This window comes from Cupriavidus sp. GW821-FHT07C08 (assembly GCF_059419025.1).
The window spans coordinates 1-55,560 of sequence record NZ_JBWKQZ010000028.1; the positions used below are offsets into that span (position 1 = coordinate 1).

Consider the following 55,560-nt stretch of genomic DNA (forward strand, 5'->3'; position numbering starts at 1 on the left):
AACAGGTCCGTGAAACAGCTCCGCGCCGATGATAGTGCGGATACCCGTGTGAAAGTAGGTCATCGCCAGGCTCTTATTCCGCAGAACCCCCAGCCCAAAAGGCTGGGGGTTTTTGCTTTGGCGCGGCGAAAATGCAATGGCTCGCCGCCGCCGCTCCGGCGTAATACCATTACCGCTGAATCCCCCATTACCCATCCATGTCGGCTGACAGCGCCTGGTATCTCTATCTGCTCGAATGCACCGGTGATTCCATCTACACCGGAATCACGACCGATGTTGCCCGCCGCTTCGCCGAGCATCTGTCCGGAAAAGGCGCCAAATACACGCGATCGCGCAAGCCCATACGCGTCCTGGGCCAATTGCGCTTCGAGACGAAATCCGAAGCGTTGAAGGCGGAAATCGAGATCAAGCGCTTGAGTTCGACGCAGAAGCGCGCATTTTGCGCACAACTGCCAGCAGCCGAGCCGGATCAGTAGCCGGCAGGGCGACCAAACAAAAGGCCGGTATCGCCTTCGCGATACCGGCCTTTTCCATGCCTGCAGAATCAGACCACAGTCAGCGTCACGTCGATATTGCCGCGCGTTGCGTTCGAGTACGGGCACACCTGATGCGCCTGTTCGACCAGCTTTTCGGCAGCCTCGCGCTCGAAGCCCGGCAGCGAGATCTTCAGTTCGACCTGGATGCCGAAGCCTTGCGGGATCGGGCCGATGCCGACCGCGCCCTCGATGGTGGCATCTGCGGGCACGGTGATCTTCTGCTGGCCGGCCACGTAGCGCATGGCGCCCAGGAAGCAGGCCGAATAGCCGGCTGCAAAGAGCTGTTCCGGATTCAGGCCGTTGCCGGCGCCACCCATTTCCTTGGGCACGGCCAGTTTGGCGTCGAGCTGGCCATCGGACGTGGTGGCACGGCCGTCACGGCCGCCGGTGGCGGTGGCATGGGCGGTATAAACGACTTTTTCGAGTTTCATCTAAGGCTCCGGTTTGTTGCCCGAGAGGGCGTATCAATGCTTGCCGTCAGTCCGGCAGGCTGGAATCGGTCCGCGCTTGTTCAAGCGACGACCGCAGTGCATGCAGGCGCTGCGTCAGGGCCTGGATCTCTTCGACCGGGCACTGCGTGGCGCACAACATCTGTTCAGGAATATGCTCAGCACGCTGGCGCAACGCGCGGCCGGAGTCGGTCAGGCTGACCAGCACCCGCCGTTCGTCGGCTGCGTCACGTCTGCGCGTGACCAGCCGCGCCGCCTCCAGCCGCTTCAACAGCGGCGTCAGCGTCCCCGAGTCCAGCGCCAGCCGGGCGCCGAGTTCCGAGACCGTCAGCGTTTCCGTCTCCCACAACACCAGCATCACCAGATATTGCGGATAAGTAAGTCCAAGCTCACTTAAGAGCGGCTTGTACAACTTGGTCATGGCCAGTGAGCTCGAATACAGCGCAAAGCACAGTTGGCGATCCAGCAGCAGCCAGTCTGGGGAGGGGTCGTTGTCGCGTTCCATGGCGATATATTAGACACAATTAAATTGTGTGCAAGGTAAATTTACACTTTTCCGAAATGTGCTCGATACGCCGGTGCATGGCCAGTGCTGATTCTTAAGTCTGTTTTAAGTCTGGGTCGCTAGCATGACCGTGTCGCGTCGCAAAGTGCCGACGCCTGATGCACAAGGAAAGGAACCACACATGATGCGCCAGACCATTGCTCGCACGGCCGTTGGTATCGCGGCCCTTGCCGCCCTTGGTGGCGGCTATGCCTATCTGCAGAAGGAAGTCATCACGCCGGGGTACGCGGCACCTGCGCCAGCCGTCGCGCCGGTGCAGCCGGCGGCCGCCGTGGCCACGCCGACGGATTTCTCCGGCATCGTGGCACAGTACGGGCCTGCCGTAGTCAATATCAGCGTCACCGCGCGCGCCCAGCGCACCGCGGCGCAGATGCCGCCGGGCATCGATCCGGACGATCCGCTGTTCCAGTTCTTCAAGCGTTTCGGGCCGCAGTTCCAGGGTCCGCAGGGTGGCCAGCAGCAACTGGTGCGCGGACTGGGCTCGGGCTTTATCGTGAGCCCGGACGGGCTGATCCTGACCAATGCGCACGTCGTCGACGGCGCTCAGGAGGTCACCGTCAAGCTGACCGACCGCCGCGAGTTCAAGGCCAAGGTGCTCGGCAGCGATCCGCAGACCGACGTGGCCGTAATCCGCATCGACGCCAGGAACCTGCCGACCGTGCGCCTGGGCGATCCTTCGCGGGTGCGCGTGGGCGAGCCGGTGCTGGCGATCGGTTCTCCCTACGGCTTCGAGAACACCGTGACCGCGGGCATCGTCAGCGCCAAGTCGCGCTCGCTGCCGGACGATACCTATGTGCCGTTCATCCAGACCGATGTTGCCGTCAATCCCGGCAACTCGGGCGGGCCGCTGTTCAACCAGCGCGGCGAGGTGGTCGGCATCAACGCGCAGATCTACAGCCAGACCGGCGGCTACCAGGGCCTCTCGTTCGCGATCCCGATCGACGTGGCCACCAAGGTGCAGCAGCAACTGGTGGCGCATGGCAAGGTCACGCGCGGGCGCCTCGGCATCAGCGTGCAGGAGGTGAACCAGGCGCTGGCGCAATCGTTCGGGCTGCCCAAGCCCACCGGTGCGCTGGTCAACTCGGTCGAGCCCGACAGCCCGGCCGCGCGCGCTGGCCTGAAGCCCGGCGACGTCATCGTGCAGCTGGACAATGACGTGATCGACCATTCGGGCGACTTGCCCGAGCACGTGGCCGATATCAAGCCGGGCACGCAGACCTCGCTGAAGATCATCCGCAAGGGCCAGCCGATGACGCTGTCGGTGACGGTGGGCACGGCCAAGGACCGGGCCGTCGCACAGAAGGGCGGCGGCAGCGAGGCCGGTGGCCGGCTGGGGCTGGCGGTGCGCCCGCTCACGCCGGCGGAGAAGCGTGACAGCGGCATCGACGGCGGCCTGGTGGTCGAGGACGTGGCCGGTCCCGCCGCGCGCGTCGGCATCCAGCCGGGCGACGTGATCCTGTCGCTCAACGGCACGCCCATCAGCTCGGCCGAGCAGCTCAGGTCGCTGGTATCGAAATCGGGCAAGCAGGTGGCACTGCTGGTGCAGCGCGACGATGCGCGCATCTTCATTCCGCTCGACCTGGGCTGATTGCCGCGGGCACGCCAGACTGCCCGCAAGCCGTTAACTGGCAAGGCTTTGCTGCCCGCGCGGGCCGTATACCCCGACGTATACCGAGACGTATACGAAGAGGGTATACGGCCCGCTAAGCCTTGCCGGAGGCGGGATTCAGCGCAACGAACTGCTTACAGAAAGCGCGCCAGCAGGTATTATCTCGACTGCGATGCACGAAGCATGCGGCGGCAGCCCCCGCCGACCCTGGTTCTGCTGAATCGACAAAGAGGAAGTCTATGCAGTTGGATTTCACCCGCGCCATCACGCCGGGTACCGATAGAGCGCGGCGACTGACGTCCACGACGTCCACCGCCGGCTCCGCGCCGAAGCCCCGGCGGCGCAAGAAGGTTGTCGCCCCCCACTGGGAGCGCGGCTACCGCTCACACTTCTACCGCAACGAACGCGGCGACAAGCTTGGCGAAGTGCGCCTGTCCGAGCGCGGCGACATCCCCGTGGTCTACCACTGGGCCGCCGGCAATTACTCTGGCGCAGAAGGCTCGCTGGCCCACGCCCGTGCGCGCGTGGAAGAGACCATCGGTTTCGGCATGCGCCAGCTGTCGCTGTTCTGAGCAGGTACTTCGCCGGTGCCGCGTCCGCCGGCACTGCGACCCGTCCGCGCCATCGCCTCGTGCGCGGTGCCTTCGCTTCTCCCCGAATTCCGCGTCTGTCCCGCAGTAGTTCCAGTCGTCGCACGGCTTGCGCATAGCCGCTCGCGCGGGCTTCACGCCAGCCGCCGCTGCAGCAGCATGTACGCCGCCGCACCCAGCGCCAGCGCCGCAATCAGCCGATAGATATCCTCGCAGGCAATCAGCCTGGCTTGCTGCTCGATCAGCCCTTTCAGTTGTGTGAGCGCGCCCAGGTGGGCCTGCGCCGCATCGAAGCCGCGCGCGGCCAATGCCGCCTGCATGGCAGCCATCCAGTGCTCGGTCTCGGCGGGGCGCTGGCCCACCGCGTGCAGCAGGCTGTCGTGCACCGCGAACTGGCGGTTCTGCAGCAGCACCGCACCCAGCGCCGAGGCAAAGGAGCTGGCGACCTGCCGCATCAGGTTCTTGCTGCGGTAGCCATGGGCGAATTCATCGGGACTCAGCGCCCGGAACGTCAGCCCGGCAATGGGGATGATCACCAGCACGCCGAACAGCCCCTTGCCGACCAGCCCCCATGCCAGCGCGGGCGGGCCGGCGTCGGGCGGCATCTGCGAGAACCACCATGCCGTGGCGGCCATCAGCACCAGGCCGGCGACCATCAGCGGCTTCTTGCGCGTCAGGCGCGGCGCCACCTGCAGGTAGACGAAGATGCCGGCCAGGCTGACCAGCGCGGCAAAGGTGTTGAGCCAGCCGGTGGTGGCCAGCGGGATCTTCAGCGCCTGCTCGGCGTAGATCGGGAACAGATAGCCGCTCAGGTTGCTGATCATGTAGTAGACGAAGTACATCGCCAGGCCGGTCAGGTACACCGGCTGGCGCAGTGCGCGCAGGTGCAGCACCGGATCGCTGTGGTGCCACTGGTGCCACAGGAACATGGCCAGCAGCGCCAGGCCCGCGGCAGCCACCAGCGCGAGCCGCAGCGGGTGCGAGAACACGTCGAAGCGCGCCTCGGCCAGCGCCGCCTGCAAGGTCACGATGGCGGCGCCGAACAGCAGCAGCGGCCCGAGCGCGGGGCCGCTGGTATCGGCGCGCGGCTCCGCATCCGGCAGCAGCAGCCAGGCACCCAGCGTGGCCAGCGCGGCGAACGGCAGCACGCCGTAGAACACGTCCTGCCATACGCCATGGTCGATCAGCTCGGCGGCGAAGGCCGGACCCAGCGCCGACGCCGAGAAGATGCCGATCATGAAAATGCTGGTGGCGCGCGGGCGCGCCGTCGGCCCGAACAGCACGTTGACCAGGATGCGGCAGCTGGTGAACAGCGCGCCGCCGCCCACGCCCTGGATAAAGCGCGCCACCACCATCTGCGGCAGCGCGTGGCTGGTCGCGGCCACGACTGTGCCCGCCATGAACAGCAGCAGCGCCCCGGTCAGGTAGTAGCGGTAGCCGAACCGGCGCGACAGCCATTGCTGCTTCAGGATCATCAGCATGCTGCCCACCGCGTAGGCCGCCTGCACCAGCGCGAAGCTGCGCGGGTCGGCGTCGAGGCCGCCGACGATATGGCTGGAGGCAAACACGAACATGATGTTCTCGAGGAACTCCACGCCGGTGGCCAGCGCCAGCAGCATCATCAGCAGGGTCTGGCGCTGCCGGTGGCTCAGCCAGCGCAGCCACCGCATGCTGACGCGCAATCGCCACAGCGGCTGCCAGGGTGAGCCGGGATTCATGGCTGGAGCCCCTCCAGGGTCTGGTGCAATTGGGTCAGTGCACGCGTGGCGCCGGCCAGGCCGCCCGCGCCGAGCGGCGCCCAGGCCTCGCCGTAGGCGGCATGCACCGCCGGCGCGGCGCGCTCCAGCAGCCGGCGGCCGGCCGCGGTCAGGGTCAGCTCCAGGCTGCGCCGGTCGCTGGCCGACGCCCGCCGGCGCAGCAGCCCGCGCGCTTCCAGGCCGTCCAGCAGCCGCGTCATCTGCGTGCGCGTGGCGTCAAGCGTGGTGCCCAGCTCGGACGGCATGCTGGGCTGGTTTTCGTCGACGGCAAGCATGCTCAGGAGCAGGTACTGGCTCATGTCCAGTTCAAACGGGGCCAGCGCCCGGTCGATATGGCCGCGCAGCAGGCGCGCGGTGCGCAGCAGCAGCCTGGAGGCCAGGATCAGGTCGCGCGGGGCCTCGGGATGGCTGGCGCAGAAGCGGTCGATGCGTTGTTCGAAAGACATGGCGGGAGGCGTTGCGATCCACGCGAGCGGCGGACCGGTTACATTCGATATAGTTACAGATGTAATTATATCAAACGAAGCTAATTCCGTCAGGGCGTGCCTGCCGTTCTGACTGGCGGGGAGCCTAATGCCGCAACGCCGCGGCGATCTGGCGAATGCCTGCCCGCATCGCTGCCAGCGCCTGCGCATGGCGCGCGGCCGGCAGGTTGCCGTAGCGCAAGCCGACATAGGCGGCGCTGACGGCAGCGATCGCGTCGGCCGCGCGCGGCAGCCGTGCGCTGGCGCGCGCGGCGAAGTCTTGCGGTCCTTCGGCCTGGGCGCGCTCGCAGCCGTGGCGGGCCAGCAGGGCGCAGAAGCGGGCATAGGCCGCATCGACCGGGTCTGCCGGCCCGCGGCGGCGCCACAGCGGCACCAGTGCCAGCAGGCACAGTGCGCCCAGCACGCCGGCCAGCAACTGCCCGGCGCCCACGCCGGTGCCGAGTGCCAGCAGCAGCCGCTGCTGCTGCGCATGGTCGTACTGCAGCACCCAGCGCTGCCAGGTGTAGACGACGCCTTCATAGGCCCAGCGCAGGTCCTTCAGCCATGCCGGTTGCTGCGACGGCCGCCAGTCGGCGGCTTCGCTGCCCACCACCGCGTCCAGTCCCTGCTCGATGCGGCTCGGCGCGACGGCGCCGGTCGGGTCCACGCGCACCCAGCCGCGGCCGTCCAGCCAGACCTCGGCCCAGGCATGCGCATCGGACTGGCGCACCACGTAGTGGTTGCCGATGGGGTTGTACTCGCCACCCTGATACCCCGTGACCACGCGCGCGGGCACGCCGGCAGCGCGCATCAGGAAGACGAAGCTGCTGGCGTAGTGCTCGCAGAAGCCGCGCCGGGTGTCGAACACAAAGCTGTCGACCTGTTCGCTGCCCAGCGGCGGCGGGCTCAGCGTATAGGCGAAGGGCGCCGCCGCGAACAGCCGCAGCGCGGCCTGCACGCGCGCGGCGGGATCGGCATAGCGGTCGGCCCATTGGGCGGCCAGCGCGCGGGCGCGCGGATTGCCGTCGGGCAGGCTCAGGGCCAGCCGGCGCGTGGCGGCTGTCAGCGCTTCGGGCGCGGGGGACAGCGTGGAATGCGTGCGGTAGCGGATGCGCTGGTCCACCGGCCGGCGCACCATGAATTCGCCGTCGGGGGTGGCGGCGGCGTCCACGCCGGCGGACAGCGCCTGGCCGCGGTCCAGCGCGAACAGCCAGCGCTGCTGGCTGGGCTCGAGCGTGATGCTGATGTCGATGCCTTCCGTGTTGCCGGCGGCGGGCGCGGGCGCCAGCTGGTGCCGGCGCTGTCGCGACGGGTGCCACGTGGTGCCGTCGTATTCCCACAGCACCAGCGCACGCCAGTACAGCGCTGCGGCGGGCAGTGGCGGGCCGGCGACCTCGGCACGCAGGGCGACTTCCGGCGAACGGATCAGCTGCCCGACGCTGCCCGGCCGCATGGTGTCGCTGATGCCGGTGGTGCCGCGCGGCGCCGATTGCGGCAGTTGCCACAGCGGGTGCTCCAGCCGCGGGAACAGCACGAACAGCGCCAGCGCCCACGGCAGGCCCAGCAGCGCCATGCGTCCCAGCAGCGGCCAGATCGCCAGCCGGCTGCGCGCCTCGGGGTGGTGCAGCAGCAGCCAGTTGCGCAGCACCCAGGCGCCGATTGCCAGGCTGTACAGCGCCAGCCAGAACGGCTGGTCGGACAGGTACAGCGTCAGCAGCAGGTAGAACGACAGCTGCGTGACCAGCGTCGCGTCCGACAGCGCGCGGCATTCCAGCAGCTTGAGGATGACAAAGGCGCCCAGCAGCGCCACCGCGAGCTCGCGCCCCATGCCGCCGCCGTCCTGCCACACCAGCGCGCTGGCCACCAGCAGCACCATCACCGCGGTGATGCCGAGCATCCAGCGCGAAGGCAGCGGCGCCCGCCGCCGCCACAGCAGCCAGCGCCAGCCCAGCAGCAGCACCAGCAGCAGGCTGACCGCCACCGGCAGCGTGCGCGCCTGCGGCGCCAGCACCAGCGCCAGCTGGCCCAGCAGCAGTCCATGGTCGTCATGCTGCAGCGGTCGCGCGACGGGTTTCACACCCGGTCTCCGGCACGGCAGGCCGCGGGCCGTTGCGGCCATAACGCCAGCGCTTCCAGGCAGGCGCGCCGGTGGCTGGCGCCGCGCGCCGGCGGCAGTTCAACGCCGGGCAGGCGCAGGCCGATCTCGGCATCGTCACCGGCGGCCAGCAGCCACGCACACAGGCGCGACAGCCGCGCTTCCGCTTCCATGCTGGCCGGGAGTGCGTGCCAGTCCAGCCAGCGGGCCGGCTGCTGCGGCGGATCGCCGGCACGGCTGAGCCAGCGGCCGGTGCGCGCGCTGTGCTTCCAGGCGATGCGGTGCAGCGGGTCGCCGCTGCGGTAGCGGCGCAGCTGGTCGATGCCGTCGTCGCTGCTTGCCGCGCTGGCGGTGGTGTGCACGGCGTCGCCAACGTCGGGCCGGTATGCGGCAGGCGGTGGCGGGGCATCGGGCTCCGGGGCGGGATAGACCAGCGTCGACATGTCCAGGTCTGCATAGCTCCAGACCCGGAACAGCCCGAACGGAAAGCGGCTGGCGATTGCCACGCGCGGCAGCACCAGCCGGCCCCGGCGCGCCGTTGGCACGTACAGGGCGAGCATGCCGCTGGCATTGTCATCGAGCGTCAGCATGGCGGTTGCCACGTTCGGCAGCGTCGGCACGTGCGCCTCGATGCCGATGCGCGCGTCGGCATCGCGGTTGTCGATGCGCAGCTGGAACACGGCATCCTGCCCGGCATGGGCCGGCGCCGCCGGGCCCGCGGCCACGGCGAGGTCGAGCAGGTTGCGGTAGGCCAGCCACATGCAGGCCATGCCGATGCCGGCCAGCAGGAAGGTCAGCGCAAAGCCCAGGCTGATGTTGTAGTTCAGCGAAGTCAGCAGCATCGCCGCCAGCACGACCGCAAAGCCGAGGCCGCCGCGGGTGGGCAGGATATAGAGGTGGCGGCGATCCAGCAGCAGCGTGCCGCCGGTTCCGCCGGTCGGGCGCCGGCCCGCCGTGCGGCGCTGAGCCATGGCCGGCGCGCCGCGGAGCACGCTCTTGCGCGCCGTCATGGCCTTCAGGGAATGGCCACGCCGGCCTGCAGCGCGGCCAGCTCGCCGGCAACGGCCGCATGGCCGCCCGCGCCGGCGGGCAGCAGCCGGTGCGCGGCCACCGCGGTGAAGACCGCCTGCACATCTTCCGGCAGCACCATGTTGCGCTGCGCCAGCAGGGCCCAGGCGCGCGCGCAGGCCAGCAGCGCCAGCCCCGCGCGCGGCGACAGCCCCGCGGCAAAGCCGCCGTGGCTGCGCGTGGCCTGCACCAGCGCCAGCACGTAGTCCACCAGCGCCGGGCTGGCGTACACCTGTGCGGCAGCCTCCTGCAGCGCCAGCACCTGGCTGCCATCCATCACCGGAGGCAGCTCCGGCGCGCTGGCGCCGCCCAGGTACAGCACGCGCTCGAAAGCGGGGTCGGGGTAGCCGAGCGACAGCCGCATGGTGAAGCGGTCCAGCTGCGATTCGGGCAAGGCATGCGTGCCGATCTGCTCCAGCGGATTCTGCGTGGCGATCACGAAAAACGGCGACGGCAGCGCGTGCGTGGTGCCGTCATGGGTCACCTGCCCCTCGGCCATGGCCTCGAGCAGTGCGCTCTGGGTCTTGGGCGGCGCGCGGTTGATCTCGTCGGCCAGCACCACCTGCGCGAACACCGGGCCGCGATGGAAGCGGAACTCGCCAGCGTCGCGGACAAAGACTGAAACCCCGATCAGGTCGGCCGGCAGCAGGTCGCTGGTGAACTGCACGCGCTGGTATTGCAGCCCGAGCGTGCGCGCCAGCGCATGGGCCAGGGTGGTCTTGCCTACGCCGGGCACGTCTTCCAGCAGCAGGTGGCCGCGTGCCAGCATGCAGGCCAGCGCCAGCCGCACCTGCTGCGGCTTGCCAAGAACGATGCGGCCCAGCTGGGCCTGGGCCTCGGACAGCGAAGCGACGATGCGTGGGCGAGCTGTCACGTTGGACCTCGGCGCAAAAGGTGGAAAAAGCGGGTGGATGCGGGGAATATCGGGTGAAGACCAGCGCATTGTAGCGGCGCGGGCGGCACGCGGCACCGTCTGTTTCCGTACGGAGACAGACGATGCCCCGGCGCTGTCTGCATGGTTATGGTGCAGCGCCTGCGCCAGATCGCGCAGGTTCTGGCATCATGAGCCTGTCGGGCCACCGCGGCCCTTCCCATTCCTCTTTCCGCTGCCTGTGCCGCGCCTGCTGCAATGACCTCGCTGGACCCCTGCGCCGACCTGCCTTCCTCCGTCCTGTCTGCCGATGCCGGCGCGCTGCCGCGCCTGGTGCAGGCCTTCCACGCCAACGGTTTCGTGATCCTGCGCGGCTTTGCCGATGAGCCGGCGTGCGCGGCGCTGGAGGCGGTGACGCGTGAGCACCTGGCGGCGGCGGTGCCACCGGTGGAGTTCGAGGCCGACCTGGGCTATCCCGGCGCGCCGGCCGCGCGCGATGCCGCCGGCGGCGGCACGGTCAGGCGGTTGCGCCAGGCCTACGGACGCGACGAGGTCTTCCGCCGCTGGGCCAGCGACCCGCAGCTGGTGGCGGTGGTGCAGGCGCTGCTGGGCGAGCCCGCCCGCATCACGCTGGCGCACCACAACTGCGTGATGACCAAGCATCCGCACTACGGCAGCCAGACCGGCTGGCACCGCGACACGCGCTACTGGTCGTTTGCCCGGCCGGAACTGGTGACGGTGTGGCTGGCGCTGGGCGACGAGGACGAGCGCAACGGCGTGCTGCGCGTCATCCCGGGTTCGCACCAGGCGAAGCTGGAGCCGGGCCAGCTGGACCCGGCCGAATTCCTGATCGAGGCCCACCCGGCCAGCCAGCCCCTGCTGGATGCCGCGCAGCCGCTGGCGCTGCACCGCGGCGACGTGCTGTTCTTCGACAGCCGGCTGTTCCATGCGGCCGGACGCAATGCGTCCAACGCGGTCAAGCTGTCCGTGGCGTTTGCGTATTTCGGGGCCAGCAACCGGCCGCTGGACGGCACGCGCTCGGCCGAGTTCGGCAGCGTGGAGCTGCCCGCGGCAGTCTGATCCCGGCGGCTGCGCTCAGGTGCGCAGCCCGACCAGCCCGGAAATCTTCTCCGAAGCTTCCAGCAGCGGCGGCAGGAAACGCTCCAGCATCTCCTGCGCGCTGGTGCGGTTGGCCTGGCCGCTGATATTGATGGCGGCGATGGTGTGGCCGGCGCGGTTGCGGATCGGCGCGGCCAGCGACACCAGTCCTTCTTCCAGTTCCTGGTCGTTGAGTGCCCAGCCGCGCTTGCGGATGTCGGCGACAATGGCCTTGAGCGCATCCACGTCGGTGACGGTGCGGCCGGTGCGCGCGCGCAGTTCGGTGGCGCGCAGCACGCTGTCGAGCTCGGGCTCGGCCAGGTCGGCCAGCAGCACCCGCCCCATCGACGAGCAATAGGCCGGCAGGCGGCTGCCGATCGACAGGTTGATCGTCATGATCTTGCGCGCCGGCACGCGCAGCACGTAGACGATCTCGGTGCCATCCAGCACCGAGATCGAGCAGCTTTCATGCACCTGCTGCGACAGCGTCTCCATGATCGGCTCGGCCAGGTTCCAGAACGGCATCGAGGTCAGGTAGGCGAAGCCCAGGTCCAGGATCTTTGGCGTCAGCCGGAACAGGCGGCCGTCGGCCCGCACGTAGCCCAACCCCACCAGCGTCAGGAGGATGCGGCGCGCGCCGGCGCGCGTCAGGCCGCTGGCCTGGGCGATCTCGGTCAGCGTCTGGGCCGGGTGCTGCGCGTTGAAGGCCCGGATGACCGACAGCCCGCGTGCAAAGGACTGCACATAGCTGTCGCTCGGCTTTTCGGGCGTGGCGGCGGCGCTGTCGGCGGTCTGCGGTGCTTGCGGCGGGTTCTGGCGGGAATCGGTGGGGCTGGCCATTTACGTAGCCCGGCGCGGTTCGCCGGATTGGCACGGAAAGGCCGAAAGGGTAGAGGAAATGCCGGGATTGCGCCAGTACCGGCCCCGGGCGTGGCCTGGCGCCTGGTGCGTGGGTTCCTTACCGGAAGCTGCGCTGCGCCAGCACAAACACCGCCGCCACTACGCACAACACGGCAAAGCCGTGCAGCATGTCCATGCCGGCCAGCAGCGTGGCCTGCCGGTCGACTTCCAGCGAGATTTTGGCCAGACTCGTTGCCGAGAGCGCATCCGGCGCCTGCAGCACCGGGTTGTAGCGCGTGATGTGCTCCACCAGGTGGGTGCGGTGCTGCGCCAGGCCGTCCTGCATGAACACGCTGGCCAGGCCGGTGCCCATTGCCGAGGCGATCTGCTTGCACACGTTCTTGAACTGGTAGGCGTGCGAGAAATCCTCGACCGGCACTTCCAGGTAGGTCATCGATGCCACCTGCACCATCAGCAGCACCGGCGTCAGCCCTTCAAGCAGCACCACCGGCACCAGCGCGTAGTCCGGCGCGCCCGGCATCAGCTGGTGCGACAGCAGCATCGCCGCGCAGGCGTAGACGACAAAGCCGATGGCGATCACGCGCCGCTTGCGGAACACCAGCGCCATGCCCAGCGTGATGACGACGGCGCCGATGGTCGACACCGTGCCGCTGGTCGACAGCAGCATGCAGGTGGTGCGGAAGGTCAGCCCCAGGCCGGTCTGCGTGAGCGAGGGCAGCAGGAACGACCAGGCCGACGAGAGCAGGTAGTACAGCGTGTAGAAGCCCAGCCCATACAGGTACTGACGCCCGGCCAGGCGCGAGAAGTCGATCCACGGGTCCGGATGGCGATACAGCCGCCAGCCGCTGAAGGCGAACAGTGCCAGCCCGCACAGCGCGGCCAGCGGCATTTCCAGCGAACTGAAGAAGCGCGTATAGCGCATCTCCTGCAGCGTGTGCAGGAACACCAGCGCGCCCAGCGCGGCGGCGATGGCGGCGGGCCAGTCCAGTGTCGATACCGGCGGATGCGGGTCGCGCGGCGCGCGGGTCGGGTAGGTCAGCGCCACCGACAGCAGCACCGGCAGGGCAATGCCGGCCTGGAACAGGAACACCGCGCGCCAGCCGATATCGTCCAGGAAGATGCTGGTCAGCCAGGGTGTGATGGCCAGCATCGAGAACGCGCCGCCGCCGAAGCGCAGCATCAGCGGGCCGCGCTCGGCGGGCGTCGACACCAGCTGCACCAGGATGCGCGAGGCCGCGAACAGGCCGCCGGCACCCAGCCCCTGCACCGCCTTGCCGGTGATCAGCCCGGTGGGGCTGGCAAACTCGGCGCAGATCAGCGAGCCCAGGATAAATACCAGCAGCGACCCGATGGTGAAGCGCTTGTAGGTGGTGCGGCGCGCGACCTGGTCCAGCACCATGTTCATCAGTACCGCGGTGGCCGCGTAGGCCGAGATCGCGTACAGATAATCTTCCGGCGCGGCACCGACGCCGCCCTGGATATGCTGGCTGGCCACGCCCATCATCAGCGTGGAAGAGAAGTCGATGCCGGTCACCAGCCCGAGCGTCAGGCCGAACAATGAAAGACGCCAGTGACCCATTTCCGGGTGACTGGCGAGTTGCATGCGCGGGCGCTGGGGTGTGGGGGCGGCGGGGGCTAGGGCTGCTGGAACTGCGGGGGCTGAGGCGTCCGGTCCAGCTGGGACAGGCGTTTGTTGCATCGCTCAAGCATAATGTAGGCCTGCCGTCGGGAACTACAGCTTGTCAGGGAAACATTGTCCGGTGAACGAAACAATCCAATGGAATGATTGGGAGGCGTTCTGCTGCGTGGTCGAGCAGGGGACGTTCACGGCCGCGGCCGAGCAGCTGGACTGCCCCAAGTCGCGCGTCTCGGCCGCGGTGGCGCGGCTGGAAACCGCCATCGGCGCCAAGCTGCTGGAGCGCACCACGCGGCGCATGCGCCTCACGGATGCGGGCAAGGCGGTCTACCGCGATGTCGCCCCCTTGTTTGCGCGCCTGCGCGAAATCCGCCAGGAAACGCTGGCGCGTGAAGAGCGGGTTCAGGGCGTGCTGCGCATCGCCACACCCTATGAGTTCGGCGCCCAGCAGCTGGGCGGCGTGATCTGCCGCACGCTGGCGGCGCACCCGGCGCTGGACGTGGCCGTGGAAATCACCCAGGGCCTGGTCGACCCGATCCGCGACGGGTTTGACGTGGCCTTCGTCGTTGTCGATACCGACCTGCCGGACTCGGGCACGGTGGCGCGCCGTATCTACCACGTCGAACGCGGCCTGTTTGCCGCGCCGGCGCTGGCGGACAGCCTGCCGGCGCAGCTGCGCCCGGAAGACCTGGCCAATATGCCGACGCTGACCACGCCCGGCGACACCGTCTGGGAATTCACCCGCGACGGCCAGACCGTGTCCGTGCCGATCCGCCCGCGCATGCAGACCCACAACGCCGAACTGCGCGTGCAGGGTGCGCTGGCGGGGCTTGGCATCGCCCGGCTGTCGGTCATTTATTGCGAGGCCGAGATCGCGCAAGGGCGGCTGGTGCGCGTGCTGCCGGACTACCCGCTGCCGCCGCTGCGCGTGTTCGCGCTGCTGCCGGACCGGCGGCTGCAGCCGCGCAAGGTGCGGGCCTTCATGGAAGCGATCGAATCGATGATGGTGTCCGAGCTGGAGCCCAACGCGGGCCTGGACGGGGGCATGGGGGCGGAAGCAGCCGCGAGCGGGCATGCTGAGGGAGAGGCCCGCCCGGCGGGTTGAGGGCGCTGGCGGGCCGCCACGGCCGGGGCCGTGGCAAGGGAAGGGGCAGGGACTCAGGCGCCGTCGGTGAACGCGTCGCGGCGGTCGGTGACATTGGCGCCGTCAGTGAACGGGTCAGGCTTGCCAACCCGCGCGCCATCGGTGTACGGATCGGGCTGGCCGATTCTCGCGCCGTCCAGGAACGGGTCGGCCTTGCCGACGTGGGCGATGCTGCCGTCCAGGCGGGCGATGTCGGAAACGGGTTCGGAGGCGTGGGCAGCGGCCGCGGCAAACGACAGGCTGACGGCGCACAGCAGGGAAAGCGCCAAGCTGCGGCGTTGGGTGATGGTCTTCATGGTGTGTGGTCCTTCTAAGGCAGGGTACGTGGCGGGAGCGCCGCGGTGCCTGTAATGTAGGACTTCACACTGGGCAGAAAAAGGGTCAATTCTCGACACACTGTCCAGGGTTCTGGACAATGTGCCGAGCCGCCGGTGGGTCAGTAGTGCATGCCGAAGATGTTGGCGCCCAGCCGCGCGATCACCATCAGCAGGATCTGCGCGATCACGAACAGCACCAGCGGCGAAACATCGAAGCCGCCCAGGCGCGGCACCACGCGCTGGATCGGGCGCAGCACCGGCGCGGTCAGGTGGTCGATGGCCGGGGTGACCGGCGAATGCGGGTTGACCCACGACAGGATCGCCATCAGCAGCGTGACCCACATCACCAGGCTGATCGCCCATTTCAGCACATAGAGCAGGGCGGTCAGCAGCATGGCCGGCAGGAAGCCCAGCAAGTCGATGCCGCTGATCAGCGCGACCAGTACCAGGAACACCACCGCGGTCAGCCAGGCGCCCACCACCGTGGCCCAGTCGATGCCGCCCAGCCCGGGGATGATCCGGCGCAGCGGGCGCACCAGCCAGTCGGTGATCTGGAACACCCCCTGGGAGACCGCATTGCGCGTAGGCAGCCGCGTGAGCTGCATCCACACGCGCAGCAACAGCGCCATGCCGAACAGGGTGAAGACGGTATCCAGCAGGAAGAGAGCGATTTCCGAGAACATCGGTGCGTTTTCCGGTGACGGGTGAAGGTGTCTGCAACCGCACAGATTCTGCCATAGCCGGACGCCGGCACGATGCAACTGTGCGCCGGGCACGTGACCTGGCTGACAGGTTTGTGCTGGCGGCGCGGTGCACGGCCCCTATAATTGCGTGCGCCCCGGTTGCGGGACCGGCCGCGCGCCCGTGGTCTTGCGCGTTGTGCCCGCGCTTTCCTCCTCTTTGCGCTTTTTCGCCACCTTATGCCCAGCAAGTCCGCCCCGTCCCGGAAATCCACATCGCTTACCAAGGCCGACTTCGAGGCGCTTTCGGATTTCCGCTACCAGTTGCGGCGCTTCCTGCGGTTTTCCGAAGATGCGGCGCGCGAGGAAGGGCTGACCGTGCAGCAATACCTGCTGCTGCTGCATATCCGCGGCTGTGCCGACAAGGACTGGGCCTCGATCGGCGAACTGGCAGAACGGCTGCAGGCCAAGCAGCACGGCGTAGTGGCGCTGGTCAACCGCTGCGAGGCGGCGGGGCTGGTCAAGCGCCGGCTCAACCCCGAGGACCGCCGCGTCGTGCAGGTGCACCTGCTGGCCAAGGGCGAGCGCTACCTGAACCGCCTGGCGATGCTGCACCGGTCCGAGCTGGAATCGCTGCGCGGCGCTTTCCGCGTGGCCCGCATCACCCAGTTCAACGACGACGGCGCCGAGCGCGGCTGAGCCCCGGCAGGCCAGCACTGCCAGCCGGTTACAGGCAGTTACCAATCACAAGTTCCGGTGACACCCGGCGGCCGCCGGCGGCCCTAGACTCGCGCGCATTCCCCAATACGCGCAGCGCGCAGGAGTCCTGACATGTCGATCCCCTTTCGTTCGGTTGTGCTTGCGGTGCTTGGCGCCGGTGCGCTGGCCGGGTGTGCCTCGCCGTACGGTTACGACAACGGCTATGGCGGAGGGTACGGCGGCAGCTACGGTGGTGGCTATAACAGCAGCGGCTACGGCAGCAGCGGCTATGGCGGCAGCACCACCATCAGCGGCTACCCGGCGCAGCAGGGCTACCCGCAGGCATCGGGCTACCCGCAGGGGTATCCGCAGCAAGGGTATCCGCAACAGGGTTACCCGCAGCAAGGCTATCCCCAGCAGGAATACCCGCAGTCTTCCTACCCGCAGCAGCCGTATCCGCAGCAGTCATATCCGGACGGCAGCTATGGCAACAACCATGGCAACCAGGCCTACGGCGTGCGCTACGGCTGGGTCGAGGCGATCGAGGTGGTGCCCGGCCAGCCGCCTTCGACCAGCGGCGCGGGCGCCGTGGTCGGGGGCATCGTGGGCGGGCTGCTGGGCCACCAGGTCGGCGGCGGCCGCGGCAATACCGTGGCCACCATCGGTGGCGCCGTGGCCGGCGCGGTGGCCGGCAACGAGGTCGAGAAGCGCACCGGATCCTCGGCCGCGGCTTACCGCGTGCGCGTGCGCACCAGCGACAACGCCTACCTGACGCTGACGCAGTCCAATGCCTACCAGATGCGCATCGGCGACCGCGTCAAGGTCGAGAACGGCGTAGCCGTGCCGTACTAGGGTCTGTTCCCATATGGGAACAGACCCTAATTCTGCGTGCCGAACAGCTGCGCATAGTCCTCGCGCAGCTGGCGCTTGAGCAGCTTGCCCGCCGTGTTGCGCGGCAGGTCCGCGACGAACACGATGCGCTTGGGCACCTTGAACGGCGCCAGCGCCTGGCGGGCATGGGCGATCAGCTCTTCCTCGGCGGCGTCTTCATGGCCGCGCTTGCGCACCACGCAGGCGGCCACTGCCTCGACCCACTTCGGGTGCGGCAGCGCGAACACCGCTGCCTCGGCCACCGCGCCGTGGGTGTACAGGCACTCTTCCACCTCGCGGCTCGATACCAGCACGCCGCCCGAGTTGATCACGTCCTTGATCCGGTCCACCACGTACAGGTAGCCCTCGCCATCCATATAGCCGAGGTCGCCGGAATGGAACCAGCCGCCGGTGAAGGCTTCGGTGGTCTGTTCGGGCTTGTCCCAGTATTCCGTCAGCAGTTGCGGCGAGCGGTGCACGATCTCGCCCAACTCGCCAGGCGGCACGTCCTGCATGGTCTCGTCGACGATGCGGGTCTCGACGTTCAGCACCGGCCGGCCGGCGGACGCCGGGCGCCCGGCATGCTCGTCGGGCCCCAGTACCGTGGCCAGCGGCCCGATCTCGCTCTGGCCGTAGCAGTTGTAGAAACGCAGTGCCGGCAGCTTCTGCTGCAGCTCCAGCAGCACCGGCACCGGCATGATCGAGGCCCCGTAGTAGGCCTTGGTCAGCGACCCCAGCCGCGCCGGATCGAAGTCCGCATGGCGCAGCAGCGCGATCCACACCGTGGGCGGCGCAAAGAAGCTGGTGATGCCCTCGGCGTGGATGGTGCGCAGGCAATAGCCGGCCTCGGGGCTGTCGGCGATCAGCGTGGTGCCGCCGCAAAGCAGCAGCGGCATCAGGAAGACATGCATCTGCGCCGAGTGGTACAGCGGCAGCGCGGCCAGCGAGTAGTCCGACGCGCGGATATCGCAGGCGGCGATGGTGCTGACGTATTCAGCGAGCAGCGCGCGGTGGGTCAGCACGGCGCCCTTGGGCGCGGAGGTGGTGCCCGAGGTGTACAGGATTTGCGCGGGCGTGCTGTCGGTCAGCGCTTCGGACACCGGTGAAACGGGGCCCTTGGCCGCCGCCACCAGGATATCGCGCACCTTGCCGCCATGCAGCGTGCCGCTGACCTTGCAGGGCAGGCCGTCGACGCGGTCGGCCAGCGCCGGATCGGCAAAGATTGCGCTGGCGCCCGATTGCGTGACGATGTACTCGGCCTCGGCGCGCGTCATCGAGAAATTGACCGGCACATGGATCAGGCCGCTGCGCAGGCAGGCCAGCCATAGCAGCACATAGGCGTCGGAGTTCTTGCCGAAGGCGGCCACGCGGTCGCCGGGGCGCAGGCCCCATTGCGCCAGCGCGCCGGCCACGCGGGCCGCGGCCTCATCCAGCTGGCGGTAGGTCCAGGCCCGATCGCCGAAGCGGATCGCGGTCTTGCCTGGGCTGCGCCGCACGGCGCGGGCAATGGCGTCGGGGATGGTGTTGCGCAGGGCGCGCTGCTGCTCTGACTGCATGGTGGTCTCCATTGTTATGGTTTGGGGTCCAGCAAGTCTTGAAGCCAAGCGCCGAGGATAAAGGCTGCCGCCCGGCCATGGCAAGGCGGCAGCGGCTCTCGGGGATGAGGGACTACAGCGCTTCCGACAGGAACACCAGCGCGCGCCCGTGCGCCAGCGCGGCGCTGGGCTGGTGGTAGGAGCCGCGTGCCCAGCAGTTGAAGCCGTGGTCCGCGCCCTCATAGACGAAGATCTCGCTGCCGGGTTTGCCGGTCATGGCGTCGCGCACGCCTTGCACGGCCTCTGGCGGGATATGCGCGTCGAGCGCGCCGTAGTGGAACTGTACCGGCACGCGGATGTTCGCCGCCTCCTGCAGCTGGTTCTGGATGCCGCCGCCGTAGTAGGGCACCGCGGCATCCACCAGCCCGCGCGCCGCGCTCAGGTACGACAGCAGGCCGCCGAAGCAATAGCCCACCGAAGCCACCTTGCCGGCGCCGGTGTGCTGGCGCAGCACCTGCACCGTGGCGGCGATATCGTCCAGCGCGGCCGGCACATCCACCGCCTTGCGCAGCGCCATGGCGCGCGCCATGTCGTCGCCTTCGTAGCCCAGTTGCACGCGCGGCGCCTGGCGCCAGAACACGTCCGGCGCCAGCACCGCATAGCCGTCGGCGGCGTACTGGTCCGCCACGGCGCGGATATGCTCGTTCACGCCGAAGATCTCCTGCAGCAGCACAATGCCAGGCGCGCCGGGCTGCACGCCTGCAGGCGGCAGGCTCAGGTAGGCATCGAAGCTGCCTGCGGCGGTGTCAACGCGGATCCACTGGCTGTCGGGGATGGCTGTCATGGGGAAAGGCTCTCCGGAGGCTGAACAGGAAAGCTGCAAGTTTGCCACTGCGCGCCGCTTCGTGCAGGGCAGGGCGCCCCGACGCTGCCGTCGTCAGTACGCGCGCGACTGCTGGTAGCGCTTGTTCCAGTTGTCGGTGTAGGCCCTGACCACGGCGGAGTCGCCGCGGATCAGCATGCCGTTCTCGGCGTTGCGCTCCTGCGCCGACTTGGTGAAGTTGAACGATCCGGTGAAGACCGCCTGGTCGTCGAACACCATCACCTTGTTGTGCGCGATCGCGGGCTTGTTGTCGATCACCACCGGCACGCCGGCGTGCTTGAGGTAGGTGGCGCTGGTATAGCGTTCGGACTGCTGGCTCTTGTCCAGGATCACGCGCACGTCCACGCCGCGCCGGTGCGCCTGCGCCACGGCCTCGGCAATTGGTGCGCTGGTGAACGAATAGGCCTGGATCAGCAGGCGATGGCGCGTGCTGCGGATGGCATTGACCAGCAGCGCCTGGCAACTCGCGCCATCGGGCACGAAGCACAGCGTGTAGCCGCTGCCATCGGCAAAGGGCCTGGCCGGCACCGGCTTCGCGTCCGGCGGCTGCGCCGGCTGGGCCGGCTTGCCGGCGCGCGTGGGAAAGTGGTTGGCGACGGCCTCGTTGAAGGTCTCGCTGATGCTGTTGGCAATGGTGTCGGTCACCTGGTCGAAGGTGGAAGCCGAGCGGGCGTGCGCCAGCAGTGCGAAGGGACTGAACGAGGTGAAGGCCGACACGGCGGCGGCCAGGCCCAGGCCCAGCACGGCCCGGCGAATGAATCTGTAAGTCACGGCGGATCTTTGCGTCGGTGAATGACAGCATGCGCGCGCCGTGCGCCGCATGCTGTCGGGGCGGGTCCGCAGCGTAGCAGCCGCATACGCCACTGGCAAAGCGTGATTGTGTAACAGGATCTGTGGCCGGCTATGCGGTGCAGCATCGGTGCGCCGCCGCTGCCCTTGGGACTATCCGCACCCGCGCCTATGATGGATGGAACCCCCGCGGGGCCGCCCGCCAAGGAGAGGGATATGAGCAACCATACCTACAAGCTGGTCGAGATCGTCGGATCTTCACCCGATGGCTGCGACCAGGCCATCCAGAGCGCCATTGAAAAGGCCGGTGAAACCATCAAGAACATCGACTGGTTCGAAGTGGTGGAAACGCGCGGCCACATCACCAACGGCAAGATCGCGCACTACCAGGTCACGCTTAAGGTCGGTTTCCGCGTGACCTGAGGGCGGCGCCGCGCTTGCGCGGCGGTATCGCGCGACGGCACAGGCTGCGCTGCCTGTGCGGGTTGGTGCGCGTGCTCGCTCCAGACGCAGCCTTCGGGATAAAAAAATCGGCCGACGCGAGACTGCCGTCGGCCGGGTACAGGGGAACCTGGTGTAGTCAGCCCAAACGCGGCCAGCTCAATCGAACTGGTACGAATAGGTCATGTTGATCCGCGGCGACCGATGGCTCGCATTGGTCGGCTTGTCGCCCACCGGTTGTGCCACCGACAGGTCCAGCGTGTAGTAGCGCCGGTCCGAGAAGCGCGCGCCGATGGCCACCGATGACAGGCTGCGGTGCGACAGCGACACGCTGTTGGAGAACACGCGCGCCACGTCGGCCGACACATAGGGCTGGATCGTGCGCAGGTAGGCCATGTCGGGCAGGAACAGGCGGCTGATTTCCGCCGAGGCCCCCCAGCCCTTGTCGCCCGCCACTTCGCCGGCGGGATAGCCCAGCCCGAAGAAGCGTCCGCCGAAGCTGATCTGCTCGCCCGAGGCCAGGCGGTCGCCACTGTACTGGCCCGCCGCGGCCACGGTGAGGCCGAAGCCTGCCGGCAGGTCTTTCGACTGCGATAGCAGCAGCCGCGTGCGGAAGAAGCTCAGGTCGTTGGTATTGTTCTGGCGGCTCGCACCCAACGCATCGAAGCCCTTGTACAGGCCGAGCGTGGCGTTGCGGCTCACGCCTTCGCCGCGCTGCGCGTAGGTCAGCTCCGCGGTGCCCACGCGCACGTTGGTGCCCAGCGTCACGCGCGTGCCGGTGGCGGTGTGGGTGTAGCGCTCGAACTGGTCGGCACCGTAGAAGCCGCCGGTCAGCGTGAGCGAGTGCGCGTTGGACAGCAGCAGCGGATAGCTGAGCGAGCCGCCGATGCGCTTGGTGTCGTTGACGTAGCGCGGGTTGAACCCGATCGCCTCCAGCGTGGCGTTCTGCGGCACGCCGCGGTAGTGCGAGGCGTTGAGCCGCGCGATCATGCCCTCGGTGCCGAGCGGCTGCGCGTAGCTGGCAGCGTAATACTCCTCGCTGTCGCGACCCTTGGGGAACAGCGCCGACACCGAGATCTGCTCGCCCAGCGGCGTCAGGCTGTTGGTAGTCGCGGTGGCAATGGCGCGCAGGCCCGGCGACATGTATTCGATGCCGGTGCCGAAGGTGAACGGCTTGCGCTTGACGTCCAGCACCATCTCGCAGGCGCCGTCGGTGGTGCTCGGCGGCTGCACCGTGGCCGCCACCTGCAGCCCGGGCTGCAGGGCCAGTGCATTGACGTAGTGTTCGAAACGGTCCTGGCGCAGCGGGCGGTCCTGCTGCAGCTTCTCGGCAATGGCGCGCAGCCGGCCCTCTGCCGGGCCCGCCTTGCCGGTGACCGTCACCTTGGCCACATAGCCTTCGACCACGGTGATCAGCACATCGCCGTTGGCAAAATCCTGCGCCGGCACGAAGGCGAACGAGAGTGGATAGCCGCGGTCCTTGTACATCTGCGTTACCGTGCTGGCCGCTTCCAGCAGCTGCGCCACCGTGATCTCGCGGTTGGCCAGCGGCTTGAACTGCGCGGCCACTTCCTCGAACGGCAGCGTCTTCGCGCCCTCGATGCGAAAGCGCCGCGGTGTCAGGCGTGTATTGAGCAGGTCCTGCATGGCCGCCTGCGGCCGTTCGACCTGCACGGTCACGCTGCTGTCCGGCCGGGCCGGAGCGATCTTCGGGAGTGTCTGGGTCGGGTCGCCCTGGACCGGGCTGCGCGGATCGGCCTGGATCAGGCCGTGATGGAGCGCGCCGACGCTGACCAGCAGCGCGGCAACGCGATGAAGTGCACGCATGGCAATACCCCTGTAAGGAAATACTGCGGCTATTGACGTCGCGTGCCACTGACGCGGGGATTGCCGCTACCCCCGGGCGCCTGCTGTCCGATGCTGCCGGCTCAGCGCGTGGCCGCTACGTTGAATCTGGTGTGCTCCGCTGCCCGCGATCAGGCGATCGCCAGGGCAGCGGCTGAGACTGGATTACTTCTGGCCGAGCGCGCCGGTCAGGCCGCCCAGCAGGCCGCCCACCAGGCCGCCGATGGGGCCGGTGGCGCCGGTGGTCGAACCCTTGCTGGTGGTGCTGCCCGCGGTGGAGGTGGCACCGCCGGTCACGGCGGCGACAACATTGGTGACGGGAGCCAGCGGGCTGGTGGTGCCAGTGCCCGCCGCGGCGCCGGTGACGCCGCCCACCACGCCATTCACCACGCCGCTGACCGCGGTGGTGACCGGTGCCAGCGGCGAACCGGTGCTGCCGCCGGTGGCGCTGCCAAGGCCGCCAGTGACGGTGCTGACCAGGCTGGTAACCGGTGCCAGCGGCGAACCCGTGCCGCCGCCGGTGGCACTGCCAAGGCCGCCGGTGATGCTGCTGACCAGGCTGGTGACAGGCGCCAGCGGCGAACCCGTACCGCCAGCGCCTGCACCGCCTGTCAGCCCCCCGGCCAGCGCAGTCACCGGTGCCAGTACCGGGCTCAGCGCGCCCAGGCCGCCGCCGCTGGCGGGCGCGTTCACTGCGCCGCCCAGCGATGCCACGGTCGTGCCGGTGGCGTTCACCACGCCGCCGACGCCCGAGACCACTGGCGTGTTGGTCTGTTGCAGCTTGGTGCCGGCCGTGGCCAGCGCACCGCCCACGGTCGCCAGCAGCCCGCCGGTCGGAGCGCCCAGGCCCGTGGCCGCGCCCAGCGTCTGGGTGGCGCCGGTCAGCTGCGAGGTGATCGGCACGATCAGCTTGCTGGTGGTAGTGGTCGCTTGCTCGACCGCGCCGGTCGACAGCACCGTGGTCAGCGTGCCGCCGGTGCTGGTCACCGTGTCGCCCAGCTGGTCCACCACCGTGCCCAGCGGCGAAGTCAGCGGCGCCAGCGGCGCGAGCTGGCCGGTGCCCAGGCCGCTGACAGCGGTGCCGGCGCTGGACACTGCCTTGCCGAGTTCGGTGACCACATTGCCGGTGCTGGCGACCGTGGTGCCAACCGGGTTGGTCGAATTGGGGATGCTGCCCAGGCCCGCCTGCAGGCCCGTGGCCAGAGCGCCCACGGCATCGCCGGTGGAGGCCACCACGCCGCCCAGGCCGCTTTGCGTCTGCGTCGGCACCAGCGGCAGGTTGGCGCTGCCGAGCTGGTTGCCGAGGTCGGTGACGGAGCTGCCCGTATTGCCCAGCACCGTGCCGGCATTGTTGATGACCGTGGCGGTCGGGGTCAGCGCGGTGGGCGTTTCGCCGCCGCCAGTGTTGCCGCCGTTGCCACCCGTTCCACCGGTGCCGCCGGTACCGCCCGTGCCGCCGCCCGTGCCACCGGTACCGCCGCCGGCCAGGTCGGTGCCACCGCCGGTGCCGCCAGTGCCACCGCTACCCGTAGTCTTGGTGCCGCCATTGGTGCCCGCCGTGTCGCTGGTGCCCATGGAGGTCGATCCGCTGCCGCTGGCGCAGCCACCCAGGGCCAGCAAGGTTGCGAGGAGTGCCGTTACGGCGAGTTGTTGTTTGCGCATGTTCTGTTCCCTCATTCCCGTCGTCTAAATCGCTCGGCCGCGCAACGCGTTCGCTTTCTGCGTGCGGCGGTGACGGATATGGCGCAATCGGTATGCCAGCGCCGCGACGCGTCCTGGAACGGACCCCGCGAAAGTCGGGTGTGGTGCCCGCAATGTGTTGCCGGGCGCGGCTTCCAGGGGAGCGGTGGAAACGGCTTGCGGCATTGCCGAGGATGGGGTGTCAGGGCGGCTGCGCGTTACGCGTTACGTAACGTGTGTCGTCTGCAGGGAACAAAACAGCCAGGACGGCGGGCTTGCGGCGATGGCGACCCAGGCAGGAAAGCGCGCCGTGCCGCGCGCTGCCACCGCCCTCCCGCCACCGTCATCCGCGCCTGCGTGTTCCCGTGTTTCCGGAACACGTTACGTAGCACGTAACACGTCAGGCCAGCGCCGCAACGGCGTTTGGGCCCGGCCCGTGGCTACCCCTCACCCCCGCCAATCCGCGCCAGACAAGGCTTGCAGCGCCGTGGCCGGTTCCGTGCCGGCACCGCCGGCGCCGCTGGCACGCGCCTTGCCATTTGTTGTCCAGACGCGCCAACGATCCCGCGTTCCACTGTTTTGCCGTGCCGGTTCGGAGCGGTCCGCCAGAGGAACAAAGCGGGACTCCGGGGAGGCTCGTCGGCAATCCCATGCGGCGCACATAAGACAAGACGGCCGGCAGCACCGTGGCCAACAAGACAGGAGAAGGACAATGCAAACCAAGCATCCGTCGCAGCATTTCATGACCTCACTGGCTGCGGCCGGCGTGGCCGCCATTGCGTTGCTGATGGCAGGCTGTTCGTCGAGCGGTGGCGGCAGCGGCGCCAATCCGCGGCCCAACAGCAACATCGACACGCCGGTCACGCCGGGACCGTCCGCATCGGGCGAGACCACGCCCACCGCCAAGGTGACCGAAGGCGCGGGCAATTCCGTGGTGGCCACGGGCAATGCCATCAGTGACATCGGCAAGAGCATCCAGGAAGCGCCGCTGCCGTTGCTGCCCACTCAGGCGCGCGAAGGCGCCGGCGGCGTGGTGATCAACGCCGGCAGGGCCGTTGGCTCGCTCGGCGGCGGCGTGCGCGACGGGCTGGGGCAGATGGGTTCGGTCGACAACCCGGTCGGCGTGACGGTGGCCAGCACCAGCAACGTGGTCCACGACGTGGGCGAGGCGTTGATCAGCGGCGGCGACCTGGTGTATGGCCTGGGCACCGAGAAGCTGGCACCGCTGGCTCCGGTGACCACTCCGGTGGGTGGCCTGGTCAGGCACGTGGGCATCGCGGTGCACGACAGCAGCGGCAACCTGCACAGTGTGCTGTCCGAAGGCCCGGTCGCACAGGTCACGAATTCGGTCAGCAAGGTCATCGTGCCGCTGACCAGCAAGGCCACCGACGGCACGCAGACACTGGGTGCGGTCACGCACCTGGGTGAGCCGGCCAACGGCCTGCTCTACAAGGCTGGCAATACGGTGGCTGCCGGCGGCAGCATGATCAGCAACACCAACACGCCGGTGGTCTCGCCGTTGGGCGGCGTGGTGACTGAGGCCGGCAAGACGGTCGCGGCCGCTGGCGCGCTCCTCAACGGCAATGGTCAGGGCGGCGGCAACCCGCTTGGTGGCCTGCTGAGCAACCTGCCGCTGGCAGGCGCGGGCGGCGGGTACGGCGGCGATGGCGGCAACCCGCTCGGCGGCGTGCTGAACAACCTGCCGCTGGCCAAGGTCGCCGGCGGCGGCGAGGGCGGTTCCGCGGGCGGCGCGCTCAGTCCCGTGACCGCGCTGCTGGCGCCGGTGACCGGGCTGGTCGGGGGGCTGAAGCAGGGCGCTCACGACAGCCAGGGTGGCAGCGGCGACGTCAAGACGCTGCAACTTCCGCTGGTGGGTGGGCTGCTGCGCTGAAATGTCTCATCCCGGCTAGGTGTTTTCACGGTGCGCTGTCGCTCATCACCCCGTCGCAGCGCATCTTTTTATTTTGCCTGGCAGTGCGGCTGCAATGTCCGCAATACCAGGCTGCAGGCCGGTTCCCGGCCGGCCTGCCTGTTCTTTAACAACCTGTGACCCGGGCGTGCCGGGTCGTTTCAAACGCGCGTCTTAACCCCTTTGGGTCATTGCTATCACCCGTAGGAGGGGTATGGTATGAGACATTCCATGTCTTATAAAAAAAGCGCAGCAAGCGTGAAATGTCGATAAAAGAGCGGGCCACAGAGCACCGTGATAATCGAACGGGGGAAGCGTGATCGCGGCTTCTTAGATCACTCGGGAGTGACAACATGAAACGACTCATTGCACGCTTTATTAAGGATGAGCGCGGGGCGACGGCTATCGAGTATGGCTTGATCGTCGGCCTCGTCGCTTTGGCCATCGCAGTCGGCGCCGGCCAACTTGGCACAGAACTCAACGCCAGCTTCACCCGGCTCTCAGTCAAGGTTTCGGGATGGTTCGTCAATTGAGCAGGCCGAAACCATAAGACCGGCGTGATTGCCGCGCTCCTCTGCGCGGCGACCCTCTACACAGATCTTGCCTACCGGCGCGTTCCCAACGCCTTGCTGGCGGCCGCCGTGCTGGTCCTCGGACTTGCACTGCTCGCCGGGCAGGCCACGGAACTGCCGCTGGCCGCGCGTCTGACCGGCGCGGGGCTGGGTCTTGCCGTCACGCTGCCGGCGTACGCCCTCGGGCGCATGGCGGCAGGGGACGTCAAGTTCCTGGCGGTGGTGGGCCTGTTCACCGGCCCGCAAGGACTGGTGGTGGCATGGGTCGTCGGCAGCCTGCTCGGGCTGTTGCACGCGCTGCTGGCGCTGGCACTGGACAGCAGCGTGCTGGCCGCGCTTCGGCAGCGCGCCGCGGCACGCCTGCGCGTGGCAGCCAGCACGCCGGCTACGGAGCAAGCCTTGCATCACCAGGACAGACCCATTCCAACGGCGCAGTTTTCGCGGGCGCGCGGCATTCCATATGCCGCGTACCTGGCCGTGGGCGTGCTGGTCTGGATGGCCGCGGGCCAATAGCCGGACAGGCTGGAGGCAAGCAGGCTGCGTCGCCGGTCGGCGCGAAAGAACACCAAGGGACCGGGGTTTCAGATGTTGCTGCACGCAAGGGTCAACAGGGGGATCAACCGGCGCCGCCACGGCGCCGGCAGCGCTGCGATCGAGTTTGCGATCGTGGCGCCGGTGCTGCTCGCCATCGTGATCGGCATCGTCTACTACGGCGTGATGCTGGCGCTGCAGCAGGTGCTGACGCTGGCCGCCGAAGAAGGCGCGCGCGCTGCGCTGCGCTATCCGGCGGGGGTTTCCGGCTCAGGCCTCGCGGCCACGCAGGGCGCGCGCGTCGATGCCGCGGCGGCGATGGCGCGGGGCACGCTTCCCACCTCCATCAGGAATCTGCTGCCCCCCGGCAACGTTGCGCAGGCGGTGCCCTGCGCGTCCGGCTCCACCGATGTCTGCGTGCAGGTCACGCTGAACCTTCCCACCACCAACATTCTCCCCGCCGTGCCGATGGTCCCGCTCCCCGCGACGCTGTCGGGCTCGGCCATGGTCCAGCTTTCTCCTGATATCTGAGCCGCCATGTGCCCCCACGCCATGCTCATCCAAAGGAATCCCGCATGACCAGCAAGCAGATCCGACTCCTGGCGGTGGTGCTGCTTGGCCTGGCGTTGCTGCTTGCGCTGCTGGCGTGGCAGGTAGGCCGCCAGCCGGCGCAGGCGCCCGCAGCATCGAATTCCGCCAGGCCGTTGCATCCGGTGGTGGTGACCACGCGCGCGGCGGAAGCCGGCAAGCCGCTTGACGCCGATGCGCTCAAGGTAGAGATGCTGCCCATCGATCCCGCCGGCGCCTACAGCGAGGTGGCACGTGTGACCGGCCAGGTGCCGCTGGTGGCGCTGGGCGCCAACGTGCCGGTGCTCGAAAGCCAGTTGCTGGCCGGGCTGGCCGCACAGGTGCGGGAGGGCGAACGCGCGGTGGCCGTGTCGGTCGATGAAGTCATCGGCGTCGGCAACCAGGTGCAGCCGGGCGACTATGTCGATGTCTTCCTGGTACTGCGCCGCGACCAGCAGGAGATCCCGGAAAGCCAGGCGCGCATGCTGCTGTCGCGCCTGCGCGTGCTGGCCTACGGCGTCGCCTCGGTCAACCGGCCGCAGAACGCCAAGCCGGAACAGATGATGGCGCGCCAGGAAGGCGCCAAGACCGCGGTGCTGTCGGTGCCGCTGGAGCAGGTCAGCCGGCTGGCGATGGCGCAGCAGTCCGGGCGCCTGCTGCTGGCGCTGCGCAATCCGCAGGATGAAGCCATGCCCAGCGACGGCATGTTTGCCGAACCCCCGCCCGCGCTGGCCGCGCGCGCCGGCGTTCCCGCCGAGGCGCCGCGCGCCGCCCCCGACAAGGCCATGGCCGGCGTGATGCTGTCCGGCCTGGCCGCCCCCGCCGGTGCCTCTGCCCCCCGCGCGCCGGTGGCAGCGCGGGCGCCGCGGCCGTTGCAGGTTGCCGCGCCGCCCGCGCCAGCCCAGGCAAGACAAAGCGCAGGCGTGGAAGTGATCCGCGCGGGCAAGCGCGAGATCGAATAAGAACGTGGGCGCCGACTTTATGCGAATCCAGAAGAAACTAGCCCATTCGACGGCCCTGCGCCGCAGGCTGATGCAGCTCGCGCTGGCCGCGATGCTGGCCACTACCGCGTGGTGCGCACTGGCGCCGCGCGCACAGGCGCAGGAAGCCGTGAACGCACGCCAGTTGCGCCTGCTGGCCGGCGCGCAGAAGGAGATCCGCAGCGCGCAGCCGGTGGAGCGCGTGGCGGTGGGCAACCCGGCGGTGGCCGATGCGCTGGTGCTGCGCACACGCGGTGCCCCCAGCGTGCTGCTGGTGGCCAAGCAACCAGGTGTGACCGACGTGATGGTGTGGACGCGCGGCGGCGCCGAGCCGCTGACCTACAACGTGCAGGTCGATGCCATCGCGCCCGATGCCGATGGCGCGAAGCTCGGCTATTCCGCGGCCGGTACCACCATTACCGGGCAGTCGCCCGATGCCTATGCCGCGGCGCGCGCGCAGGCCGCTGCGCGCGCGGCCGCCAACGGCAAGAGCAATGGCAAGCCCGGCCTGGTGGTGGACCGCTCGACCGTGCCGCTCTCCGGCACCGTGCAGGTCGACGTCAAGGTGGTGGAGATCAGCAAGACCGTGCTCAAGGAAGTCGGCATCAACTTCTTTCGCAACAACTCCGGCTTTGCCTTCGGCACGTTCTCGCCATCGACGCTGAACAAGTTCACCTTTACTCCCGGCAGCGGCGGCGCGCCGGGCAGTTTCAGTGCCGACATCGCGTCGCCGATGAGCAATGCCTTCAACCTGGTGGCCGCGTCGCTGACGCACGGCATCTTCGCCAATATCAGCCTGCTGGAGGCCAACGGCCTGGCGCGCGTGCTGGCCGAGCCCAGCCTGGTGGCGCTGTCCGGCCAGAGCGCCAGCTTCCTGGCCGGCGGCGAAATCCCGATCCCGGTGCCGCAGGCGCTGGGCACGACCACGATCCAGTTCAAGCCATTCGGCATCGGGCTGACGGTGTCGCCCACGGTGCTGTCGGCCGACCGCATCGCGCTGAAGGTGGCACCGGAGGCGAGCGACCTCGACCCCTCGCGCGGCATCTCGATCAATGGCGCGGTGGTGCCCGCCATCGTCACGCGGCGCGCCGACACCACGGTGGAACTGGGTGACGGCGAGAGCTTCGTGATCGGCGGGCTGGTCAGCCGCAACACCGTCAGCAACGTCAACAAGGTGCCGGTGCTGGGCGACCTGCCGGTGATCGGTGCCTTCTTCAAGAACCTGAATTTCCACCAGGAAGACCGTGAGCTGATGATCGTGGTCACGCCGCGCCTGGTGAAGCCGCTGGCCAAGGGCGCGCCGGCGGCGCAGGCCGTTGGTGCCGACGGCCGCACCAGCGGCAACCCCAATGTATGGGGCTGGTACGTGCTGGGCGAATTCGCGGACCCGACTTTGCCGGGTTTCTCAAAATAGCCGCCGGCCGTGCCGGCAGGCATGGCCAACGGCTTGAGGCAGAGAGATGGACTATTTTCTGTTGCATGCAACGCAGGGCGAAGTGAAGGACTGGCTGGGCAAGGTCTTGGGCGGGCTGGGCACGCTGGTGACTGAAGGCGGCGCCCAGGAAGCCTTTCTCGAGCGCGCGGCCCAGCTGCGCCCGGGGCTGGTGTTCCTGCATTTCTCGGCGGAACTGGCCGGCGCGTCGGCACGGCTGGGTGAGCAGCTGCTGCGGCTCTTCCCAGGCCTGCCGCTGGTCGCGGTGGGCCACGCCGACGAGCCCGGCGTCATGCTGGCGGCGCTGCGCGTGGGCGTGAAGGACTTTATCGATCTGCGCGACGCGCCGGCCGATGCCGAGGCCGTGGTCAAGCGCCTGGCCGTGCCGGGCGAGCAGGTGCGCCCGGCCGAGTCGGCGCGCCAGGGCAAGATCGTGGCGCTGCTGGGCGCACGCCCCGGCGTGGGCGTGACCAGCCTGGCCGTGAACCTGGCCGCGGCGGCACGCCGCCACCTGCCGCTGAACGAAAAGACCGACGCGCGCGCCGAAGTGCTGCTGCTGGACCTGGGCCTGCCGGCGCGCGACGGCGCGCTGTACCTGAACCTGAGCCCGGGATTCCACTTTGTCGAGGCGGTGCGCAACCTGCGCCGCTTCGACCAGGTCTTCGTGCAGACCGCGCTGACGCGCCACGGCAACGGCGTATGCGTGCTGCCGCTGCCCGCGGCGCTGGGCGAGCTGCGCGACATCTCCTACTCCGAGGCCATCAGCCTGCTGGAGCGGCTGCGCGCGTTCTTCGACATGCAGATCATCGACCTGGGCGGCTTCGGCAATGCCGAGTTCACCGCGCAGATCGTCAAGGCCGCCGACAGCGTGGTGCTGGTGGCCGACCAGAGCGTGGGCGCGATCGTCTCGGCCGCGGAGCTGGTGCATGAACTGCGCGCGCGCGAGGTGGAGCGCGACGACCTGCACCTGCTGGTGTCGCGCTTCGATGCGCGCCTGGGCGTGGATGCCGCGCAGATCGCGCAGCGCGTGGGCGTGCAGTCGGTGGGAACGCTGCCTGACAGCCGCGCGCCGCTGGTGCTGGCCATGAACCGCGGCGCGGTGCTGGCCGACGACGATCCGCACGACCCCTATGTGCGCGCGCTGGCCGACCTGCTGGCGCGACTGGGCTACCGCCCGGCGCAGGCCAGGGAAACCAGCCTGCTGGCGCGGATGAAGGACAAACTGCCTGAGGCGCTGCGCGCGGTGCGCGTGGCACGCACTGGAAGCTGACATGACGCAAGCGATTGAATTTTCCGACAACGCCCCCGCACCGTTCCCGGTCTCGCAGGAATTCCAGAACATCAAGGAAGCGGCGCACGAGCACCTGCTGACCCGCATCGAAGAGCTTGGTGCGGAGTTCGGCCGCTGGTCGCGCACCGCGATCCAGCGCTTTGTCGACCTGGAGCTCGAGAGCTTTACCCGGTTGCGCCGCATCCCCATCAACGAGGCCGAGCTGCGCCAGATCGCCGAGGCGCTGACCAAGGAGCTGGCCGGCTTCGGGCCGATCGAAGACCTGCTCAACGACCCCGCGGTGGAAGACATCCTGGTCAACGGCCACCTTGACGTCTACGTGTCGCGCCACGGCGTGCTGGAGCGCATCCCGGTGCGCTTTACCGACAGCGGCCACCTGCTGCGCATCGTGCGCCGCATCCTGGCCCCGATCGGCAGGCGGCTGGATGAGTCCAACCCGATGGTCGATGCGCGCCTGCCCGACGGCGGCCGCATCAACGTGGTGATCCCACCGCTGGCGCTGGAGGGCCCGGTGGTGTCGATCCGCAAGTTCCGCAAGGACCCGATGACGCCTGCTGACCTGCAGGGGCTGGGCACCATGAGCCCCGAGATCTGCGACCTGCTGCAGGCCGCGGTGCAGGCGCGCTGCAATATCCTGGTGAGCGGCGGCACCAGTTCGGGCAAGACTTCGCTGCTCAACGCGCTGGCCACCTTCGTGCCGACCACCGAGCGCGTCATCACCATCGAGGACACCGCCGAGCTGGCGCTGAACCACCCGCACGTGGTGCGCCTGGAAAGCCGTCCCGGCGGCTTCGAGGGCACCGGCGTGGTGTCGATCCGCGACCTGCTGCGCAACAGCCTGCGCATGCGCCCGGACCGCATCATCGTGGGTGAAGTGCGCGGCGGCGAGGTGCTGGAGATGCTGCAGGCGATGAGCACCGGCCACGACGGTTCGATGGGCACCATCCACGCCAGCAGCCCGCGCGAATGCCTGTACCGGCTGGAGATGCTGGCCGGTTTTGCCGGCTTCCAGGGCAGCGAGGCGAGCCTGCGCCGGCAGATCGCCAACGCCATCGACTTCATCGTGCAGATCGCGCGGCTTTCCAACGGCAAGCGCCGCATCGTCTCGATCACCGAGATCACCGGGCTGGGCGACAACATCATCTCCACCCAGGAGCTGTACCGCCACGAGCCCTTCATGAACCCGGACGGCACCGAGACCGACCGCTGGCTCTCGCTCGGCCTGCTGCCGCACTCGCCCAAGCTGGCGCGCATGCGCGGTCCGGGCTTCATGCTGGACGACCGCTTCGATGTCTAGCGCCACGCTGCTGCTCGCCGCCATGGCCCTGGTCATTACCGGCCTGGGCCTGCTGCTGCTGGCCAGCGCGCAGGCGCGTGCGCGCCGCGAGCAGCAGCAGGCCTTCCTGCAGGCGCAGACCGAGCAGGTGCGCCTGCGCTATGCGCAGGCGCCGGATCCGGCGCTGCAACTGCCCGCGCGCGACCTGCGCCGCCGCTGGGACGACTTCCTGCGGCGTGCCGACCTGGCGCCGACGCGCCGCACCGCCATTGTCTGGATCACGCCCGTGGTGTTGTGCACGCTGGCCGGCGCCGTGGCGGGGCAATGGCTGGGCGCGGTGTCGGCCCTCATCGTGGCGCTGGCCGTGGCGGCGTTCGCGGCATGGAGCCGCGTGCGCCGCCTGCACAAGAAGCTGCTGTCGCAATTGCCCGGGTTCCTGGACGGCGTGGTGCGGCTGATGACCATCGGCAGCAGCGTGCCGGCGGCGTTCCAGAACTCCATCGCCAATACCGAGGCGCCGCTGCGCCAATGCCTGGTGCAGGCCATACACCTGCAGCGCGCCGGCAAGGAGCTGGACCAGGCGGTGCTGCAGGTCGGGCGCGTGTACAAGGTCGAGGAACTGGTGCTGGTGGCTTCCGTGCTGCGCCTGTCGGTGCGCTACGGCGGCCGCGCTGATGTGGTGATGGAGCGCACCGCCGCCTTTATGCGCGACCGCGAACAGGCCCAGCGCGAGCTGATGGCTTTGTCGGCCGAGACCCGGCTGTCGGCGTGGATCCTGGGGCTGCTGCCGCTGGTGGTGGCCGGCGGCCTGTTCATGCTGAACGCGGGCTACATCATGATGATGTGGAAGGACCCCACCGGCAAAACGATGCTGCTGTCGGCCCTGGCGCTGGAAATTGCCGGGGCCTTCATGCTGTACCGGCTGGCCAAGTCGATCTGAGCGGCATGCCAGCACGCAGACAAGAGCCAACATGGACCGCCTGACACTGATTTCGCTCAGCCTGCTGGTTGCCGCCTGCGGCGTGGGCGTACTGACGCTGCCGCTGTTGCGCGACTGGCGCCAGCGCCGGCTGGCGGCGCGCACCATCGACGGCGCGCTGGCCCGGCAGCGCGCGGCAGAAGCTGCCCAGGCCGCGCAGGCCGCGGCCCCCCCTGCGCCGGGCGCGCAGGCTGCTGCGGCAAAGGCCGGTGCCGCCGCGCCGCTGGGCAGGGGCGGGGCGGCCACGGCAATCGGTGCACAACTGGGCGCGCGCGTGGGCGAGCGCATCAGCGCCCACTGGCTGGATTCGCGCCTTGGGCGCGCGGTGGTGACGCCGGAAGACCAGCAGTTGCTGGAGCAATGCGGATGGTACGGGCCGCAGTCGCGCATGCTGTTCGGCGTGCTGCGGCTGGGGTTGCCGTTGGCGCTGGCGCTGGCTGCCATGCTCTGGCACGTGGGCGCAGGTGCCTTCGCCATCGTCGCGTGGGGCTTCGGCACGTTTGCGCTGGCCTACCTGGCCCCCAAGTGGCACCTGCGCCGCCGTGCCGCGGCGCGCCTGCGCATGGTCGATGACGAGCTGCCGGTGCTGATCGACATGCTGCGCCTGCTGCAGGGCGTGGGCCTGTCGATCGACCAGAGCCTGCAGGTGATCGTGGCCGAGTTCGGCAGCATGCTGCGCGTGCTGGGGCCGGAGCTGGCACGCGCGAACCAGCAGTTTGCCTCGGGACGCTCGCGCGAACAGACGCTCTTGCGCATCGGCCGTCTGTTCGACAGTGAAGACCTGAAGAGCCTGATCACGCTGCTGACGCAGGTGGACAAGCACGGCGGCGCGGTGCAGGAGCCGCTGCGCCAGTTTGGCCTGCGCATGCAGGAGGCGCGCAAATCGCGCTTGAAGGACGAGATCGGCCGGCTCACGGTCAAGATGACCGCGGTGATGGTGGTGAGCCTGCTGCCGGTGCTGCTGATCCTGACCGCGGGCCCCGGCTTTCTCGGGGTGATCCGCATGCTGGCACATATGGGAGGAACGCGATGATGCGCTCAGTCGGTCCGGCACTGGGCCGGATTTCGAAAACGGCGGCGTGCCTGCTGCTGGCGGCGCTGTCCGGCTGCGCCGCCAATCAGAGTGGGGCTGCGGCCATGCATGAGCAGGCCGAGGCCCAGGTGGAACTGGCCAAGCTGCGCGACAAAACCGCGCGCGCCGAATACAGCGAGCAGGCGGTCTACCTGGGCCTGATCCGCAAGATGCAGCAGGATGGCCTTTACTTCGCCTCGCTGGCGCATATCGAGGTCTACGTGAAGCGCTTCGGCGCCGGCCCGGAGATCCAGGCGATGCGCGCCGATGCGCTGCGCGAGACCGGGCAGGACAAGGCTGCCACCGATGCTTACCAGCAACTTGCAGCGACATCGCAAGGCGAGCAGGCCGCCCATGCGCACCACGGGCTCGGCCTGCTGGCGGGGCGCCAGGATGACTTTGCGCGCGCCGTCACCGAGCTGCGCCAGGCCGCCGCGCTCGACCCCGTCAATCCGCGCATCGCCAGCGACCTGGGCTACGCGCTGATGCGTGCCGGCGCGCTGCAGGACGCGCGCGTGCCGGTGATGCAGGCGCTGGAACTGGACGCGCGCAATCCGCGTGTGATCAGCAATGCCGTGGTGTGGCTGATGGCCGACGGCAAGCGCGCGCAGGCCAACGCCATGATGCAGAAGGCCGCACTGCCCGAAGCCACGCGCAGCGCTATCCGCAAGGAAGCCGACCGCATCGCCCGCGCCACCGCGGCGCGCGACCGCGCAGCGGCCCGTCCTGCGCCGGCAGTGCGGGCGCCATCGAAACCCGCCACGACGGCACCGGCCACCTCGGTGGCGGCCGTGGCCGCAACCGCAGGGGCTACCCCATGACCGCCATGTTCCGCATTGCCATCCCCGCGCTCTGCGTGCTGATGCTGGCGCCCGCCGCGCTGGCGCAGACCGACCGTGCCACGACCGAGGCCGCGGCCACCGGCATGCCGGCAGGCAGCCCGGCGCAACGCGAGATCGGCGCCGACACGCGCGCCATCCTTGCCATCCAGCGCGAAGGCACGCAGGCCGGCCCCATGCTGCCGATGCACGGCGAGCAGGCGGCGCTGGGCTATGAACGCTACATGAACAGCTTCCGCTTTGCGCTGCCGGAGTTCTACACGGGGCAGGCCAACGCCAGCACTGCGCGCGCCGGCTCCGCTGGCCAGATGCTGGGCGGCAAATGAGCTTGCACCAGCCGCGGCTGCGCCGGGCACCTCGATCCGCACGCGGCGCCATCAGTGTGATGGCGGCGCTGCTGATCGCGACCGTGGCGATCGCCGCGCTGGTGTCGATCGACGTGGGGCATGTGTTCATGCGCCAGCGGCAGTTGCAGAACATGGTGGACCTGGCGGCGATGTCGGCGGCGCAGCAGATCAAGCGGGCGGATAGTGCGGCGAATCTCAACGCCGCTGTGCTGGGCACGGTCAGAAATATCGGTGCGAAGAACGGGTATCCGTCGGGCATTGCCATGGGTTGCGGCGCTGCCACCGGTGGCAGCGCGGATGCCATGACTGCCTGCCTTGGCGTGTGGGATCCGGCGAGCGGCGGGCCCAGGCATTTCAGCGCTGCCTACAATCCGGCCCAGGTGTCGCCCAATGCCGTGCGCGTTCAGGCCACGCAGACTGTGCCGATCCTGTTCGTGATCAATGGGGGGGGCGGGCGGCAGCTGTTCGCGGAATCGATTGCCAGTGGCAGTCCGCCGGTGGCGGCGTTTTCGCTCGGGACCGGGTTGCTGGATGTCAATTCGGCCAACAGCCTGCTAAGCGTTTTGTTGGGGAGCTCGGTGCAATTGTCGGCCGTGGATTGGCAAGGACTGGTCAATGCCAATGTGACGCTGGATCAGCTACGCGTGCGGGCAAACGTGGGTACGGTGGACCAGCTGCTGAACACTGCGCTGAGCCTGAGGGATTTCTACGCGCTCGTGCTCGGTGCGGCCGGCCGCGATGCGCTGTTGAACACGATGCTGGGCAGTCCACCGACCACGCTGGGCGCGGGCGGTGCGGGAGTCGAGGTGTCGCTGGCCCAGTTGCTACGGCTTGGGGTGTTGGCGCCAGCGGCATCGTCGGCTGCGGAGGTGGGGCTTAGCGTGGCCCAGTTGCTACTGGCCGGGGCGCAGGTGGCGCGGGGCGATGCGGCGGTGGCGCTACCGGTGACGGTGCAATTGCCGGCAGGATTGGGTGGCCTGAGTGCCAGCGTGCGGGTGATCCAGCCGCCGGTGATGGCGGTCGGGCCCGCGCGCAAGCTGACCGACAACCCGGCAACATGGCAAACATCGGCGCACTCCTCGCAGGTAGAGGTTGCGTTGGCCGCTACCGTATCGAGTGGTCCAATCAGTAACTTGCTCGGCGTCCAACTCAACGTACCCCTGCATATCGCCGCTGCGGAAGCTACGGCTGATCTGACCGGCCTGCAGTGTGCGGCGGCACCTGCCGACCGTCGTGCCACGTTGCACGTCACACCCAGTCTGGTAAGCGCTTGTCTCACGAACCAATGCACGGGTGGCAAGGTGACAATCGGCACGGCGTCGGCACTCTTCCAACCGCTGATCAAGCTTGTGGTAGTCGATAACCCGAAAAACCGCAGCACAGCGGGCAGTGATATCACCCTTGCGCCTGGTGGACATGCGCAAGTGGGCACGACCAACCCGATCGGAGGAATTTTCTCCCAAGTGCTCGCGTTGCAGGTCACGCCCGAGGTGCTGGGCGTCCCGATCCCGCTTTCCGTCGATTTAAGCGCCTTGCTGGTCCCCCTCGGCGCAGCACTGGACGCAGTCCTGCCATCCGTTCTAGCGCAGGCAGGCATCCAGCTAGGCACCGCCGACCTCTGGGTCCACAGCATCGACTGCAACAATGCCGAACTGGTGTACTGAGCCATGATCGCGCCAAACCGCCTGATGGCAGAAATCGAATGAAGACAGACCGCTGGGCCTACGAAAACCTTGAAGTCTACGTGTGGGAAGGCAAGTACGAGATTGCCGACCGCGTCACGCGCTTCCTGGCGCCGCTGGGCGTGGACGTGATCCGCGCCGGCGCGCTCGAAGCCTTGCCCGCCGAGCCGCGCCTGAAGCCCTGCATCGCGGTGATCAGCGTGTCGGTGATCGGCGCGGCGCGCTTCTCGCTGGACTGGGAGGCCGCGCACGGCATGCCGGTGATCTGGGTGGCCGGCCCGGGCCGCGAGGCCGATCCCGGACGCTTTCCGCCGGAGTACGCGCATATCCTTGCCGATGACTTCACCGGCGCCGACCTGCGCAGCCAGATCGGCAAGCTGCTGCCGCAACTGCTGGCCACGGACGCGCCCGGCGAGCGCGAGGCCGACCTCGTGGCCGGTTCGCCGGCGATGCGCCAGCTGCTGCAGCATGTGGAAACCTTTGCCGACTTCGGCAGCAACGTGATGCTGTATGGCGAAACCGGTGCGGGCAAGGAACGCATCGCGCGCCTGTTTCATGAGCGCAACGGCACCTACGGCAAGGGGCCGTTCGTCGCGGTCAACTGCGGCGCGATCCCTGACGGCTTGTTCGAGTCGCAGTTCTTCGGCCATGCCAAGGGCGCGTTCACCGGCGCCTCATTCGCGCACCGTGGCTATTTTGAGCAGGCCAACGGCGGCACGCTGTTTCTCGATGAAATCGGCGACCTGCCGCTGTTCCAGCAGGTCAAGCTGCTGCGCGTGCTCGAAGAGAACGTGATCACGCGGCTTGGCTCGACCCTGGCGGTCAAGCTGGATTTCCGGCTGGTGGCGGCAACCAACAAGGACCTGCGCGACGCGGTGCGGCAGGGGCGCTTCCGCGCCGACCTGTTCTTCCGCCTGGCGGTGATCGAGATGCGCATCCCCAGCCTGGAAGAGCGTGGCCAGGCCGACAAGGTGGCGCTGCTGCAGTCGTTCCTGCGCCATATGCTGGGGGAATCCGGCTTCGACGCATTGCCGCCGATGCCGGACTGGCTCAAGGGCGCGGTCGGCACCGCCTATTTCACCGGCAATGTGCGCGAGCTGCGCAACCTGGCCGAGCGCGTGGGCATCACCGTGCAGCAGACCGGGCACTGGGACGAAGAGCGCATCCGGCCGCTGTTCCGCTCGCTGCATCCGGGCGCGTTCGATGGCGGCGAGCGCAACGACCTGCGTGCCGATACGGAAGAACGCCGCCGCATCCTGGCTGCGCTCGATGCCAATGGCTGGCGGCGGCAGGACACGGCGGCAAGCCTGGGCATCAGCCGCAAGGTGCTGTGGGAAAAGATGCGCAAGTACCAGATCGCCGACAGCGAGGCCGAGCCGGTCTGACTGCGCGCCTCAGAACACGCCTCAGGGCAGGCGGATCTCCTTCACGTCGAAGTGCGATTCGCCGATCAGCTCCTTGTCGTATTCGCCGACCAGTTCCACCGTGGTCTGCGCATCCACCGGCTTCTGTGCCGGCCAGAGCCTGGCCTTGATCTTCACCTTCATCTGGCCGGTGCCGTCCGAGAACAGGTAGTGCTCGTGGCCGACGTTGCTGACGATCTTGCCGCGCAGCATGGCATGCTGGTCGTCCTTGCCTTCCGCCTGCAGCGCCTTGACGGTCATCGCCGGGATGGCCGACGGGCCGGTGTACTGGGCGCTGGCGCCGGTGGCGGCCAGGCCCAGGGCGAGCGTCAGGGCCGTGGCGGTCAAAATGCGTTTCATGAGCGTTCTCCGTTAGCTTCAATCTGGGGGCGACTGCATGCATGATGCGCGCGCCCGCCTGAACCATTGCTGAACGGGTGGTCAGGTCGCGACGCATTATGATGCGGGTTTCGCCCTTTTCATCAACCGGATCCCGGATTGCGTTTCCTTCACACCGCCGACTGGCATCTCGGCCGGCTCTTCCATGCGCGCAGCCTGCTGGAAGACCAGGCCCATATCCTCGACCAGTTTGTCGAACTGGTCCGCACCGAACGCCCCGACGCCGTGCTGATCGCCGGCGACGTCTATGACCGCGCCGTGCCGCCGCCCGAGGCGGTGGCCCTGCTTGACGACGTGCTGGGCCGCATCGTCATCGACACCGGCGTGCCGGTGGTGATGATCGCGGGCAACCACGACAGCGCGCAGCGGCTGGAATTCGGCGCGCGGCTGATGCGGGCCCAGGGCCTGCACGTGGCCGGCCGCACGCTGGCCGAGGCTGCCTGCGTGACGCTGCACGACGCCCACGGCGAGGTGCGCATCTACGCGCTGCCGTATGCGGAGCCGGCGGTGGTGCGCGATGCCATGGGCACCGACCTGCCATCGCATGAAGCCGCGCTGCGCGCGCAGCTCGATGCCATCCGCGCGGTGCTTCCGCCAGGTGTGCGTGCCGTTGTGGTGGGCCACGCCTTCGTGGTGGGCGGCGCGGCAAGCGAATCGGAACGGCCGCTGTCGGTGGGCGGCAGCGGTGCGGTGGCCGCGGACCTGTTCGCCGGCTTCGACCTGGTGGCGCTGGGCCACCTGCACCGGCCCCAGACGCTGGGCGGCGGGCGCGTTCACTATGCGGGCTCGCTGCTGAAGTACTCGCTGTCAGAGTGCGCGCACGACAAGTCGGTGTCGCGCATCGAGCTGGGCGCGGACGGTGCCGTCACCATCACGCCGGTGGCGCTGCAGGCGCTGCGCGACGTGCGCGTGGTGGAAGGCGAACTGGCGCAAGTGCTGGCAGCGGGGGCCAATGACCCGCAACGCGATGACTATATCCATGCGCGGCTCACCGATACCGGCGCACTGCTGGACCCGATGGCCAGGCTGCGGCAGGTCTATCCCAATGCGCTCGCGATCGAACGCACGGTGCTGGCGCGCACCGGCACGGCTTCCGAGGCCGGGCGCAAGCTGCGGCAGCTGGGAACCGGCGAGCTCTTTGCCAACTTCTTCCGCGAAGTGGCGGATGCCGAGCTGGAACCGGACCAGCGTGCGGTGCTTGACCAGGTGCTGACCGGGATCGCCGCCGCGGACAGGGAGTCGGCATGAGACCGCTGCATTTGACGCTGCAGGCCTTCGGCCCCTTTGCCTCGACCGAGCAGGTCGATTTCACGCGGCTAGGCGAGCAGGCCTTCGTGCTGATCCATGGCCCCACCGGCGCGGGCAAGACCACGCTGCTCGACGCGATCTGCTTTGCGCTGTACGGCGATACCTCCGGCGGCGAGCGCAGTGCGCAGGCCATGCGCAGCGCCAACGCCGCGCCCGCGCTGCGCACCGAGGTGACGCTGGAGTTCAGCCTGGGCGCGCAGCGCTGGCGCGTGGTGCGCTCGCCGGTGCAGGAGCGGCCCAAGCAGCGCGGCGAGGGCTGGGTGACCGAGCCGGCCAAGGCCCAGCTGGACCTGCATGACGGCAACGACTGGGTCAGCAAGGCCAGCCAGCCCGCCAGGGTCAGCGATGCGGTGCGCGACTTGCTGGGCTTCGACAGTGCGCAGTTCCGCCAGGTGATCGTGCTGCCGCAGGGGCGCTTCCGTGAATTGCTGACTGCCAGCTCGCAGGCGCGCCAGGCCATTCTGGAGCGCCTGTTCCGCACCGAGCTGTACCGGCGCGTGGAAGAGCTGCTGAAGGCCGAGGCCGCCGGCATCCGCCGCGATGCCGAGCGCATCGCCATCCAGCGCGACGAAGCGCTGCGCCAAGTTGGCGTGGAATCGGCGCAGGCGCTGGCCGAGGGAATCGAGGCATTGCAGGCCGAGTTGCAGGCGCTGCAAGGGCAGGAACAGGGCGCGCGCGCCACGCTGGCCACAGCGCAGGCGGCGTTGGGTGCCGGCGAGCAGGTGGCGGCGCGATTGCAGGAACGCCAGCAGGCGCAGGCCGCGCACGCGGCGCTGCTGGCACGCCAGCCAGCCATGGAGGATGAGCGCGCGCGCCTGCACGCCGCCCAGCGCGCTGCGCGTGTCAGGCCGGCCCTGCAGGCATGGCAAGCCGCGCAGCGCGACCAGGCCGCCAGCGCCGTTGCCTTGACGCGGGCCGGCGAGCAGGCGGGGCGCGCCGCGCAACAGGCCACGCAGGCGGCTGCCGCATTGCAGGCCGAAACGGCACGCGCCGAAGCGCGCCAGTCCGCGCAGCGGCGGGCTTCGCAGCTGGCAGACATGCTGCCGCGCGCGCAGCAGCTGGGTGCGCAGCTGGCCGCGCTGCAGGCGGCCGAAGCCAGGCAGGCAGCCGCCGCCACCGCGCGCGAACGCGCAGCCGCACAGCTTGCCGCGCGGCAAGCCGATGCCGTTGCCGCGGAGTCCGCGCTGGCGCAAGGCCAGCTTGCCGCAGCGCAGGCACAGGCCACGGCGTTGCAGCTGGCCGCATTGCAGGAACGCGCGCGGCAGCTTGACCGTCATCAGCAAGCTGCCCGGGCGCTGGATGCCGCGAACGCACAGGCGGCCGCTGCCGCCGCTACCGAACAGCACGCGCTGCGCCAGCGCGAGCAGTGCCGCGCCGCGCTGGCCAAAGCGGAAGCCGCCTGGCGCGCCGGACAGGCCGCGCGGCTGGCTGCAATCCTGGCAGCGGGCGATGCCTGCCCGGTCTGCGGCAGCACCGCCCACCCGACACCGGCGCAGCATGTGGCGGCGCCGCTGTCGGACCAGGCGCTGGAGCAGGCCCGCCACGCCGCGCTCGAGACCGAGTCCCATGCGGTGCGCTGCGCCGGCCAGCACCAGGCGGCACAAGCCGCCATTGCCCAGGCGCGCGAGCGGCTGGACGAACTGGCGCAGGCGCTGGGCGAGGTCGGCGACGAGTCCGCCCGCAAGCTGAAGGCGGAGATCACGGCGCTGGAAGCGGCATTGGCCGAAGGCCGGCAAGCGGCGGCAAGCCTTGCGCAACGCGAAGCCGCCATTGTCAGTTGCCGCACGGCGCTCGCAGTGGCGGACGCCGCCAGCCGCGATGCCGCCGCCGCCGCCGAGGCCGCTGCCCAGGCGCTGGCCCACTGCCGTGGCGAATGGCAGGCCGCCAGCGCGCAGGTCCCTGAGGATTCACGCGACCCCGTGGCGCTGGGCGAGGCCCTGCGCCAGGCACAGGCCATGCTCGCCGCGCTGGAACAGGCGCTGGCCGCTGCGCAGGCGGCCGAGCGCCAGGCTGCGGCGGACGCAGCAGGGGCACAGGCCGGACTGGTTTCGGCACAGCAGGCACAGGCGCAGGCGGCCCACCGCCTGGCCGAGGCCGAAGCCGCGCTTGCGCAGGCGCTCGCGCAACAAGGCTTTGCCGATGAGCCGGCCCACGCCGCCGCCTGTCTTGGCGACGATGCCATGCAGGCGCTCGACGCGACGCTGCGCGCGTTCGATACCCAGCTGGCCACAGCCGCCGACCGGCGCGAACGCGCCGAGGCCGCCGCGCAAACGCTGGACGCGCCGGACCTGGACGGCCTGCGCGCAGCGCGGGATGCGTCGACAGCCGCGGTGGAAGCCCTGGTCCGGCAACAGGCCGAGCGCGGCCGTTCGCGCGACACGCTGCTGCAGTGCCAGCTGCGCCTGCAGCAGCTCGATGCGCAGGGGCGCGACATCGAGGCACGCTACGCGGTGCTGGGCCGGCTGGCCGAAGTCGCCAACGGCAACAACCCGCGCCGCATGACCTTCCAGCGCTTCGTGCTGGCCACGCTGCTCGATGAGGTGCTGGAAGCCGCGTCCGCGCGTTTGCTGGCGATGAGCCGCGGCCGTTATGTGCTGCAGCGCGTGCGCGAGCAGGCCGACCAGCGCAGTGCAGGCGGACTGGATATCGAAGTGTTCGACCACGATACCGGCGCGGCGCGGCCGGCCAATACGCTGTCAGGTGGCGAGGGCTTTCTCGCGTCGTTGTCGCTGGCGCTGGGGCTGGCAGACGTGGTGCAGTCGCGCGCGGGCGGCATCCAGCTCGATACGCTGTTTGTCGACGAAGGCTTTGGCACGCTCGATCCCGAGAGCCTGGACTTCGCCATCCGTACGCTGCTGGACCTGCAGCAGGCAGGGCGGCTGGTGGGGATCATTTCGCACGTCACCGAACTGCGTGAGCGCATCGACGTGCGGTTGGAGGTGCGCCCCGGGGTTGGCGGCAGCCGGGTACAGTTGACGGGTGTGGCGGCACCCGCGTAGTGCGGCGGGGCTTCCCCGTCAGGCGACAAATACCTGGCGGCAACGAATCGCCATCACTTGCGCTTCAAACGCGCGGGCGGCTGCCCGGGCCAGGCGCGCACGGCGCGACAGCGGGGGCGGGCGGGATGGCATGTCGGCGCCTGCCGGGGCAGGCGCGGGGGATTGCAGTCGATCCTTGCGGGGTTTCAGTCCCCACGCCTGCTGCGTGACATGCAGGATGCGCGCAAGCGCCGCTGCATGGGGCGTGGATGAAAACGGGACGTGGACGGTGGCCATGATCGGGCTCCTCGTTCTTGTTTGTTGCCAGGCTGCCCTGCTCAGCCGGGTGGTCCGGTGGCTGCTGTGCGGGTCTTGCCTTGCCTGATTCCACAATAGCCCGCGCGGCCCCCGGGCCATATCGAGTGCGAGCCGATTGTGATGTCGGCCCCTGCCTACATACGGGGCGTGCCCGTCACCCGCGCGCGCTTATCGCACAATCTGGTTGGCCGACCGCCCGGTCGGCTTGACCGTCGTCGACGCGCAGGTGTAACCTGTTCATTCTGCGAATTCGAGTTCGTATATCGAACAAATCGGTTAACGAACAGCCGGTCCCACACCACAAAGACCAAACGCAGACTGCTGGACTCGTTCAAATGGGTAGCGCCCCGCCGCCCGCCGCGACGAAACTCCTTCCGGCAGGATTACCGGAGACAGCCTTTCATGCGCCGCGTCTTGCGGCCCGCTCCGGTAGCCTGGCGGATCTTCCGACCTGGAACGCAAGTGATCAACAAGCTATACGACACGGTGGAAGCGGCGGTCGCCGGTATCCACGACGGCGCCACCATCCTGATTGGCGGCTTTGGCCTTGCAGGCATGCCTGCGGAACTGATCGACGCGCTGATCGAGCAGGGCGCGCGAGACCTCACCATCGTCAACAACAACGCCGGCAACGGCGACACCGGGCTGGCCGCGCTGCTCAAGACCAAGCGCGTGCGCAAGATCGTCTGCTCGTTCCCGCGCCAGGCGGATTCGTACGTCTTCGATTCGCTCTACCACGCGGGCGAGATCGAGCTGGAACTGGTGCCCCAGGGCAACCTGGCCGAACGCATCCGCGCCGCCGGTGCCGGCATCGGCGGCTTCTTCACGCGCACCGCGTACGGCACGCCGCTGGCCGAAGGCAAGGAAACGCGCATCATCGACGGCCAGGGCTATGTGTTCGAGACCCCGATCCACGCCGACTTCGCGCTGATCAAGGCCGACACCGCCGACCGCTGGGGCAACCTCACCTACCGCAAGACCGCGCGCAACTTCGGCCCGATCATGGCCATGGCCGCCAAGTGCCCCATCGTGCAGGTCAGCCGCGTGGTGGAACTGGGCGAGCTGGACCCCGAACACATCGTGACGCCGGGCCTCTTCGTCAAGCGCGTCGTCAAGGTCGCCTGAGCGCGAACACAGGAGAAACAGCATGCAACGCCTGACCCGCGATCAGATGGCCGCCCGCGTGGCCAAAGACATTCCCGAAGGTGCCGTGGTCAACCTAGGCATCGGCCTGCCGACTCTGGTTGGCAACCACCTGCCTGCAGACAAGGAAATCCTGCTGCACAGCGAGAACGGCCTGCTCGGCATGGGCTCCGCGCCCGCGCCGGGTGAGGAAGACGGCGACCTGATCAACGCCGGCAAGCAGCCGGTGACGATCAAGCCGGGCGGTTCCTACTTCCACCACGCCGATTCGTTTGCGATGATGCGTGGCGGCCACCTCGACTTCTGCGTGCTGGGCGCGTTCCAGGTATCGGAGAAGGGCGACCTGGCCAACTGGCACACCGGCGCGCCCGGTGCCATCCCCGCCGTGGGCGGCGCGATGGACCTGGCGATCGGTGCCAAGCAGGTGTTCGTGATGATGGAGCACCAGACCAAGCAGGGCGAGAGCAAGATCGTGCCGCAGTGCACCTATCCGCTGACCGGCATCGGCTGCGTGACCCGCATCTACACTGACCTTGCGACTATCGACGTGACCGCCGACGGGCTGGTCGCGCGCGACCTGGTCGAGGGGCTGAGCTTCGATGAACTGCAGCGCATTACCGGCGTTCCCCTGAAGCTGGCCGCCTGAGCGCCGGCATCACCACACACCAAAACGAGAGAGACACACCATGACCGAAGCCTTTATCTGCGACGCCATCCGCACCCCCATCGGCCGCTACGGCGGCAGCCTGTCCGCGGTGCGCCCGGACGATCTCGGCGCGGTGCCGCTGAAGGCGCTGATGGCCCGCAACCCGAACCTGGACTGGTCGGCCGTCGAGGACGTGATCTACGGCAACGCCAACCAGGCCGGCGAAGACAACCGCAACGTGGCGCGCATGTCGCTGCTGCTGGCGGGCCTGCCGCAAAGCGTGCCGGGCGCCACCATCAACCGCCTGTGCGGCTCCGGCATGGACGCCACCGGCACCGCCGCGCGCGCCATCAAGGCCGGCGAAGCCACCCTGATGATCGCCGGCGGCGTGGAAAGCATGAGCCGCGCCCCGTTCGTGATGGGCAAGGCCACCAGCGCGTTCTCGCGCGATGCACAGATCTTCGACACCACCATCGGCTGGCGCTTCATCAACCCGGCCATGCGCGCGGCCTACGGCGTGGACTCGATGCCCGAGACCGCCGAGAACGTCGCCACCGACTACAAGATCAGCCGCGAAGACCAGGACCTGATGGCCCTGCGCAGCCAGGAAAAGGCCTCGCGCGCACAGGCCGACGGCACGCTGGCGCAGGAAATCACCCCGGTCACCATCGCCCAGAAGAAGGGCGACCCGATCGTGGTCGAGCGCGACGAGCACCCGCGCGCCACCAGCATGGAAGCGCTGGCCAAGCTGCGCGGCGTGGTCCGTCCTGACGGCACCGTGACCGCCGGCAACGCCTCGGGCGTGAACGACGGCGCCTGCGCGCTGCTGCTGGCCAGCGAAGCCGGCCTCAAGCAGCACGGCCTGACCCCGCGCGCCCGCATCGTCGGCATGGCCACCGCCGGCGTGGCGCCGCGCGTGATGGGCATCGGCCCGGCACCGGCGTCGCAGAAGCTGCTCAAGCAGCTGGGCATGACCATGGACCAGATCGATGTGATCGAGCTGAACGAAGCGTTCGCCGCGCAAGGCCTGGCTGTGCTGCGTGAACTGGGCGTGGCGGACGACGACAAGCGCGTCAACCCGAACGGCGGCGCGATCGCGCTGGGCCACCCGCTGGGCATGAGCGGCGCGCGCCTGGTGACCACCGCGATGTACCAGCTGCATCGCACGGGTGGGCGCTTTGCGCTGTGCACGATGTGCATTGGCGTGGGCCAGGGTATTGCGATGGTGATCGAGCGGGTCTAAGTCAAGCCAGTTGGAAAGCTGAGGGTGTACTCCCTCTCCCGCAAGCGGGAGAGGGAGCGAGTTAGCGGTAGTTCTTGGAGTGAGCAAGAGATGTCCCTTCCCGTAGCCACGCTCGTGACCGGCGGCAGTTCCGGTATCGGCCGCGCCATCTGTGAAATGCTGCTGGCCGATGGCGTGACCCAGGTGGTCAATGTCGACTATGCCGAACCGGCCTGGTCGCACCCGAACATGACTTTCTTCCAGGCCGACCTGACCGATGCCGAGGCGACCCGCGCCGTGGCCGCGCAGGTGACCTCGCGCTTCGCCGTCACGCGCCTGGTGAACAACGCCGGCGCCACGCGCCCCGGCACCGCCGACACCGCCACCGTTGCCGACCTGGACTACGTGACCGGCCTGCACCTGCAGGCCACGCTGCTGCTGACGCAGGCGTGCCTGCCCGCGATGCGCGCCGCCGGTTTTGGCCGCATCGTCAACATGGCCTCGCGCGCGGCGCTGGGCAAGGCCGAGCGCGTGGTGTACTCCGCCACCAAGGCCGGCCTGATCGGCATGACCCGCACGCTGGCGATGGAGCTGGGCGGCGACGGCGTCACCGTCAACGCCGTGGCCCCGGGCCCGATCGCCACCGAGCTGTTCCGCAAGAGCAACCCCGAAGGTGCTGAACAGACCAGGCGCATCCTGGCCAGCATCACCGTCAAGCGCATGGGCACGCCGGAAGACGTTGCGCGTGCCGCGCTGTTCTTCCTGTCGCCCGACAACGGCTTCGTCACCGGCCAGGTGCTGTACGTGTGCGGCGGCACCACGCTGGGTGTTGCGCCGGTGTAAGCACCGCGCCTCGGCATCCGGCATTCAAGCATTCAACAAGAAGAGACGTTAACCAAGCGTCACGCATGGCGGCCCCTGGCCGGGCCGCCCACCGGATGCGCGCATGTGCGCGCCATCCGTTCGGGAACGGCAATCACGCCATTCAGCACAACCTCCCGCGGTACCCAATCACCGCCGGAACGATATAGCACCGGAGCATTACCGATGAGACAAGATTCCCAGACTTCCACCACGCGCCGCCGCCTGCTTGCCGCTGGCGTGGCGCTGGCCACCACCATCGCCGGCTTTGCCGGTGCGGCCCATGCGCAGGGCGGCTACCCGACCAAGCCGATCACCCTGATCGTGCCGTTCTCCGCCGGCGGCACCACCGACATCCTGGCCCGTATCGTCGGCCTGCAGCTGGGCAAGGCGCTCGGCCAGCCGGTGGTGATCGACAATCGTCCGGGCGCGGGCGGCAACATCGGCGCCTCGCTGGCGGCCAAGGCCCCGGGCGACGGCTACACGCTGTTCATGGGCACCATCGGCACGCACGCGATCAACCAGTCGCTGTACTCCAAGCTGCCGTATGACCCGGTCAAGGACTTCGCGCCGATCACGCGCGTTGCCATGGTGCCGAACCTGGTGGTGGTGAATCCCAAGGTGCCGGTCAACAACGTCAAGGAACTGATCACCTACGTCAAGGCCAACCCGGACAAGCTGTCGTACGGTTCGTCGGGCAGCGGCTCGTCGATGCACCTGTCGGGCGAGCTGTTCAACTCGATGACCGGCCTGCATATCCAGCACATCCCGTACAAGGGCAGCGCCCCGGCCGTGAACGACCTGCTGGGCAACCAGATCGGCCTGATGTTCGACAACATGCCGTCGTCGTATCCGCACGTGAAGGCCGGCAAGCTGCGCGCCATCGCCGTGACCTCGGCCAAGCGCTCGCCGGCGCTGCCCAACGTGCCGACCGTGGCCGAATCGGGCGTGCCGGGCTATGAAGCCACCTCGTGGTTCGCGCTGTACGCCACCGGCGGCACGCCGCAGCCCATCGTCGACCGCCTGAACGCCGAAGTGGTGAAGATCCTGGCCATGCCGGAAGTGAAGAAGCAGATGGCCGACCAGGGCGCCGAACCCAATCCGGAAAAGCCGGCCCAGCTGGCCGCGTTCATGAAGTCGGAAACGGCCAAGTGGGCGAAGGTGGTGAAGGCTTCGGGCGCTACGGTGGATTGATTCACATCCTGGCTGCGCCAAAGAAAAGCCGGTCCCTGTCGGGGGCCGGCTTTTTGTTTATGCGTGGGCGGGGACGGCTTGCGCGTGCATGGCTGCCACTCAGTCGCTGCCAAGCTGCAGCTTGTTCTTCTGCCGCTTCTCGATCGCGGCCTTGAGCAGCGCCGCACTGCGATAGATGCCGTGTGCGAACTTGCCATACGGCAGCGTTGCAAACAACGCCATCACCACGCCGAGGTGGACCGCCAGCAGCAGCGGCATCGCCGCCGTGCCGCGCCCGGCCAGCAACCCCAGCCCGGTGGCGCTGGTCAGCAGCAGCAGCGCGATAAAGCCGCGGTCCATCGGCCGCTGCCGGGCATCCCCATGCATCGGGTGCCGGCGCAGGTTCAGCCATAGCAAGCCGGCCGGGCCCACCAGCAGGCCCACGCCGCCGGCGGTGCCCAGCAGCACCGGCAGGCTCGTGACCGGGTAGGGCGCATGCCAGCCCAGCAGATAGTGGTAGCCGGTCGCCACCACCGTCGACGCAAAGCACAGCATGAAGCCGTAGAACGTGAAATGGTGGAAGCGCCGCCGTGCCAGCGTGAAGCGGTCGCTGGCCTCGTTGCAGCCATCGCCGTGGCCGCCATCGAGGTAGGTGAGCGCCAGCACGTTCCGGGCCGCCTCTGCCACGGCGGGTGCCGACGCTGTACCGGCCGACACATCGCGCCAGAAGCGGCGCACGCCCAGGCCAAGCGCAAGCACGGCAAAGGCGAACACCCCGCCGAACAGCGCCGCCAGCGTGTTGTGCGGGAATACCGCGTAGAAATTGCCGCGCGCATGCGTCTGCCACAGCGCGCCGCCCAGCGTGGCGGCCAGCACCAGGAACAACGCCAGCCCGAAGGCCAGCGCCACCGACACCGTGAGCCCGTTGCGCTGGTACAGCTTGCCCAGCGGCGCGGGCCACGCATATTCGCTATAGGTTTCCAGCCGCACCTTTGCCATCGCCTGCGGCACATTGACGCCGAAGTCGTGCGGCGGCGCGTACTGGCAGGCGTGGTAGCAGGCGCCGCAGTTGTGGCACAGGTTGGCCAGGTAGTTGACGTCGGCCTTGCCGAACTCCAGCCGGCGGGTCATGGCCGGGAACACCGCGCAGAAGCCTTCGCAGTAGCGGCAGGCATTGCAGATCTGCATCTGCCGGGCGACTTCGGCCTCATTGTCGGTCAACGGCAGCACGCGGATGATGCGGGATTGCGGCGCGGGCGTGGCAGCGTCCTGCCCGGCCAGTTGCGCGGCCTCGCGCGCCAGGGCCTCAAGCTTCTGCATGGACGGCTCCCGTGTTGATGCCTGCCGCGAATGCAGCCTGCGTGCCCGCGATGCGCCCGAAGGCGGTGCCGATCGACATGCCGACACCGGCGGTGTATCCCTTGCCGAGCACGTTGCCGGCCATCATTTCTCCTGCCACGAACAGATTCCCGCTTGGCTTGCCGCCAAAGTGCACCTGGCCGCGGTCGTTGACCTTGAGCCCCAGGTAAGTGAAGGTGATGCCCGGCCGCAGCGCGTAGCCGTAGAACGGCGCCTGGTCGAGCGGCCTGGCCCAATGCGTCTTGGCCGGTGCCAGGCCTTCGGTGTGGCAGTCGTCCAGCGCGGTGTGGTCGAAGGTGCCGAAGCGGCACGCCGCGTTGTAGTCCTGCACCGTGCGCGCGAACTGCACTTCCGGCAGCCCCAGCTTGCGTGCGAGCTCAGGCAGCGTGTCGGCCTTCTCGCCGGGAAACACCGGCGGCATGAAGCGGCCGATGGCTTTGCTGTCGATGATCGAATAGCCGATCTGCCCGGGCTGCTGCGCCACCAGCCGGCCCCAGATGGCGTAGCGCTTGGGCCAGAAGTCCTCGCCCTCGTCGTAGAAGCGCACGGCGTCGCGATTGACCACGATGCCCAGCGACACGCAATCGATGCGCGTGCAGATGCCGCCGTCGTACAGCGGCGCGCGCGCGTCGATGGCGACACAGTGCGATTGCGACGGATCGCCGATGGCGTCGGCGCCGGCGTCGATCATGTAACGCAGCAGCACGCCCTGGTTGAAGCGCGTGCCGCGGATCAGGAAGTTGTCGGCGGGCCATTCGGCACGTTCGTTCTGGCCCCAGGCTTCGCGCAGCCATTCGCGGTTGGATTCGAAGCCGCCCGCGGCCATCACGCAGGTGCGCGCGGTGAAGCGCTGGCTGCCGCTGCGCGCGGCGACGAAGCGGTCGCCGTCCAGCTCGATCGCATCCACCGGGGTTTCATAGCGGACCTGCACGCCCATCGCTTCGGCGCTGCGGTAGTACGCGTTGACCAGCGCCTTGCCGCCACCCATGAAGAAGGCGTTGGTGCGCGCCACGTGCAGCGCACCCGACAGGGGCGGCTGAAAGCGCACGCCATGCCTGCGCATCCACGGCCGGCAGGTCGATGACGCGCGGATCACCAGCCGCGCCAGGTGTTCGTCGGTGATGCCGCCGGTGACCTTGAGCAGGTCCTGCCAGTACTCTTCCTCGGGATAGGCATCGACCAGCACGTCTTGCGGCGCGTCGTGCATGCAGCGCAGGTTGCGCGTGTGCTGGGAGTTGCCGCCGCGCCAGGCGCGCGGCGCGGATTCGAGCAGCAGCACCGAGGCCCCGGCTTCGCGCGCCATCAGCGCCGCGCACAGGGCCGCGTTGCCGCCGCCAATTACCAATACGTCGACCATGGGGATTGCCTCCTTGCTGGCGCCATCTTGGCGGGCAAGGCGGGCGGGCGCCAGCAGGGGCGCGGCAAGGGGGCTTCAGTTTTCGTGAAGCCCGGCCGGGGCGACGCCGGCTCAGCGTGGGCGCAACGTGGCGCCGGGCCAGCGCCCCTCGCGCACCAGCGTGGTGGCGACGTCGGCCAGCACCACGCGCGCGGCCAGGCCCGCCGGCGACAGTTCATCGTCGGACAGGCTGACCAGCAGGTTGGGCCGCGTGGCGCCGTCGTCGGTGACCAGTATGCTGCGGTAGGGCGTGCCATGGCTGCGCGCCAGCGCCGCACCCGGCTGGATGGTGGCGCCCAGGCCACCGCGCACGGCATCCATCAGGATCGCCAGCCCGTCGATCTCCGCCACCACCTGGGGCTCGCGCTTCGCCTGGCGAAAGCAGGCGGCGACCAGCGCGCGCAGCCCATGCGAGCCGCTGGGCAGGATCAGCGGCAGCTTGCCCAGTGCCGCCACCGAGGTCTGCTCGCCGCGCGGCATGCCGGCCAGCCCCTCGGCGCCGATCACGAACAGGCGCTCATCAAGCAGCGGCAGCACGCTCCAGCGCTGTGCGGGCTCCTCGCTGAACAGCACCGCCAGGTCGATCTGGCGCGCGCTCAGCATCGTGCCGAGGTAGCCGGACAGGCTCTCCACCATGCGCAGCCGCACGTCGGGGTAGCGCTCGCGCATGGCCTGCATGAAGGGCAGCGCCAGCACCGCGGCGGTGCTGGGCGGCAGGCCCACGCTGACATGGCCCGACAGGCGCGCCTGCCGCGCGGCCAGCGCGGCATCGTCGATATGGCGCAGCGCCAGCTGGGCCTGGCGCCAGAAGGCCAGCCCGGCGTCGGTGGCGACCACGCCGGTGGAAGTGCGCTGCAGCAGCCGCGTCGACAGCTCGCTCTCAAGCCGGCTGATCTGCTGGCTCAGCGCGGACGTGACCACGCCCAGCTCCAGCGCCGCCTTGCCCATGCTGCCATGCTCGATCACGCTGACGAAGTAGCGCAGTTGCCTCAGTTCCATGTCGCGTCCCCGCTGCCGCAATTTGCCCGCATGGTAGCGGAAAACCTGCCTCAGTTCACGAATCCTGAAGACCCCTTAACGCCCGCCCGATGGCGCCCTTGCCAGCGGCTGCGTAGAGTCGCACCGGTCAGAAACGGGCGGAAGCAACGCTACGCAGCCGCCATTCCATAACAACATGACTACCCGCAAAGGAGACTGCATGACAACCGTTTCGCGCCTGCGCCGCGCCGTGGTGGCCGGCCTCGCCGGTACCGCTGTGCTGGGCGCGCCCGCCGCGTTCGCCGCGGACAACTGGCCAACCAAGCCGATCACCCTGGTAGTGCCCTTCGCCAGCGGCGGCACCACTGACATCCTCGCCCGCACCATCGGCCACAAGCTGGGCGAGGCGCTGCAGCAGCCGGTGGTGGTGGACAACCGCCCCGGCGCCGGCGGCACCCTCGGCGCGGCCAACGTGGCGCGCGCGCCGGCCGACGGCTACACCTTCCTGCTGGCCACCGTCGCCCACACCATGGCGCCGGCCATCTACAAAAGCCTGCCCTACGAGTTCACGCGCGACCTCGATCCGGTGGGCCTGGTGGCGCTGACGCCCAATGTTCTGGTGGTCAATCCTGCGATCCCGGTGAAGTCCGTGTCCGACCTGATCGCCTATATCAAGGCGCATCCCGGCAAGGTCAACTACGGCTCGGCCGGCATCGGCAGCACCGAGCACCTGTCCGGCGAGCTGTTCCGCGCGCTGACCGGCACCGACATTGCGCATGTGCCGTATAAGGGCGGCGCGCCGATGATGACCGACCTGATCGCAGGCCAGATCCAGATGGCGATCGAGACCAGCCCGTCGGCGTCGCAACACGTGCGCAGCGGCAAGGTGCGGGCGCTGGCGGTCACCACCGCGAAGCGTTCGGCCGCCTATCCCGGCGTGCCGACGCTGGCGGAGAGCGGCGTCAGGGGCTACGAAGTCACCACGTGGTTCGCGCTGATGGCGCCGCGCGGCACGCCCGCGGCGATCGAGCAGCGCGTCTCGGCGGAACTGGGCAAGCTGCTGAAGGCGCCGGAGGTGCAGAAGCGGTTTGACGAGCAGGGCGTGACCGCCGGCGACATGACGCCAACGCAGCTTGCTGCCTTTATCCGCGCCGAGACCGACAAGTGGGGCAAGGTCGCGCGGGATTCGGGGGCGAAGGCGGAATAACGGCCTCGCTCACAGGGGCGGCGCTGGCGTTACAGAAGGAGATTGTGCAGGAGCGGCTGCGGCAGCCGGCCGGCCGCCAGAACAGGGGCTGAACACCCCTTGCCGGCCAGGGTCCAATGGATGTCGCCAGCCTGAATACGGAGGAACCCACCATGCACGACCTTTCCTTCGTTCACGCTGACGCGGCCCATGTCGAGTGGCAGGTCGCGCTGGCCGACTGCCAGCGCCAGCTGGACACGCAGGATTTCCTGCGCCAGGCGAAGGCAGACAACGCGCCGCCGCTCACGCTCGGCTGGTGCTACCTGAGCGACTACTACGCGCTGGCCGCCGAGGCCATCCTTGCCGCGCTGCAGCAGAACTGGCCCGGCGTGTCCTGGGTCGGCACGGTCGGCCTGGGCGTATCCGCCAGCGGCAAGGAGTATTTCGACGAGCCGGCCATGGTGCTGATGGCGGCGCCGTTTCCGCGCGATGCGTTCCAGCTGTTTTCGGGGCGCCAGCCCTTGCCGCCGGCGTCTTCCGGCTTCGTTCCCCATACCGCGCTGGTGCATGCCGAGGGCAGCACGCCGGATGTGCAGGACCTGTTGCATGAGCTGAGCGCACGCACGGCCACCGGTTACCTGTTCGGCGGCTTGTCGTCGGCCCGCAACCGTACCTTGCATATTGCCGATGGCGTCTTTTCCGGTGGGTTGTCGGGCGTGCTGTTCGGCCCCGAAATCGAACTGGTCTCCCGCGTCACGCAGGGCTGCCAGCCGATCGGGCCGGTGCGCGCCGTGACGCGCAGCGATCACAACCTCCTGTTCGAGCTGGACGGCAAGCCGGCCCTGGATTGCATCCTGAATGACCTGGGCGTCGAGCGCGACGCCCAGGTGGAGACCATGGCGGAGGCGCTGTCCGGAACGCTGGCCGGCTTGAATTCAGCCGCCGACGATGCTCCGGTGCTGCCCGGCAGGTTCGGCTCGGACACGCTGGTGCGCCACCTGATCGGCCTGGACGTGCAGCATCGCATGCTGGCGCTGGCCGACATGGTCGAGCCCGGCATGCGGCTGGCTTTCTGCATGCGCAATGCTGAGGCGGCGCGCGCGGACCTGGTGCGCGTCGCCACCGAGATTCGCACAGAGATCGAACGCGGCGGCAGCCGCGCACGTGGCGCGCTCTACATCAGTTGCTCAGGCCGGGGCGGGCCGCATTTCGGCGCGCCGCATGCCGAGCT

Annotated in this window: 53 protein-coding genes (1 of these 53 only partly in view); 31 read left to right on the forward strand and 22 right to left on the reverse strand. The window is 68.9% G+C overall.

What is annotated here, in order from left to right; genetic code table 11:
• Positions 1-195, reverse strand: a 195-nt coding sequence (locus tag AC07UK_RS28325) for a hypothetical protein (RefSeq protein WP_494687008.1), incomplete at its 3' end; no start/stop codon positions are given.
• 2 nt (positions 196-197) lie between these two features.
• On the opposite strand from AC07UK_RS28325, the gene AC07UK_RS28330 reads away from it, so the two are divergent.
• A complete protein-coding gene (locus AC07UK_RS28330; protein ID WP_436224423.1) occupies positions 198-476 on the forward strand; it encodes a GIY-YIG nuclease family protein in 279 nt (92 codons plus the stop codon).
• A 68-nt stretch (positions 477-544) separates the two neighbouring features.
• On the opposite strand, the gene AC07UK_RS28335 is transcribed toward AC07UK_RS28330, so the two are convergent.
• Together AC07UK_RS28335 and AC07UK_RS28340 are read right to left on the reverse strand one after the other, a co-directional pair.
• Positions 545-967 carry an organic hydroperoxide resistance protein gene (locus AC07UK_RS28335; RefSeq protein ID WP_010809789.1) on the reverse strand — a complete coding sequence of 141 codons (423 nt, stop codon included), beginning with the start codon at positions 965-967 and terminating at the stop codon, positions 545-547.
• Positions 968-1,013: 46 nt separating this feature from the next.
• Positions 1,014-1,490: a MarR family winged helix-turn-helix transcriptional regulator gene (locus AC07UK_RS28340; protein WP_436224422.1), complete on the reverse strand. Its 477-nt coding sequence runs from the start codon at positions 1,488-1,490 to the stop codon at positions 1,014-1,016.
• Between the two features lie 181 nt (positions 1,491-1,671).
• Here AC07UK_RS28340 and AC07UK_RS28345 point away from each other — a divergent pair, with 181 nt between their 5' ends.
• On the forward strand, positions 1,672-3,138 hold the full coding sequence (locus tag AC07UK_RS28345) for a DegQ family serine endoprotease (RefSeq protein ID WP_436224421.1): 1,467 nt from the start codon (positions 1,672-1,674) through the stop codon (positions 3,136-3,138).
• 260 nt (positions 3,139-3,398) lie between these two features.
• The gene (locus tag AC07UK_RS28350) at positions 3,399-3,731 is read left to right on the forward strand and encodes a hypothetical protein (protein ID WP_010809792.1); all 333 of its coding nucleotides are present in this window, start codon (positions 3,399-3,401) and stop codon (positions 3,729-3,731) included.
• A gap of 152 nt (positions 3,732-3,883) precedes the next feature.
• Here AC07UK_RS28350 and AC07UK_RS28355 read toward each other — a convergent pair whose 3' ends face one another.
• The 5 genes from AC07UK_RS28355 to AC07UK_RS28375 form a co-directional block, all read right to left on the reverse strand.
• A complete protein-coding gene (locus tag AC07UK_RS28355; protein WP_436224420.1) occupies positions 3,884-5,467 on the reverse strand; it encodes an MFS transporter in 1,584 nt (527 codons plus the stop codon).
• On the reverse strand, positions 5,464-5,952 hold the full coding sequence (locus AC07UK_RS28360) for a MarR family winged helix-turn-helix transcriptional regulator (protein WP_436224419.1): 489 nt from the start codon (positions 5,950-5,952) through the stop codon (positions 5,464-5,466). Before AC07UK_RS28360 ends, AC07UK_RS28355 begins: the two co-directional genes overlap by 4 nt.
• Before the next feature lie 124 nt (positions 5,953-6,076).
• Entirely contained in the window at positions 6,077-8,047 is a 1,971-nt protein-coding gene (locus AC07UK_RS28365; RefSeq protein WP_436224418.1) for a transglutaminase TgpA family protein, read from the reverse strand.
• Positions 8,044-9,075, reverse strand: coding sequence for a DUF58 domain-containing protein (locus tag AC07UK_RS28370; protein ID WP_436224417.1), 1,032 nt, complete (start codon positions 9,073-9,075; stop codon positions 8,044-8,046). The genes AC07UK_RS28365 and AC07UK_RS28370 overlap by 4 nt, the downstream gene beginning before the upstream one ends.
• Positions 9,076-9,080: 5 nt before the next feature.
• Positions 9,081-10,007: an AAA family ATPase gene (locus tag AC07UK_RS28375; RefSeq protein ID WP_436224416.1), complete on the reverse strand. Its 927-nt coding sequence runs from the start codon at positions 10,005-10,007 to the stop codon at positions 9,081-9,083.
• Positions 10,008-10,262: 255 nt separating this feature from the next.
• On the opposite strand from AC07UK_RS28375, the gene AC07UK_RS28380 reads away from it, so the two are divergent.
• Positions 10,263-11,084 carry a phytanoyl-CoA dioxygenase family protein gene (locus AC07UK_RS28380; protein WP_436224415.1) on the forward strand — a complete coding sequence of 274 codons (822 nt, stop codon included), beginning with the start codon at positions 10,263-10,265 and terminating at the stop codon, positions 11,082-11,084.
• A 15-nt stretch (positions 11,085-11,099) separates the two neighbouring features.
• Here AC07UK_RS28380 and AC07UK_RS28385 read toward each other — a convergent pair whose 3' ends face one another.
• Positions 11,100-11,942: an IclR family transcriptional regulator gene (locus tag AC07UK_RS28385; RefSeq protein WP_436224414.1), complete on the reverse strand. Its 843-nt coding sequence runs from the start codon at positions 11,940-11,942 to the stop codon at positions 11,100-11,102.
• 118 nt (positions 11,943-12,060) lie between these two features.
• Positions 12,061-13,662, reverse strand: a complete 1,602-nt coding sequence (locus AC07UK_RS28390; protein WP_436224413.1) for an MFS transporter — start codon at positions 13,660-13,662, stop codon at positions 12,061-12,063.
• A 61-nt stretch (positions 13,663-13,723) separates the two neighbouring features.
• On the opposite strand from AC07UK_RS28390, the gene AC07UK_RS28395 reads away from it, so the two are divergent.
• On the forward strand, positions 13,724-14,704 hold the full coding sequence (locus AC07UK_RS28395; protein WP_494687007.1) for a LysR family transcriptional regulator: 981 nt from the start codon (positions 13,724-13,726) through the stop codon (positions 14,702-14,704).
• Positions 14,705-14,757: 53 nt separating this feature from the next.
• Here the strand turns inward: AC07UK_RS28395 and AC07UK_RS28400 are convergent, their stop codons facing one another.
• Both AC07UK_RS28400 and AC07UK_RS28405 read right to left on the reverse strand, forming a co-directional pair.
• On the reverse strand, positions 14,758-15,039 hold the full coding sequence (locus AC07UK_RS28400) for a hypothetical protein (RefSeq protein WP_436224411.1): 282 nt from the start codon (positions 15,037-15,039) through the stop codon (positions 14,758-14,760).
• Between the two features lie 140 nt (positions 15,040-15,179).
• Positions 15,180-15,743 (reverse strand): YggT family protein, encoded by a 564-nt coding sequence (locus AC07UK_RS28405; RefSeq protein ID WP_114132264.1) that lies wholly within the window; start codon positions 15,741-15,743, stop codon positions 15,180-15,182.
• 237 nt (positions 15,744-15,980) lie between these two features.
• On the opposite strand from AC07UK_RS28405, the gene AC07UK_RS28410 reads away from it, so the two are divergent.
• Both AC07UK_RS28410 and AC07UK_RS28415 read left to right on the forward strand, forming a co-directional pair.
• The gene (locus AC07UK_RS28410; protein ID WP_013951870.1) at positions 15,981-16,439 is read left to right on the forward strand and encodes a MarR family winged helix-turn-helix transcriptional regulator; all 459 of its coding nucleotides are present in this window, start codon (positions 15,981-15,983) and stop codon (positions 16,437-16,439) included.
• A 132-nt stretch (positions 16,440-16,571) separates the two neighbouring features.
• Positions 16,572-17,291, forward strand: coding sequence for a glycine zipper 2TM domain-containing protein (locus AC07UK_RS28415; protein WP_013951872.1), 720 nt, complete (start codon positions 16,572-16,574; stop codon positions 17,289-17,291).
• 26 nt (positions 17,292-17,317) lie between these two features.
• On the opposite strand, the gene AC07UK_RS28420 is transcribed toward AC07UK_RS28415, so the two are convergent.
• From AC07UK_RS28420 to AC07UK_RS28430, 3 genes are all read right to left on the reverse strand, one after another.
• Positions 17,318-18,865: an acyl-CoA synthetase gene (locus tag AC07UK_RS28420; protein ID WP_494687006.1), complete on the reverse strand. Its 1,548-nt coding sequence runs from the start codon at positions 18,863-18,865 to the stop codon at positions 17,318-17,320.
• A gap of 112 nt (positions 18,866-18,977) precedes the next feature.
• Positions 18,978-19,688: a dienelactone hydrolase family protein gene (locus AC07UK_RS28425; RefSeq protein WP_479946491.1), complete on the reverse strand. Its 711-nt coding sequence runs from the start codon at positions 19,686-19,688 to the stop codon at positions 18,978-18,980.
• A gap of 93 nt (positions 19,689-19,781) precedes the next feature.
• Entirely contained in the window at positions 19,782-20,498 is a 717-nt protein-coding gene (locus AC07UK_RS28430; RefSeq protein WP_494687005.1) for a phospholipase D family nuclease, read from the reverse strand.
• 234 nt (positions 20,499-20,732) lie between these two features.
• Here AC07UK_RS28430 and AC07UK_RS28435 point away from each other — a divergent pair, with 234 nt between their 5' ends.
• Positions 20,733-20,939, forward strand: a complete 207-nt coding sequence (locus AC07UK_RS28435) for a dodecin (protein WP_013951876.1) — start codon at positions 20,733-20,735, stop codon at positions 20,937-20,939.
• A 177-nt stretch (positions 20,940-21,116) separates the two neighbouring features.
• Here the strand turns inward: AC07UK_RS28435 and AC07UK_RS28440 are convergent, their stop codons facing one another.
• Together AC07UK_RS28440 and AC07UK_RS28445 are read right to left on the reverse strand one after the other, a co-directional pair.
• Positions 21,117-22,784, reverse strand: coding sequence for a ShlB/FhaC/HecB family hemolysin secretion/activation protein (locus AC07UK_RS28440; RefSeq protein WP_436224407.1), 1,668 nt, complete (start codon positions 22,782-22,784; stop codon positions 21,117-21,119).
• 183 nt (positions 22,785-22,967) lie between these two features.
• Positions 22,968-24,464, reverse strand: coding sequence for a collagen-like triple helix repeat-containing protein (locus tag AC07UK_RS28445; RefSeq protein ID WP_494687004.1), 1,497 nt, complete (start codon positions 24,462-24,464; stop codon positions 22,968-22,970).
• Positions 24,465-25,194: 730 nt separating this feature from the next.
• On the opposite strand from AC07UK_RS28445, the gene AC07UK_RS28450 reads away from it, so the two are divergent.
• The 14 genes from AC07UK_RS28450 to AC07UK_RS28515 all read left to right on the forward strand — a co-directional run bounded on the left by AC07UK_RS28450 (position 25,195) and on the right by AC07UK_RS28515 (position 39,344).
• Positions 25,195-26,373 (forward strand): collagen-like triple helix repeat-containing protein, encoded by a 1,179-nt coding sequence (locus AC07UK_RS28450; protein WP_436224405.1) that lies wholly within the window; start codon positions 25,195-25,197, stop codon positions 26,371-26,373.
• 371 nt (positions 26,374-26,744) lie between these two features.
• The gene (locus AC07UK_RS28455; protein WP_013951880.1) at positions 26,745-26,924 is read left to right on the forward strand and encodes a Flp family type IVb pilin; all 180 of its coding nucleotides are present in this window, start codon (positions 26,745-26,747) and stop codon (positions 26,922-26,924) included.
• A 24-nt stretch (positions 26,925-26,948) separates the two neighbouring features.
• A complete protein-coding gene (locus AC07UK_RS28460) occupies positions 26,949-27,476 on the forward strand; it encodes a prepilin peptidase (protein WP_436224404.1) in 528 nt (175 codons plus the stop codon).
• A gap of 72 nt (positions 27,477-27,548) precedes the next feature.
• The gene (locus AC07UK_RS28465; protein WP_114134946.1) at positions 27,549-28,025 is read left to right on the forward strand and encodes a TadE/TadG family type IV pilus assembly protein; all 477 of its coding nucleotides are present in this window, start codon (positions 27,549-27,551) and stop codon (positions 28,023-28,025) included.
• Positions 28,026-28,069: 44 nt separating this feature from the next.
• Positions 28,070-29,023, forward strand: coding sequence for a Flp pilus assembly protein CpaB (cpaB, locus tag AC07UK_RS28470; RefSeq protein ID WP_494687003.1), 954 nt, complete (start codon positions 28,070-28,072; stop codon positions 29,021-29,023).
• A gap of 19 nt (positions 29,024-29,042) precedes the next feature.
• Positions 29,043-30,455 (forward strand): type II and III secretion system protein family protein, encoded by a 1,413-nt coding sequence (locus AC07UK_RS28475; protein WP_494687002.1) that lies wholly within the window; start codon positions 29,043-29,045, stop codon positions 30,453-30,455.
• A gap of 46 nt (positions 30,456-30,501) precedes the next feature.
• On the forward strand, positions 30,502-31,743 hold the full coding sequence (locus AC07UK_RS28480; RefSeq protein WP_494687001.1) for a CpaE/TadZ family protein: 1,242 nt from the start codon (positions 30,502-30,504) through the stop codon (positions 31,741-31,743).
• A gap of 1 nt (position 31,744) precedes the next feature.
• Complete coding sequence (locus AC07UK_RS28485; protein WP_494687000.1) at positions 31,745-33,061, forward strand: TadA family conjugal transfer-associated ATPase; 1,317 nt, start codon at positions 31,745-31,747, stop codon at positions 33,059-33,061.
• On the forward strand, positions 33,054-33,980 hold the full coding sequence (locus tag AC07UK_RS28490; RefSeq protein WP_436224399.1) for a type II secretion system F family protein: 927 nt from the start codon (positions 33,054-33,056) through the stop codon (positions 33,978-33,980). Before AC07UK_RS28485 ends, AC07UK_RS28490 begins: the two co-directional genes overlap by 8 nt.
• Before the next feature lie 31 nt (positions 33,981-34,011).
• Positions 34,012-35,052, forward strand: a complete 1,041-nt coding sequence (locus tag AC07UK_RS28495; protein WP_494686999.1) for a type II secretion system F family protein — start codon at positions 34,012-34,014, stop codon at positions 35,050-35,052.
• Complete coding sequence (locus tag AC07UK_RS28500; RefSeq protein ID WP_494686998.1) at positions 35,049-35,912, forward strand: tetratricopeptide repeat protein; 864 nt, start codon at positions 35,049-35,051, stop codon at positions 35,910-35,912. Before AC07UK_RS28495 ends, AC07UK_RS28500 begins: the two co-directional genes overlap by 4 nt.
• Positions 35,909-36,256 (forward strand): DUF3613 domain-containing protein, encoded by a 348-nt coding sequence (locus AC07UK_RS28505; RefSeq protein WP_436224397.1) that lies wholly within the window; start codon positions 35,909-35,911, stop codon positions 36,254-36,256. The genes AC07UK_RS28500 and AC07UK_RS28505 overlap by 4 nt, the downstream gene beginning before the upstream one ends.
• Positions 36,253-37,941: a TadG family pilus assembly protein gene (locus tag AC07UK_RS28510; RefSeq protein WP_494686997.1), complete on the forward strand. Its 1,689-nt coding sequence runs from the start codon at positions 36,253-36,255 to the stop codon at positions 37,939-37,941. Before AC07UK_RS28505 ends, AC07UK_RS28510 begins: the two co-directional genes overlap by 4 nt.
• A gap of 38 nt (positions 37,942-37,979) precedes the next feature.
• Entirely contained in the window at positions 37,980-39,344 is a 1,365-nt protein-coding gene (locus tag AC07UK_RS28515; protein ID WP_011616405.1) for a sigma 54-interacting transcriptional regulator, read from the forward strand.
• 21 nt (positions 39,345-39,365) lie between these two features.
• Here AC07UK_RS28515 and AC07UK_RS28520 read toward each other — a convergent pair whose 3' ends face one another.
• Positions 39,366-39,722 (reverse strand): YgiW/YdeI family stress tolerance OB fold protein, encoded by a 357-nt coding sequence (locus tag AC07UK_RS28520; RefSeq protein WP_436224394.1) that lies wholly within the window; start codon positions 39,720-39,722, stop codon positions 39,366-39,368.
• 138 nt (positions 39,723-39,860) lie between these two features.
• On the opposite strand from AC07UK_RS28520, the gene AC07UK_RS28525 reads away from it, so the two are divergent.
• Entirely contained in the window at positions 39,861-41,009 is a 1,149-nt protein-coding gene (locus AC07UK_RS28525) for an exonuclease SbcCD subunit D (protein ID WP_494686996.1), read from the forward strand.
• A complete protein-coding gene (locus AC07UK_RS28530) occupies positions 41,006-44,068 on the forward strand; it encodes an AAA family ATPase (RefSeq protein ID WP_494686995.1) in 3,063 nt (1,020 codons plus the stop codon). The genes AC07UK_RS28525 and AC07UK_RS28530 overlap by 4 nt, the downstream gene beginning before the upstream one ends.
• Positions 44,069-44,086: 18 nt before the next feature.
• Here the strand turns inward: AC07UK_RS28530 and AC07UK_RS28535 are convergent, their stop codons facing one another.
• Positions 44,087-44,344 carry a hypothetical protein gene (locus AC07UK_RS28535; protein ID WP_436224391.1) on the reverse strand — a complete coding sequence of 86 codons (258 nt, stop codon included), beginning with the start codon at positions 44,342-44,344 and terminating at the stop codon, positions 44,087-44,089.
• Positions 44,345-44,827: 483 nt separating this feature from the next.
• Between AC07UK_RS28535 and AC07UK_RS28540 the strand changes: the two genes are divergently transcribed.
• From AC07UK_RS28540 to AC07UK_RS28560, 5 genes are all read left to right on the forward strand, one after another.
• A complete protein-coding gene (locus AC07UK_RS28540; RefSeq protein ID WP_494686994.1) occupies positions 44,828-45,490 on the forward strand; it encodes a 3-oxoacid CoA-transferase subunit A in 663 nt (220 codons plus the stop codon).
• A 22-nt stretch (positions 45,491-45,512) separates the two neighbouring features.
• On the forward strand, positions 45,513-46,154 hold the full coding sequence (locus AC07UK_RS28545) for a 3-oxoacid CoA-transferase subunit B (protein ID WP_013951897.1): 642 nt from the start codon (positions 45,513-45,515) through the stop codon (positions 46,152-46,154).
• A gap of 40 nt (positions 46,155-46,194) precedes the next feature.
• Positions 46,195-47,397 carry a 3-oxoadipyl-CoA thiolase gene (gene pcaF / locus AC07UK_RS28550; protein ID WP_436224389.1) on the forward strand — a complete coding sequence of 401 codons (1,203 nt, stop codon included), beginning with the start codon at positions 46,195-46,197 and terminating at the stop codon, positions 47,395-47,397.
• Between the two features lie 90 nt (positions 47,398-47,487).
• Positions 47,488-48,219: an SDR family NAD(P)-dependent oxidoreductase gene (locus tag AC07UK_RS28555; RefSeq protein WP_316155248.1), complete on the forward strand. Its 732-nt coding sequence runs from the start codon at positions 47,488-47,490 to the stop codon at positions 48,217-48,219.
• Positions 48,220-48,423: 204 nt separating this feature from the next.
• The gene (locus AC07UK_RS28560; RefSeq protein ID WP_013951900.1) at positions 48,424-49,431 is read left to right on the forward strand and encodes a Bug family tripartite tricarboxylate transporter substrate binding protein; all 1,008 of its coding nucleotides are present in this window, start codon (positions 48,424-48,426) and stop codon (positions 49,429-49,431) included.
• A 99-nt stretch (positions 49,432-49,530) separates the two neighbouring features.
• Here the strand turns inward: AC07UK_RS28560 and tcuB are convergent, their stop codons facing one another.
• The 3 genes from tcuB to AC07UK_RS28575 form a co-directional block, all read right to left on the reverse strand.
• Entirely contained in the window at positions 49,531-50,730 is a 1,200-nt protein-coding gene (gene tcuB / locus AC07UK_RS28565) for a tricarballylate utilization 4Fe-4S protein TcuB (protein WP_494686993.1), read from the reverse strand.
• Positions 50,717-52,126 (reverse strand): FAD-dependent tricarballylate dehydrogenase TcuA, encoded by a 1,410-nt coding sequence (tcuA, locus tag AC07UK_RS28570; protein ID WP_494686992.1) that lies wholly within the window; start codon positions 52,124-52,126, stop codon positions 50,717-50,719. Before tcuA ends, tcuB begins: the two co-directional genes overlap by 14 nt.
• A 111-nt stretch (positions 52,127-52,237) precedes the next feature.
• Positions 52,238-53,164 (reverse strand): LysR family transcriptional regulator, encoded by a 927-nt coding sequence (locus tag AC07UK_RS28575; RefSeq protein WP_013951903.1) that lies wholly within the window; start codon positions 53,162-53,164, stop codon positions 52,238-52,240.
• Positions 53,165-53,363: 199 nt separating this feature from the next.
• Here AC07UK_RS28575 and AC07UK_RS28580 point away from each other — a divergent pair, with 199 nt between their 5' ends.
• Together AC07UK_RS28580 and AC07UK_RS28585 are read left to right on the forward strand one after the other, a co-directional pair.
• Complete coding sequence (locus AC07UK_RS28580) at positions 53,364-54,350, forward strand: Bug family tripartite tricarboxylate transporter substrate binding protein (RefSeq protein ID WP_494686991.1); 987 nt, start codon at positions 53,364-53,366, stop codon at positions 54,348-54,350.
• A gap of 152 nt (positions 54,351-54,502) precedes the next feature.
• On the forward strand, positions 54,503-55,560 hold the 5' portion of the coding sequence (locus AC07UK_RS28585; RefSeq protein ID WP_494686990.1) for an FIST signal transduction protein. It continues 121 nt past the right edge of the window; the window shows 1,058 of its 1,179 coding nt (coding positions 1-1,058); its start codon is at positions 54,503-54,505; its stop codon lies beyond the right edge, outside the window.

Bases quoted from the DNA above. Each gene is read 5' to 3' on its own strand.
- AC07UK_RS28330 (WP_436224423.1), top strand. From the start codon at position 198: ATGTCGGCTGACAGCGCCTGGTATCTCTATCTGCTCGAATGCACCGGT.
- AC07UK_RS28335 (WP_010809789.1), bottom strand. From the start codon at position 967: ATGAAACTCGAAAAAGTCGTTTATACCGCCCATGCCACCGCCACCGGC.
- AC07UK_RS28340 (WP_436224422.1), bottom strand. From the start codon at position 1,490: ATGGAACGCGACAACGACCCCTCCCCAGACTGGCTGCTGCTGGATCGC.
- AC07UK_RS28345 (WP_436224421.1), top strand. From the start codon at position 1,672: ATGATGCGCCAGACCATTGCTCGCACGGCCGTTGGTATCGCGGCCCTT.
- AC07UK_RS28350 (WP_010809792.1), top strand. From the start codon at position 3,399: ATGCAGTTGGATTTCACCCGCGCCATCACGCCGGGTACCGATAGAGCG.
- AC07UK_RS28355 (WP_436224420.1), bottom strand. From the start codon at position 5,467: ATGAATCCCGGCTCACCCTGGCAGCCGCTGTGGCGATTGCGCGTCAGC.
- AC07UK_RS28360 (WP_436224419.1), bottom strand. From the start codon at position 5,952: ATGTCTTTCGAACAACGCATCGACCGCTTCTGCGCCAGCCATCCCGAG.
- AC07UK_RS28370 (WP_436224417.1), bottom strand. From the start codon at position 9,075: ATGACGGCGCGCAAGAGCGTGCTCCGCGGCGCGCCGGCCATGGCTCAG.
- AC07UK_RS28380 (WP_436224415.1), top strand. From the start codon at position 10,263: ATGACCTCGCTGGACCCCTGCGCCGACCTGCCTTCCTCCGTCCTGTCT.
- AC07UK_RS28385 (WP_436224414.1), bottom strand. From the start codon at position 11,942: ATGGCCAGCCCCACCGATTCCCGCCAGAACCCGCCGCAAGCACCGCAG.
- AC07UK_RS28390 (WP_436224413.1), bottom strand. From the start codon at position 13,662: ATGCAACAAACGCCTGTCCCAGCTGGACCGGACGCCTCAGCCCCCGCA.
- AC07UK_RS28400 (WP_436224411.1), bottom strand. From the start codon at position 15,039: ATGAAGACCATCACCCAACGCCGCAGCTTGGCGCTTTCCCTGCTGTGC.
- AC07UK_RS28405 (WP_114132264.1), bottom strand. From the start codon at position 15,743: ATGTTCTCGGAAATCGCTCTCTTCCTGCTGGATACCGTCTTCACCCTG.
- AC07UK_RS28410 (WP_013951870.1), top strand. From the start codon at position 15,981: ATGCCCAGCAAGTCCGCCCCGTCCCGGAAATCCACATCGCTTACCAAG.
- AC07UK_RS28415 (WP_013951872.1), top strand. From the start codon at position 16,572: ATGTCGATCCCCTTTCGTTCGGTTGTGCTTGCGGTGCTTGGCGCCGGT.
- AC07UK_RS28420 (WP_494687006.1), bottom strand. From the start codon at position 18,865: ATGCAGTCAGAGCAGCAGCGCGCCCTGCGCAACACCATCCCCGACGCC.
- AC07UK_RS28425 (WP_479946491.1), bottom strand. From the start codon at position 19,688: ATGACAGCCATCCCCGACAGCCAGTGGATCCGCGTTGACACCGCCGCA.
- AC07UK_RS28435 (WP_013951876.1), top strand. From the start codon at position 20,733: ATGAGCAACCATACCTACAAGCTGGTCGAGATCGTCGGATCTTCACCC.
- AC07UK_RS28440 (WP_436224407.1), bottom strand. From the start codon at position 22,784: ATGCGTGCACTTCATCGCGTTGCCGCGCTGCTGGTCAGCGTCGGCGCG.
- AC07UK_RS28445 (WP_494687004.1), bottom strand. From the start codon at position 24,464: ATGCGCAAACAACAACTCGCCGTAACGGCACTCCTCGCAACCTTGCTG.
- AC07UK_RS28450 (WP_436224405.1), top strand. From the start codon at position 25,195: ATGCAAACCAAGCATCCGTCGCAGCATTTCATGACCTCACTGGCTGCG.
- AC07UK_RS28455 (WP_013951880.1), top strand. From the start codon at position 26,745: ATGAAACGACTCATTGCACGCTTTATTAAGGATGAGCGCGGGGCGACG.
- AC07UK_RS28465 (WP_114134946.1), top strand. From the start codon at position 27,549: ATGTTGCTGCACGCAAGGGTCAACAGGGGGATCAACCGGCGCCGCCAC.
- cpaB (WP_494687003.1), top strand. From the start codon at position 28,070: ATGACCAGCAAGCAGATCCGACTCCTGGCGGTGGTGCTGCTTGGCCTG.
- AC07UK_RS28475 (WP_494687002.1), top strand. From the start codon at position 29,043: ATGCGAATCCAGAAGAAACTAGCCCATTCGACGGCCCTGCGCCGCAGG.
- AC07UK_RS28480 (WP_494687001.1), top strand. From the start codon at position 30,502: ATGGACTATTTTCTGTTGCATGCAACGCAGGGCGAAGTGAAGGACTGG.
- AC07UK_RS28485 (WP_494687000.1), top strand. From the start codon at position 31,745: ATGACGCAAGCGATTGAATTTTCCGACAACGCCCCCGCACCGTTCCCG.
- AC07UK_RS28490 (WP_436224399.1), top strand. From the start codon at position 33,054: ATGTCTAGCGCCACGCTGCTGCTCGCCGCCATGGCCCTGGTCATTACC.
- AC07UK_RS28495 (WP_494686999.1), top strand. From the start codon at position 34,012: ATGGACCGCCTGACACTGATTTCGCTCAGCCTGCTGGTTGCCGCCTGC.
- AC07UK_RS28500 (WP_494686998.1), top strand. From the start codon at position 35,049: ATGATGCGCTCAGTCGGTCCGGCACTGGGCCGGATTTCGAAAACGGCG.
- AC07UK_RS28505 (WP_436224397.1), top strand. From the start codon at position 35,909: ATGACCGCCATGTTCCGCATTGCCATCCCCGCGCTCTGCGTGCTGATG.
- AC07UK_RS28510 (WP_494686997.1), top strand. From the start codon at position 36,253: ATGAGCTTGCACCAGCCGCGGCTGCGCCGGGCACCTCGATCCGCACGC.
- AC07UK_RS28515 (WP_011616405.1), top strand. From the start codon at position 37,980: ATGAAGACAGACCGCTGGGCCTACGAAAACCTTGAAGTCTACGTGTGG.
- AC07UK_RS28520 (WP_436224394.1), bottom strand. From the start codon at position 39,722: ATGAAACGCATTTTGACCGCCACGGCCCTGACGCTCGCCCTGGGCCTG.
- AC07UK_RS28530 (WP_494686995.1), top strand. From the start codon at position 41,006: ATGAGACCGCTGCATTTGACGCTGCAGGCCTTCGGCCCCTTTGCCTCG.
- AC07UK_RS28535 (WP_436224391.1), bottom strand. From the start codon at position 44,344: ATGGCCACCGTCCACGTCCCGTTTTCATCCACGCCCCATGCAGCGGCG.
- AC07UK_RS28545 (WP_013951897.1), top strand. From the start codon at position 45,513: ATGCAACGCCTGACCCGCGATCAGATGGCCGCCCGCGTGGCCAAAGAC.
- pcaF (WP_436224389.1), top strand. From the start codon at position 46,195: ATGACCGAAGCCTTTATCTGCGACGCCATCCGCACCCCCATCGGCCGC.
- AC07UK_RS28555 (WP_316155248.1), top strand. From the start codon at position 47,488: ATGTCCCTTCCCGTAGCCACGCTCGTGACCGGCGGCAGTTCCGGTATC.
- AC07UK_RS28560 (WP_013951900.1), top strand. From the start codon at position 48,424: ATGAGACAAGATTCCCAGACTTCCACCACGCGCCGCCGCCTGCTTGCC.
- tcuB (WP_494686993.1), bottom strand. From the start codon at position 50,730: ATGCAGAAGCTTGAGGCCCTGGCGCGCGAGGCCGCGCAACTGGCCGGG.
- tcuA (WP_494686992.1), bottom strand. From the start codon at position 52,126: ATGGTCGACGTATTGGTAATTGGCGGCGGCAACGCGGCCCTGTGCGCG.
- AC07UK_RS28575 (WP_013951903.1), bottom strand. From the start codon at position 53,164: ATGGAACTGAGGCAACTGCGCTACTTCGTCAGCGTGATCGAGCATGGC.
- AC07UK_RS28580 (WP_494686991.1), top strand. From the start codon at position 53,364: ATGACAACCGTTTCGCGCCTGCGCCGCGCCGTGGTGGCCGGCCTCGCC.